The sequence below is a fragment of the Streptomyces sp. NPDC046900 genome (genome assembly GCF_040644975.1).
GTDB lineage: Bacteria > Actinomycetota > Actinomycetes > Streptomycetales > Streptomycetaceae > Streptomyces.
This window is the reverse complement of record NZ_JBEYXD010000042.1, coordinates 1-56,485: the sequence shown is the minus strand read 5'-3', so window position 1 is coordinate 56,485 and position 56,485 is coordinate 1. Positions and strand designations below refer to the sequence as shown.

Genomic DNA, 56,485 nt, shown 5'->3' with positions numbered 1-56,485 from the left:
TGGCAGACCTGACGCGTGAGCTGCGTCGGCCCGCTCGAAGGGCACGGCGCACTCAGCGGCGGCTGGGTTCCCGAGGAGCCCCGGGTCCCGTAAAGGCGTCGTATGCCCGTCGACGGATGCTACGAGGGTTGTGTGTCGTGTCGTCCCTTTGGGCGGCGATCGTGTTTGTCGACGCGGGGCTGATTCGATCCCACGTGCTCAAGGGCACATACACGGGGATCTCTACCTTGGCTGGTGTCATTGCCGGCCCCATCCTGATCGCGATCTGGTACGGATTCGCGGGTCGACCATCCATAGTCGTCCAAGGCGGTCGGTACTTCGTCTCCGCCAGGACCATGACCGGGGTACGCACGCTTCGTTTGGACGACTTGGTCAGCGTGCGCCGCTACACCTCGATTGCTCGCGTCGGTTACATCGACGAACTGCACATGCGGGACGGGAAGCAGGTCCGTCTTACCGTCGACAACAAACATCCGGTCAGTACGCAGGTTCGCCAGGCCATCCGGCGTGCGGAATCACGTCCTGGTTGCGCGATCGCGGTGACCCGTCACGCCCGCACCGGTCTTGGTCTGGAGCCGCGCTCCCGCCTCCCCGAAGGAGTGCACAGGTTTTGGGCATTCTGGATGATGATGGCGTCGTTCGGCATACCCGCCCTGGTCGGCTATGTGACGGCCTGCATCCTCGCGGGCACCAGCATCTTGGGAACACCGGGACACTGAGCCGGTAGCCACACCGGGCTGGACGACAAGCGCGGTCGGTGGTTGCAAGGGCTCAAGGCCGGCCCCTTTTACCGCCAAGGCCCTTGTGCGTACACCTTTGTTGCCGTCATCCGCTGCTGCCGACCGTCTGATCGGGCACGCAAGGGGCACCGCGACCTTGAGGTGTCAGCGAGCCTCGGTAGTCCGCCAAGCATCCGTGATGCAGCCCTCCTCCATGTGCCACCACTCCTTATCGACGCCGTGTTGAAGGAGACGCTTGATCTTGCCGAGATCCGCTTCCGGCGGGATGTCGAGGGACACCATGCGGAACTGCTCGATGCCCTCACCGCCGGCGCCCAACTTGTTGAAGGCGTTGAGCACGCTCTGTCGGGCCGCCGCCGAGCCGCTGTCGCGGAGCACGATCAAGCGGATGGTGCAGTTGTCCGAGGGCCGGACCACCTTGCCTGCCTAGCTGACTCCCTCGTCGTCCATGGACGTCTCAACGATGTCGCCGATGGCGACACCCCGGACAAAGAAGGGTGTGTTCGCCAACTCGACTTCCCCGTTGCCCCGGTCGATGGCCCAGAGACTCTCCACTCCGGCCGGGGGCCAGTCGTTCTCGATCTCAAGGCGAAAGTGCACCTTCACGTGCTCAGGGCCAGGCTCAGTCATGCCAGACAGCATGCACAGACGTGGTGACGCTCCGGTAGACGGGTCCCCAGCTTGGAAGACGAGTGATACGGGTGCGGGTTGACCCGCGAAGCGTCTGACCTGGGCCTAGGTCCCACCGGTGCCGCCGTTCCCCTGCTGTTCCCCGGTCGATCGGGCGCGCAGCGGGCACGCGCTACTGTCGGCATCATGGCCATCCTGGTGTCCGGCCATCGCCCCCGCCGCGCCCCCTGGCGTGAAATCGGCAAGAGCGGTTCCCCTTGAAGGCCGGCACTGCCCCGCGTATCCGCAGGCCACAGGTGGTGACCCCCGCCAGTACCGAGGTGGTGCCTTGGCTCCTCCTACGGCTGTACAGGGTCGGGACACTCGCCGTCCGACTGCGTCATCGTCCATCCGTCCCCGAGCACACGGACGCTCGGGTATGCGGGCGAGGACGGTTTCCCACCGACGGGAGGAGCCGTAGAGGCGCCGTCCTGAGGCGCGTCCGAGGACAGTGCGGCGGACAGCGCGGTCTCGTGACCCACCGTGCACGCCAACTGCAGCATGGCCAGGTGGCTGAGGGGCGGGACGTCTTTGGGGAGGCGGACGGAGAGGATGTTGTCGCTGCCGATCGTCACCGTTGGTGCATCCGTCAGGTGGGGCAGCTTCGTGACGGTCGTCGCTGCCTCGCTCGCGGACGGTCCGTCGAACAGCAGGCGCACCAGGGTCCCGAGGTCCCCAGGGGCGCTGATCTTGCGAAGATAGGGCTTCAGATCACCGTTGTGCAGGAAATAGACGGGGACGGCGGTCGGTCCCGCGTGCTTCGGACCGGCGGAGAACATGCCACTCGCCGGTGCGCCGGCCTCGATGACGTCGGACGGGGGGACTCCGCACCCCGCCAGCGTGAGCACAGCCGTGAGCCCGACCAGCAGCGCCGCCACGCGCGAGCCCTTCACCAGGCACCCGCGGTGGCGTCGGCGGCGGCTGCGGAGTCGCGGTGCAGGGGGAGTTCGACCGTGAACGCCGCACCGCCCCCGGGCAGGTTCGCCGCACTGATGCGTCCTCCGTGCAGATGCACGTTCTCCACCGTGATGGCCAGGCCCAGTCCGCTGCTCTCGCTTCTGGTCCGCGATGTGCTCGCCTTGTAGAAGCGTTCGAATATGTGCGGCATGGCTTCCTCGGCAATCCCCGGTCCGCTGTCGCTCACCTCGATGACGGCCCATGCCATGTCCGCTCGCTCCTCCCTCACACCCATGGTCAGTCGCACCGGCGGCGCCCCGTGCCGCAGCGCGTTGCCGATCAGATTGGCCATGACCACGTCGAGTCGGCGCGGATCCACGCGCGTCCTGAGCACGCCCGGCCGGGGCAGATACGTCTCCACCTGACCCTGCCACCCCCGAGAGGCAAGAGTGCGCTGTACGGACTCGGCCAAGTCGATCTCGTCCAGGTTGAGTTCGACCGCGCCCGCGTCGAAGCGGGAGATCTCCATCAGGTCGTTCACCAGCCCGCTCAGCCGGCTGGTTCCCTCGCTGATGAGCCGCAACGCGTCGCCGGTCTCCTGGTCCAAGTGCCGCACGTTCTCGTCCAGCACGTCGGTGACCGCTGACATCGCCGCCAGCGGCGTCCGCAGTTCATGGGAGACGTCCGCGACGAAGCGGCGCGCCTGGGCCTCCAGGCGGCGCAACTCCGCGACCGACCGCTCCAGCGCGGCCGCCGTGTCGTTGAACGATCGTGAGAGGTCGGCCAGTTCGTCGGAACCATTGACCGCCAGCCGGACGTCGAGATGTCCCTCGGCCATCCGGCGCGTCGCCCGGCGCAACGCCCGCACGGGACGCAGCACACCGCTCGCGGCCAGCAGCGCCAGGACGACGGCGAGGCACAGTGCCACCAGGGTGGCGCGCTCGATGCCGCTGATCATCGCGCTGACGTAGGCCGCTTCGGTGTTCTGCGGCACCACCAGGTACATCACCATCCCCGAGAGCCTGGGTTCCGCGCCCTCACCCGTGGTGTACGTGACCGGCATTCCGACGACGAGATTGGGCTGCCCGTCGACGTTCACCCGCTGGAACACCGCGGCCCGTTTGGTGTGCACGGACCGGCGCAGTTCGGGGCTCAGCCTGTCGAAGTCGGCACTCGGCGCCCAGGCGCGGACGCTGCCGTACGTGGCCATGACCCGCCACCCCTGTGACGGGTTGCCGTGGAGCACCTGGTTCACCGCCGACTGCAGCTCCGGCTGGTTCGGCGCGGGGGGAGTGTAGACGGCCACGGCGTCGACGCTGGTCCGGAACTGCCGGATGACGGAGTCCTGGCTCTGCTGCAGCACCCCCGTGCGCGCCTCCCGGAATGCGAGGGCTCCGGTGCTCAGGGCACTCGCCATGGCCACCAGGACGAAGGCCGCCACCAGGCGGGGGCGCAGGCCACGCAGCGGAAGCGGGACTCGTGCCAGGACCGCCCTGAGGAACGGCGCCGACCCGGCGCCCTGCCCGGCTCCGACGGCCTCGCGTTCGCGTACGGCCCTTCGTGCCCGCACGGATCTCCGGCCGTTCACGAGATACCGAAGCGGTAACCGAAGCCGCGTACGGTCTGCACGTACCGGGGATCCCTGCCCTCACCGAGCTTGCTGCGCAGCCGCTTCACACAGGCGTCCACCAGTCGTATGTCGCCGTGGTAGCTGTGCTCCCAGACCGCTTCCAGCAACTGCTGGCGGCTGAACACCTGTCCCGGCGAGGCCGACAGGGTCAGCAGCAGCCGGAGCTCGGAGGGGGCGAGCGCGACACGTTCGCCACGGTGTGACACCACGAGCCCGGCCCGGTCGATGACCAGCTCGCCGTGCGACTCCGCCCTGGGCCGGACGCCGTCCGAGACCGACGCGTCCTGCCTGCGCAGTACGGCCCGTATGCGCGCGTCGAGCACCCGGGCCTGTACGGGCTTGACCACGTAGTCGTCCGCGCCGGCCTCCAGGCCCACGACGACATCGATGTCATCGGCCTTGGCGGTCACCATGATGATCGGGACCTGGTCGCGATCCCTTATCCGCCGGCATACGTCGAGGCCGGACATGCCGGGCAGCATGAGGTCGAGCACGACGACGTCCGGGCGGAAGGGATGGAGCTGTTCCAGTCCCTCTTCACCCGTTCCGGCGGCGGAAACCTGGTGCCCCTGATGTCGGAGCGCCAGCTGGACGGCCTTACGGACATCTGGGTCGTCTTCGACAATCAGGACTCGTGGCACGTCGACAGTGTAAGCAGACCGCGTTCGGTGGCCGTCCCGGAAAGAGCCCCCCTCGGGAGCTGTTACGGAAGGGTCACAACGGATGGGATGTGCGGGCGGTTTCCGGGTCGGCGCGCCGTCGGGCGGACGGCCCCGTCGAACCGGCCGGCCGGCAGTCGGGGGCGGTCTGCCGGTGGTCCGGTTCGAAATGGCGAGCGTCGGCCGAAGGGGACCGGTCTGCCGGTGGTCCGGTCCGAAGTGGCGAGAGTCGCCGGAAACCACTCGTTACCCTTTCGTGATTTTCCGAGCTCACGGCGATCATCTGAAATGACCAGTTTGAGCTGCCATGTATTCGGCACGAGAGCTGGAATCCGCACCGCCCACCGGCAGCGCCGGGGCCTCCCGCCGCGATGGCCGTGAGAACCGGACCTCCCATCGCGGTGGCCGTCGGCACCGCTCTTCCCACCGCAGGGGCCGTCCGCGCCGTCGGGGCCGGGGCCTTCTGATCGGCGTGCTGCTGGCCGCCGGTCTGCTCGGTTCCGGGGTCTTCTTCCTGGACGGCGGACGAAGCGACGCGTCGAGCGGTGCGCCGCACCCGCGGAGCACGGTGCACCACACCAGTACGCCCACGCCGACCCCCACGCCCACCCCGACGCCCACGCCGACCCCCACCGAGATCGACGTCCCTGCGACGGGCTCCGGCACATTCGTCACCGCGGATGCCAGTGGCGAGAAGGTCGGTCGGGGTCCGCGTCCGCTCCGCTACGTGGTGAAGGTCGAGACCGGGCTCGACATCTCGCCGACCCAGGCGGCGAACGAGATCGCCGAGATACTCGCCGCCCCCCGGGGCTGGACCCACAACCCGGCCTACGCGTTCCAGTTGGTGGCCGCGGGGCAGCCCCACGACCTCACGGTGAAGATCGCGACGCCGGGGACGGCGGACGCTTTGTGCTGGACGGGCATCCACCAGAACACCCAGGGCGAGTACAACTGCGAGGTTTCCGGCGGGGTGGTGGTGAACCTCAAGCGCTGGGTCAAGGGCTCGCCCACGTTCGACGGTCCGATCCATGACTACCGGGCACTGATCATCAACCACGAGATGGGGCACTTCCTGGGCTACACGCACATGACCTGCGCGGGCCCCGGTCAACTGGCCCCCGTGATGATGCAGCAGATCAAGGGCCTCCATGGATGCGTCGCCAACGCCTGGCCCTACGACAGGAACGGTCACTTCGTCTCCGGGCCGCACGTGGCGTGAGACGGCGGCCGTTCCCGGCGGCGCGCCACTCAGGGGACCGGCCGTTACGGCTTGGTCATGAGTTGAGCCAGGGGCCATGAACTGCGGCCGCCACTCTGAACTCAGCGACAACCCCGTGGTCGTCAAGGCCACCAGGCGCTCACGGCACCGTGTTCGCGGTGCGACGGTGCTGTCGGCGTGGGCGGAGCCCCCCACGACCCCGTGGTCCTCAGTGGCTCGTAGGCAACAACCCCCCCTCTCTCGATCGGATGGAAGAGCATGTCTGGATACCGCAGTGTTCGGAAACTGACCGTAGCGGTGAGTCTCTTGCCGCTGCTGGCGGCTTGCGGCGCTGAGACGGCATCCCACTCGGTGGACGGGGGGAAGCCCTCGGCCGGGTCGTCGGGGCAACTCGATGTTCCCTCGGACGCCGGCGCCGACCTCAAGAAGCAGTACCTCATGGAGAACGCGATCGCGGCCTGCATGAAGAAGCAAGGGTTCACCTACACCCCCGTGGCCCCCGAGGACCCCGCGGCCTCCTGGGCCACCGACGGGGCGGACTACAAGCTGACCAAGAAGTACCGCCAGAAGTACGGCTTCGGCATCTACGCAGGCCTGGTCTACCCCAACGATCCCCAGGCACCGGGCAGCAAGGCGTCCCAGGAGAACTCGACCGGCACGCCCAACGCCGACTACGTCGCCACGCTCACCTCCGAGCAGAAGGCCGCCTACGACAGGGCACTGGGTGGCCCCCCGGACCCGAAGGCCGGCGGCGGCGACAAGGGCTGGACGGGTTGCCAGGGAGCGGCCAACACGCAGGTCTACGGCTCCGCGTCACCCCAGGAGCGAAGCGCCGCGACCGCGGAGCAGAACCGGGCGAACGCGCAGGCGCTCAACGGTGACCCGAAGCTGATCGCTCTGGCGCAGTCCTACGCCTCGTGCCTGAAGGCACACGGCATCGCCGTCACGACCACGCAGCCGACCGGCATCGGGGACATGGTGAAGCTCCAGGCGACCACGTCCGCTCCCGACGGGGCGCACATGGGCGCGGTGAAATCCGACGGGAGCCCGCTGGACACCATGAGCAAGGACGAGGCCCTGCCCCTGCTCACCAAGGACATCGGCCTGGCGATGCAGGACCTGGACTGCGGCAAGGAATTCCGGGCCGCCTACTTCCCGAAGTTCCTGAAGAACCCCACCAGCGGTGGCGGTGCCGGGTGAGGCAGCGTCGCAACCAGGTGAGCAGCCGTCCCAAGCAGTTGGGGATCATCGTGGTCGCGGTGGGGCTGGTGGGCGTGGGCGGTTGGTTCGCCGGATCGCAGATGCAGTCGCCGGCGGATGCGGCTGCCGCACATCGGCCGCCGAAGGCCGGACCGGTCACCGTCGCGGTCGTACGGCGGTCGCTGACCGCGAGCGTGGTGGCCCAGGGCTCGGTGGAGTTCGCCTCGCCGCAGAGCCTGGCCCTGGCCGGACCGGTCGGGTCCCCGGATTCCGGCTCCGGGGATTCCGGGGTCGGCGACGCCGTCGTCCAGCGGGTCACCAAGGCACCGGTCGCCGGATCGGAGGTGAAGGAGGGCGATGTGCTGATGCAGGTGAGCGGCAGACCGGTACTGGTGCTGCGGGGATCCGTTCCGATGTACCGCACACTGGGTCCGGGTGCGTCCGGGGACGACGTCAAGCAGCTCGAGCAGGCCCTGACCCGGCTCGGGTTCGACCCCGGTGGAACCACCGGGACGTACGGGCAGTCGGACGCCGCGGCGGTGAGCCGCTGGTACCGGAGCAAGGGCTTTCACGCGGAGGAGCCCGGTTTCGCGGACAGGCAGCAGCTGGGAACGCTCGAGGCGGCTGTGACCACCGCGCAGCAGGCCCTCCTCGAGGCGCGGAATCAGGGCAGCGGCTCCCAGGGCACCGACTCCAAGGGCTCCGGCGGCGGTACCGGCACCGGTGGTGAAGAAGGCCGACTGCAACTCAGGGCGGCGCAGCAGCAGTTGGATGCCGCCGACGCCGCGCTCTCCGCCTTCCAGGCCGGCTACGGAACCAAGATCCCCGCAGGTGAGGTGGTCTTCCTGCCGGATCTGCCGGCCCGGCTGGACAAGGTGTCCGTGAAGATCGGCGACACCCCGTCCGGACCGATCGGGACGGTGACCAGCTCCAAGGTCGTGGTGCAGGCCGTGGTGCCGGGCAGCGACGCCACGTTGCTCCACAAGGGCATGACGGCCCAGGTGGAGACCCCCGACGGCACAAGGGTGGAGGGGCAACTGGTGGCACTCGGCGACGATGTGCCGAAGGACGAATCCGAGGACGGCAAGGACGCGCCGGGGACCTCGGCCGGCGGGAGCGGCGACGCGACGGCCCCCGTACCGGTGCAGGTCTCCGTCCCGGCGGGGAAGCTGACCAAGAACGCCAACGGGTCCGCGAAGGTGACCATCGAGGTGGGTTCGTCGGACGGTGACGTGTTGACGGTGCCCATCGCAGCGCTCCACACGTCTGCCGACGGGCGGGCCAGGGTGCAGGTCGCGCGTGGCGGCAAAGTCGTGGACGTCTCCGTCAAGGCGGGTCTCTCCGCGGACGGGCAGGTGGAGGTCAGGCCGTCCGGTGACGACCTGAAGGTGGGCGATCACGTGGTGGTCGGGCAATGACCGGTCTGCCGGCCCCCGTCGTGCCCGGCGCGGACACCGTCATCCAACTGGTCTCCGTCGACCGGACCTTCGACTCCGAACCGCCGGTGCACGCCCTGCGCGATGTGAACCTGGCAGTTCGGCGCGGCGAGCATCTGTCGATCGTCGGCCCGTCCGGTTCCGGCAAGTCGACGCTGCTCAACACCCTGGGACTGCTGGACCGCCCCACCTCGGGTTCCTACTGGCTCGACGGGGTGGAGACCAACACCCTCGCCGACCTGGAGCGCACCTCACTGCGCGGAAGCCGGATCGGATTCGTCTTCCAGTCCTTCCATCTGCTGCCCTACCGGACGGTGGACGAGAACGTCATGCTGGCCGAGGCCTACCGCCGGCCGCGTCCCGGGCGCGGCCGCGCCGGCCGCAGCGCCAGGGCCAAGGAGGCGCTGGAACGGGTGGGCCTGGCGCACCGGATCGGCTTCCGGCCGGACAGGCTCTCCGGTGGTGAGAGGCAGCGTGTGGCGATCGCCCGGGCGCTGATGAGCGAGCCCGCGCTGCTGCTCTGCGACGAGCCCACCGGCAACCTCGACAGTGAGAACACCGAGTCGGTGCTGGACCTCTTCGACCACCTGAGCGAGCAGGGCATGACCCTGCTCGTGATCACCCATGAGGAGGCGGTCAGCATGCGGGCCGACCGGCGGGTAAGGATCAACGACGGACGGCTCACCGAGGAGAACCGATGAGGGCCCGGGCACGAGTCGTGGACCGGGCCGCCCGGGTGGACCCGGCACACCCGGAGGACCCGCCGATCGCCGTCCGGTCCACCGGCGGACGGCACACCGGTGGACGGCACACCGCTCGCCGGTGGACCGGCGGGCGCCGCGGCAGGGCCGGGGGCATCGAGCGTCCCTGGATGGACTTCCGGGATCTGTGGACCGAGGCGCTGGCGGGGGTGCTCGCCCGTCCTGTCCGCTCCGCCCTGACCACGCTGGGGACCGTGCTGGGCATCACGACCCTGGTCATCACCATCGGGGTCTCGGCCACGGCGGGCAATCAGATCGTCGGGCGCTTCGACGCCCTCACCGCCACCTCGGTCACGGTCACGGTGCCCCCGCCGCCCCCGTCGGCCGACCCCGTCCCGCTCGTGGACTGGTCGGGTGTCGACGCGGTCCGGCGGGTGGCCGGGGTCGAATCCGTGGCGGCGATCGCCGACTCCCAGGAAACCGCGAGCGTCCAGGTGCGTGCGAACGACGTGGTGTCCCCCGGGGAGGTCACCGGCCAGACCATGGCGGTCGTCGCCGCGTCCCCGACGCTGCCCGCGGCGGTGCGCGGCAGGATGATCGCCGGGCGCTTCTTCGACGACGGGGACATCACACGGCACGACCGGGTGGCGGTGCTCGGCGACCAGGCCGCGCGGCTCCTCGGCATCAATTCGGTACTGGACTCCCCGGCGGTGTTCCTGAAGGGCCAGGCCTACACCGTGATCGGGATCCTCGGCGGGGCCGAGCGGGAACAGCAGCTGTCCACCGCGGTGATCCTGCCGCCCACGACAGCCGAGGACCAGCTGGGCCTGGCAGCGGTGACCCGGGTGCTGATCAACACCGCGCTCGGCGCGGCGAAGCAGGTCGCCCATCAGGCACCGATCGCGCTGGCTCCCGGAGCCGAGGACGCCCTCGCCGTCACGGCACCGCCCGACCCTGCCAAGGCACGCAAGGGAGTACAGGGCGACGTCAACGGCCTGTTCCTCGTACTCGGACTGGTCTCGCTGGTGGTCGGCGCCATCGGTATCGCCAATGTGACGCTGGTGACCGTCATGGAGCGGATCGGGGAGATCGGTTTGCGCCGCGCCCTCGGCGCCTCGCGACGGCAGGTCGCCGGCCAGTTCCTGGTGGAGTCGACGACCATCGGACTCCTCGGCGGCGTCGTCGGTGCCGTCCTGGGCATGGTCGTCGTGGTGGCCGTCTCCGCCATCAGGGACTGGACTCCGGTCCTGGACGTCCGTCTCGCCTTCGGAGCCCCGGTCGCCGGAGCCCTCGTCGGACTCCTGGCCGGCCTCTATCCGTCACTGCGGGCCTCCCGCATGGAGTCGGTTGATGCTCTCCGGTCCTGACGTCCAGAGTCCGACAGCCGGCTACCGGTCGACGGTGGAGCCCGACGCCGTCGACGCCGTGCGGTTCGAAGGCTTCGTCATCGTGGGGCGGGTCCACGCCGAGGACGGTCCCGGCGGGTGCGGCCGCCTCCGGCTGCGGCGCGGTGTGCGGGAGGTGGGTCTGCAGGACCGTGCCGCGTTCGATGCCGCGTCGTCCGGCTCGCGGGGTTGCGCCTGACAGTCAGGGAAGAGCGGGTCGACGCGGAGGGCCTCGATCTCCATGTCGAGGTGGCAGCGTCCCATGCCGCTGCCGGCACCAGGGATCCTTCCGTCGGGGCGCATTTGCGCCTGACCAGCCACAACTGCTCGGCGGCGCCTGTGACCTGCTCCGTCCACTGCACACAGCGTGCCGCCGGGCGCGGCCCAGCCGGGGCGAAGACAGAAGACAGGCCGCGCGGCAGACGCGGCGCGTGCCCGCTCCGTGCACGGGCCTTGACGATGCGGGGAAAGCTCCACCGCGCCATGGGTGCTCCAGTCGGGACCCACCACGTCTCGGTCAGGACGCAGGCTCGGACGACGAGTCAGGTTGCGAGAGGCTCTCGCGGTTCCCGTCCGATGCGATTCGGGCGACTGTGTCCGGTAGTCCCACGTGATGGCCCTTCGTGCACTGCACCACGGCGTTGAGCGGGCTTCCGCAGTCGGCGTGGACGAGTTCGACGCCGCCTTCCCTGCCCACGCGCGCGCCCCAATCCATCAGTGCGACGAACACCGGGAACAGTGACCGGCCCAGATCGGTGAGGACGTACTCGTACCTGGTCCGTTGGCCGGGCTCCCGGTAGGGGTGGCGTTGCAGCAGGCCGGCGTCGACGAGGCGCTTGAGGCGCTGGGAGGTGACGGCTTCGGTCAGTCCGGTGTGCCGGGCGAGTTCGTCGAAGCGTCGGCCGCCGTAGTAGATCTCGCGCATCAGGATCATCGCGGAACGGGTGCCGACCAGTTCCAGTGCGCTCTCCATATGGCACCAGCCCTCGGCGCTCCAGGCGCCACGGTCGGCGAACCGGCCGGATCGCGTGATCACGGCCTCGACGCCGGGCTCCGGCTCTCCCGTGGATTCCTTCATGTCGATCACGCCCCTCTGGCTGCGCATTTGTATAGCCAGCATGTTACGTTCTGGCTATGGTCTCCACTAGCCAGGATAATGTCCTTGCAGCACAGCGCTCTGCGCCGCCCACCGCCTCGAACGGACGGAGGTGGTGGGCCCTCCTGGTCCTCTGCCTCGGCGTGATGATGACCTTCGTCAACGTGTCCTCGACGATCTCCGCGCTGACACCGCTCCAGGACGACCTCCATATATCGCCCAGCACCGTGGTCTGGGTGAGCAGCGCCTTCAGCCTCGCGGTGGTCAGCCTGGTGCTGTCCGCCGGCACCCTGAGCGACCTCGTCGGGCGGCGACGGGTGTTCTGGGCGGGCGTTTCGCTGTTCACACTGGGAAGCTTCATCGCCTTCCTGGCGGGGAACGCCGGCCTGCTCATCGCGGCCCAGGCGCTGATGGGCGTCGGCGCTGCGGCCGTACTGCCCTCGAGCCTGTCGATCGTGAGCCACACGTTCACCGATCCCCATGAGCGCACCGGCGCCATCAGCGTCTGGGCCAGTTGCGCCGGCCTCGGGCTGGCCGTCGGACCGCTGGTGGCGGGCGTGCTGCTGGATCAGGTGTCGTGGCACGCGGTGTTCCTCACCGACGTCGTCATCGGCCTGATCACCCTCGTCCTCACTCCGCTGCTGGTGAGCGAGAGCAAGCATCCGACGCGCCGGTTCGACTCGGCGGGCGTGGTGCTCGGCACCCTGGCGGTCGCGTCGGCGACGTACTCGATCATCGAGGGCGGCGCCACCGGCTACGGAAAGCCCGTGATCATCGCCGCGTACGTGGTCTTCGCCGTCTCGCTGGCGGCCTTCGTACGGGTCGAGCTTCGCCACCGCGATCCCATGCTGGAGCTGCGGCTGTTCAGGAGCGCCTCGTTCACGACCGTGATGAGCATCGGCGCCGTCACCATGCTGTCCTTCGTCGGCATCTCGCTGCTCACCGTTCTCTATCTGGAGCGGGTCGCGCACGAAAACGCCCTGATGACCGGGGTGAAGCTGCTCCCGATGTTCGCCGCCTACATCGTCATCAGCGCGTTCGCCGCCCGCGTGGTGCGCTGGCTCGGCATCGGTGCCACGCTCACCGCGGGCCTCGTCCTCATGGGCGGGGGAGCCTTCGCGCTTCTGGCGGCCGGGCCCTTCAGCGGGTACGGCGCGATGTGGCCGGGCCTGTTCGTCGCCGGGGTGGGCTCGGCCCTGCTGGTGGCGCCGTCGACGGCCGCGGCCGTCAACAGCGTGCCGCCGCTGCAGGCCGGCATGGCGGCCGCGTCGGTCAACATGTTCCGCCAGCTCGGCAGCGTCCTCGGTCCCAGCGTCCTCGGCACTCTGGTCACCACCCGTTTCCCGCACCTCCTGCACGGCCGGCTGGCCTCGGCCGGGGTTCCGGCCGGCCGGGTCGACGATGTCGTGGCGGGCATCACCCACGGCGGCACGAGTCACCTCCCGGCCTCGCTGGCGCATACGGTCTCCGTCGCCTTCCCGCAGGCCTTCACCGACGCGCTCCACCTGGGGTGGCTCGTCGCCGGAATCGTGCCGCTCGCCATGACCGTCCCGACGGTGCTCTTCCTTCGGCGCTGCACCGCCGCCTAGCTCGCCGCTGACCCGTTCCGGCGGCGTATCCGGCGCCGTCCACCAGGACGCTCCGAGCATCCCCGGGGTACGTACTCGTAGCCGATGCCGAACAGTGAGAGTGCGTACCCGGACCGCCGTCGATCGGGGCTTCCGGGAGCCGGACGGCGTCGACGAAAGCCTCGACAGGCCGCCGGGACGGGTCGAGTGTCCGACCTGCATCTCGTTCCGAACAGCAACACCTGATCAGGGGCGGCCGTGAACCGAGGCCGCCCCGTCGATCAGGGCTCCGACCCGCTGCCGAGCTGCCGGCGGTAGCCGACCTCGGCCGACGTCGAGCGCGCCCTCCCATGGCTCAGGACGGCCCGGCAGGGCGCTCGCGAGCGACTGGGCCCGGCGAGAGGAGCGGCGGCGGATCTGCTGGAGCACGGGCCCGGCGGCGCGCTCGCGTCTCCCGCCGAGGGGCCGGATCGGCGCGGGGCGGAGCCCGACCACGACCCTGTCCGGTGGCATCCCGCCCAGGCCGGCGAACCGAAGCGGGCCCGCCGGACCGCCTCCGTCCCGGGCCCGGCGTCTACTCCGCAATCGTCGCCGCGAACTGCGCCAGCACCGCGAAGTCGCTCTCCCTGAGCCCGATGCGCGGATCGACGTGGTACAGCAGGGCCTGGCCCGGGTGATGACCCGTGACGTACGCCTCGTCCGCCGGGCTCTGTTCGTCGTCCACCCAGGCGAACGAGCGGCCGGCGGCGTGGGCGACGATCGCCTCGGTCTTCCAGTGCACCCCGTCGGGCCGCAGCGCGAACAGGCCGGCGCCGAAGTCGACGTACGGGAGCTCGGGGAGGCCGATGACCGGTCCGATCCAGCGGTTCGCGGCATCCATCCACGTGCTCGCCCAGCACAGCTCATAGCCGAGACCGAGCAGCGCCTCGCCGTGGCCGGGGTGCAGCCAGACCCGCAGGGCGCGCCCCTGGAGGGCCACCCGGATCGTCGTGTAGCCCTCGGGGCGGCGCTCCGGCTGCGCGGCCCACGGGTTGAGGGGGCCGTCGACGTCGAGATACAGCAGCGGTCGGCTCACCTGGTCAACGTACGGCAGGGAGGGCGGAGGGGCGACGGTATTGTGCCCGGGCCGGCACCCCTCATGATCACTTGATGCCGGTCAGCTCGCGGTAGGCCGTCATCAGGTCGTCCAGCGCCGCCTCGTCCGCGGGACGCAGCGGCGGACGCACCGGGCCGGACGGCAGGCCGAGGCGGCCGAGCAGCCCCTTCGCCGTGACCGTACCGGGCAGACCCGAGGCCATCATCAACTCGACCAGAGGAATGGCCCGTTGCTGAAGGCGGGCCGCATCCGCCGTGGCACCGGAGTCGAACGCGTCGAGAATCGCGCGGAACTGACGTGGCGTCACATTCGCGACCGTACTCACGTATCCGGCGCCGCCGACCGCGTACAGCGCGAGCACCTGCTCGTCACAGCCCGCGTAGTACGCGAGTTCCGTGCGCGCCAGTACCTTCTGGGTGCCGAGGAGGTCGTACGCGCAGTCCTTGACCGCCACGATCCGCGGATGCTCCGCGAGCCGGATCATCGTCCGGGGCTCGATACGGGTGCCGGTGCGGCCGGGGATGTCGTACAGCACGAGCGGCAGTCCGGATGCGTCGGCGATCTCCCGGAAGTGCGCCTCGACCGCGTCCTGCGGGGGCCGGCTGTAGTACGGCGTGACCACCAGCAGCCCGTCCGCACCGGCCTTTTCGGCCGCCAGCGCCAGCTCCACGGTGTGCCGTGTGTCCGAGGTGCCGACGCCCGCCACGATCGACGCCCGTTCACCTACGGCTTCCCGCACCGCCCGTACCAGCGCGGCCTTCTCGGCATCCGTCGTGGTCGGCGACTCGCCGGTGGTGCCGGACAGCACCAGGCCGTCGCAGCCCTCGGCCACGAGCCGGTCGGCGAGCCGCTGCGCCCCGTCGAGGTCGAGGGCGCCGGCCGCGGTGAAGGGCGTGACCATCGCGCACAGAGCGCGGCCGAAGAGCGGGCGGGCGAGGGGAGGAGTCGTCATGGAAACAGTCTCGGCGCGACGATCGTGAAGCTCTACTGAATTCTTCTACACGGTATCGATTAGCGATGCTGCGATGTCTGGCTCGGCCTGCCCGGCCGCGCGTCCGCTGTCGCGTAGACGGCTCTGTCATCTCACCTCGCGGACTTCGGAGGTCCGGAACGCGAGGGCGGAGGCGCTCGGGGGCGCTGTGAGGGGGCGTGAAGGGTCGGGCACTGGTGCCGAACCGGGATTCATGGGTCACCATGGCCGGGACGGTAACCAGCAGCGGGAGGCGTCATGAAGCTGGGCAAGGCACTCGCCACCGGGGTCGCGGAGGAGCACCCGGAGCCGTACGAGGAAGAGGCCGGGCTCGAAGCGGTCGAGGCGCTGGAGGAGCTGGAGACGTCCACTGCCGAAGAGGTACCGGTAGCCCGATGAGACTGCGGCTCCCCGAGGAACGCCCGACGGAGCCGCCGACCGGATACAAGATCGCCCACCCGGTCCTGTCCCAGGACGGCACCCGGGCCGGGTTCACCGGTGTGTCGCTGGGCGGCGCCCTGACCTACGGGGTCCGCGACGAGGCACGGTGCGCCTACGGGCTGCGGCACCGGGCGCCGTACCGTCGCTGCGACTGCGGCTTCCACTGCGTGCACGAACGCGCGGAGGCCGAGGGGCTGCTGTGCACCGCCGAGCACCGGGAAGCGGTGCTGCTCGAGGTTTCCGTCCTCGGCGCCTACATCCGCTTCGAGCGCGGGTTCCGGTACGCGCGCCAGCGGGTGCGAAGCATGACGGTCGGACCGTGCGCGTGCGGGGCGACGGCCGTGGCGCTGGCCGACGCCGGCTGGGGCAGGCCGGGCTGGCGCGCGCTTCGGGCGACGTGCGCGGGGTGTCCGGGCGGCCGTACGTCGCTGGCGCTCGCGGTGTTCGAGCGGTTGGCGGGGGAGGGGCTGCGGGTACGGGCCGGCCGGGGCGCCGCAGCCGTGTCCGCCGGCCTCGGCGTCCGCGAACTCGTCGCGGAGGCGGCCTTGCTGCAGGCCCGACTCGACTGGTTCCAGACCCAGTTGGCCCGGCTGGAGGGGCCGAAGGGTTAGTGTCACCACCGCAGCGTCGGCCGCGGCCGGGCGGGGCGGTCGCGTCCCGGGCCGCGCGGCCCGGCGGCTTCGTGGTCGTCGACCTCGAGTTCCAGGGGCCGGGTGCGAATCGGCGACGGGCCTGGGCCGACGCAGACACCGAGGCCCAGTGAACCGGACCCGCGCCCAGGCCGCATCACCGCCGCCTCCTCCCACCTCGACACGGACGGCACCCGGGCCCTCCGCCATGCCCTCCGGGAGCGCGCACACGCCCGCCCGGAGGCACACGCCACGGCCGAGATCGAAGACCCTCGCCGCGAGCCGGACCCTCAGCACGGGCCAGACCCTCCCAAGAGCCGCTACGACCACTCGCTCGGACCGCCGCCGCCCGGCTGAGCGCTCGAACGTCCCCGCTCATCCCGCACCCCCGCTCACCGAAAACTCTGACCGTCTGGACAAAAAAAATTTTCGGTGAGAGGCTGCAGTCATGTTGGACGTCACCGTGATCGAGGATGCCGAGGCCGCGGCCGTCTCGCTGGATCCGACGAGAGCCCGCCTGCTGGCGGAGCTGGCGGCCGGGCCGGCGTCGGCCGCCATGCTGGCCGGCAAGGTCGGGTTGCCCCGGCAGAAGGTGAACTACCACCTCAAGGCCCTGGAACGGCACGGGCTGGTCGAGCTCGCGGGCGAGCGCCGCAAGGGCAACGTCACCGAGCGCCTGATGCGGGCCACCGCCGCGTCGTACGTCATCAGCCCGCTCGCGCTGGCCTCCGTCCAGCCCGATCCGGACCGCTTCCGCGACCAGCTCTCCGCCCGGTGGCTGCTCGCCTTGGGGGCCCGCCTGGTGCGGGACGTGGGCTCGCTGATCACCGGAGCGGTGAAGGCCCGCAAACGGCTCGCGACGTACGCGCTCGACGGCGAGGTGCGGTTCGCCTCGGCCGCCGACCGTGCCGCGTTCATCCAGGAGCTGACGGCGGGCGTCAGCGCCCTGATCCGCAAGTACGACGCACCGGACGCCGAGGCGGGCCGTGACCACCGGATCGTCCTGGCCGTTCACCCCACGGTGGCACCGCAGCCCCCCGCACCGCAGCCCGAACCCCCGCGGGCCGTCGAACCCGGCCCCGAGGAACCCGAGTCCCCGACCGTCGAACTCACCGACTGACCCACCTACTTGACGCGCAGGAGCCCACCATGTCCAAGGAATTCGAGATCGCCCGCGAGTTCGAGGTCGACGCCACGCCCGAGCAGGTGTGGCAGTCCTTCACCACCGGCACCGGCGGCTGGCTGTGGCCGATGGACGCCCCCGAGCCGCGGGAGGGCGGCAAGGGACCCTTCGGATCCACGGTCACCGTCTGGGACCCGCCGCGCCGGTACACCAACCGGGTCACAGAGGTCGAGGGCATCGCGCAACAGACCCTGAACCAGCTCGACTACACCATCGAGCCGCGCGAGGGCGGCCGGCGCTCCTGGGTGCGGTATGTGCACAGCGGCATCTTCGTAGAGGACTGGGACAACCAGTACGACGGCGCCAACAGGCACACCGACTTCTACCTGCACACCCTGCGCGAGTACCTGACCTACTTCGCGCCCCGCCCCGTCTCCTTCGCGACGCTGAACGGCCCCGAGGCGTCCACGGCGGCCGACGCCCTGACCGCCGTGGTCCCGGCGCTCGGGCTCGCGGAGAACACCGCCGAGGGAACCACCGTCGAGGTACAGGGGCCTGAGCGCCGGCTCTTCCACGCGGTGGTCGACTACCGCAACCCGTACTTCCTCGGACTGCGCACCGACGACGCGCTCATCCGCTTCTTCGGCCGCAACCACTGGGGCGCGCCGGTCGGCATCAGCGTCCACGACTTCGCGCCCGGCGCCGACGCCAAGGTGAACGAGGCCGCCTGGCAGGAGTGGCTGAACGCGGTGTACGCCTGAGGTCCCTGACAAGCGGCACGAGCCCGGCCCCCTGCGACGGGGGCCGGGCTCGTCCGTACGTGAGCCGGGATCCGCGTACCGGAACTACGGCCGGAACCGCAGCACCTGCGGGTCGTGGTCGCTGATCTGGTCGTGGAACTCCGAGTTGATGTGCACGCTGTCGTAGTCCAGGTCGCAGCCGCGCCGGATCGCCGGGCTGACCAGGATCTGGTCGAGAACCTGGCTGTTGCCCTGGTAGTCGTACGTGTACCGCTCGCTCCTCGGCAGCGACTTGATCGCCGACCACAGCGCGCCGCCACCCTCGAGGATCTTGGTGGTGTCGGAGAACTGGAAGTCGTTCATGTCGCCGAGCGCGATGACGTCCGCGTTCTTCTGCGTGTCGAGGACGTCCTTGACGAAGGTGTTCACCTCGGTCGCCTGCAGGTGGCGCTGGACCTCCGAGCTGCGCGCCGGAGGCTGGTACTGCGCGGTCAGCCCCTGGTCGCCGCCCTTTGAGTTGAGGTGGTTGGCGATCACGAAGACCGTCTTCCCGTGGAAGACGAACTCGCCCACCAGCGGCTTGCGGCTGGTCTTCCAGGCGTCGCTCGCCGGGTCGATCCGGCCGGGAGAGACCGTCAGCTGCGCCGTGCCGTGCACCTTGGTGACGCCCACGGCGGTCGTGGAGTCGCCGCCGGCTCGGTCGGTGAAGGAGACCCGCTTCGGGTTGAAGAGGAAGACCTGGCGGATGTTTCCGCCGGGCTCGCCGCCGTCCTGGTCGTTGACCGGGTCGATCGAGCGCCAGTCGTAGTGCGGGCCGCCCGCCGCGACGATCGCGTCGATCAGCTTGCCGACCGTCTGGCTCGCGTCGACCGTGCCGTCGTCCGTGGCGCCGTTGTTGTCCTGGATCTCCTCCAGGGACACGATGTCCGGCGACTGCAGGTTGTGCACGATCGCGGAGGCGTGGGCCTCGAAGCTGCTGTCCGACGGGTCCAGGTTCTCCACGTTGTACGTGGCGACGGCCAGCTCGCCCCGGTCCTGCCTGCGTGTGGTCTCCCGCTGCAGACCGCCGCTCTTCAGCGTGCCCATCCGGCCCGCCACGAGGGTGTAGCCGCCGAACTGGTTGTAGTCCAGCGGACCGCTGGTCGCACCGGTGAGCGTGTCGCCGACGTCGGCGGCGGGGAAGTCGGCGGTCGAGCCCAGCGACTGGATCTGCAGCCGGCCCGTGTTCTGGGAGTCGTAGGAGCCGTAGACCGTGCCGCCGCGGCGGTTGGCGTGCTCATGCGGCTTCACCGTGACCCACAGCTCGGTGTACGGGTCGGTGGCGGTGACCACACGGGCGTCGGCGACCTGGACGTTCATGCCTTCCAGGGACTCGTAGTGGTCCAGGGCGTACGTCGCCGGCTGCAGAGCGAGCCCGTTGATCGAACCGCTCGCGGCCGTGTCGCCCGCCGGGGTGTACTCGTCCGGCACGGACCTCGCGTCGACGACGACCGGGGCCGGGACTGCGTTGCCGCTGGAGAGCACCGCCACCGTCGGCTTGGTGATCTCGGTCAGCGACTGGTTGGCGGTGGCGGCGCCGCCCGGCACGTACTCGGAGACGGTGCCCGTCACCGTGACCGAGTCGCCGACGGCGACCTTCGGGGTGGAGCTGGTGAAGACGAACACGCCCTCACTGGTCGCCGGGTTGTCGTCCGGGTTCGGGTCCTGGATCCAGAATCCCTTGGAGGAGCCGTACGTGCGCACGCCCGTGACGATTCCGGCCACGTCCGCGACCTGCCGGCCCGCGAGCGGCGATATCCGGGTGGTGCCCTGGATGTCGTGAATGCGCACGGTGTCCGCATGCGCCGGTGTGGTGAGGACCACACCGGAGACGGTCGAGCAGACGGCGGCGACGGTGAGCGCGGCGAGGCGCCTGGATGACTTGCTCGGCAACGGGATCCCTCCGGGGAGATGTGGGGGTGCCGGGACGAAGGTGGAGCGGTTTACCGCGGGGCCGTGGCTGGCGGGACGGTGTGACGCGCGTAGAAGGCGGTGGCCCCGGATGAACCGCGAAGGATGCCGGCGAACCTCGGTGAACAACTGTCCGCCGACTTCTACGCGCGTCAATCTCCTTTGTTCTCGGGCCAGTTGTCAAGGTTTCGGCCAGGTGCGGCTCCCGCAGGGACGTGAACCGGGCGGCATGGGGCGAAACCCGTCTAGGCTGAGCGTGTGTTTCGGGGTGCCCTCTCGGTCACCACGTACGGTTCAAGGAGATCCAGCCGATGTCAGACAGCTCCCTCTTGCCGCCGGTCCGGCTGGCCTCCGAAGCGGAGCTCGCGCGGGACGCGCTCGCCACTCCGCTGCTCTCCCGGGCCGCCCGCCTGGCCCGCTGGGCGGGTCCCGACACCCGTGTCGGCGCCGGGGGCGAACTCGTGGAGGAGCAGCTGCCCGCCGCTGCCGAGGAACTGGGGCTCGGCGGCGAGGACGCCGCCGCCGAGGCCAGCGAGGCCTGGCGGGTCGCGGTCGACACCGGACTCGTCGAGATCGTCGACGAGGAGGAGGGAACGGTCGCCACGGGCGCCGACCTCGCACTGCTCACCGCCGGAAGCCCCGGCGACGTGCTCGGCGTCTGGCTCGGCGCCCTGGAGGCCGTGCTCGCCGACGCGAGCGTGCCCGACCTCGACGACTTCGTGGATGCCGTGGACGAGGACGGCCGGATCGACTTCTCGTCCCTCGACTGGGACCCGGAAGCGGAGGCCGAGTTCCTCGACGGGGTGCTGGCCAACCTCTATCTGCTCACGGTCAGCGAGGGCGGACCCGGCGACAGCCCGGTGCCGCTGCCCGCGCTCGCCGCGTCGATGATCGTGCCCGACGACATGGGCGAACCCACCAACGACGTGCTGGAACAGGTGTCGGACGCCATGATGCGGCTCGACGACCAGTTCCGGATCCTCCAGCCCATCGGACTCGTCGAGTTCCAGCCGGTCGACGAGGCACTGATGGCCGACCCCGACGAGGAGCCCGCGGCGCCCGTCGACGAGACCGACGTCAGCCGGTACGGGATGGTGCGGCTGACCCCGCTCGGCCTCTACGGGATGCGCGCCCGGCTGCTGGAGGCCGGGCTGACCGCGCCTGCGGTGGGGGAGCTGGCGGACAAGGGCGCCGACGCCCTGCTCGACAGCACGTCCGCGTTTCCGCCGGCGGCCGCTCAGGCCGAGACGGAGCAGTGGCTGGCGCGCCGTGATTCGCTCGCGGCCGCAAGGGAGTTGCTGGCCGCGGCACGCGGTTCGGACGCCGGTGCGCCACTGCGCCGGCTGCGCTGTCAGCAGGCGCTGTCCCTGGTCGGTCCGGAGGCGGAACCGGCGCTGCGCGAGGTGCTGGACGACGCGGAACTGGGCGGATTGGCGCGGGTCTGGCTCACCGAGCACGGCGCGGCGGACGTGCCCGCACCGACGGAGTCGCTGGTCTTCTGGCTGACCGTCGACACCGTCGCCGCGCAGTTGGCGGCCGAGGGCAACTCGGCGGAACTGCAGTCGCTGGTGGAGGGCCTGGCGGCGCAGCACAGCGGTTTCTTCGCCACGGCCTGGCGGGTCGACCACCCCGCCACCCCGGAGGTGCTGGAGGCGATGGGACGCCTGCACCCGGACAAGAAGGTGGCGAAGGAAGCCCGGAAGGCCGCGTTCAAGGCGCGGTCGCAGCAAGGGGGTTGAGCGGCACTCGTCCGCCGCGGTGAGGGGGAGGCCCCGCCGCGGCGGGCGATGGCGCCGCGCAGGACCCTCCGCACCGGGGGGTGACGAATCCTGCGGCCCGGACAGGCCGCCGTAACGGCAGGGACCGCTGTGTCCCTGCCGTTTCTTGGTCTGCGCAAGGCCCCTCCGGGAGAAGGACTTGGCGGATTCATGGAAGAGCGCTCTCCGGCGTCGGCTCCCGTTCAACCGGTGTTCAGGCGCGGACGGGAGCGTGTGCGCGCAACGAGGTCCGTCAGCAGCCACTCCCCGACCGACTCACTCCCCTCAAAGGAGACAGCATGTCGCTCACCCGCAGGGACTTCGCCGGACGATCCGCGCTCACCGGTGCCGGCGTCGCCCTGGCCGGCACCGTCGGCGCTCTCGCCACCGCCCCGGGCGCCCTCGCGTCCACCGACACCGAGACCGCGGACGGCCATGACGCGGACCGGCACGTCGGCGTCGGCTACGGACCGTTGATTCCCGACCCCAAGGGCACGCTCGCGCTGCCCGCCGGGTTCTCGTACCGCGTCATCACCTACAGCGGGAAGACCAAGCTGGAGTCGGGCGAGTTCACCCCCTCCAACCACGACGGCACCTCCACCTTCGACGGCCCGCGCGGCGCCACCCTGCTCGTCAACAACCACGAGCTCAAGGGTCCCCGGGCCGACTGGCAGTACCCGGTGCCGCTCACCGAGGGCCTCGTCTACGACCCGGCCGCGTCCGGCGGCTGCACCGTCGTCGAGGTGCGCCACGACAAGGTCGCCGAATGGGTCGGCATCGCCGGCACGTCGACCAACTGCGCGGGCGGCAACACCCCCTGGGGGACCTGGCTCACCTGCGAGGAGATCGAGGACAGGGCCGGCCAGAGCGGCATGACCAAGGACCACGGCTATGTCTTCGAGGTCGACCCCGAGGACCGCCGGGCCAACCGCGACCCCAAGCCCGTCAAGGCGCTGGGCCGCTACGCCCACGAGGCCGTCGTCGTCGACCCCAAGCGCGGTCACCTCTACCTGACCGAGGACGCCTCCGGCCCCAACGGCCTGCTGTACCGCTGGACCCCGCCGGAGGGCTTCTGCCACGGCCGGGGCAAGCTGCGCACCCTGGCGGACGACGCGGGCCGTCTCCAGGCCTTCAAGTGCTTCGACTCCGGCGGCCGGTACGTGGACGACCTCTCCCGCGCCACGAAGATCGGCACGGTGTACGGCGTCGATTGGGTGGACGTCCCGGACCGCGACGCGAAGTCGGTCTCGGTGCGCAAGCAGTTCGCCGCCGGCCAGGTCACCCGCGCCCGCAAGCTGGAGGGCATGTGGTGGGGCGACGGTGGCACCTACATCGTCTCCTCCTACGCCCGCGAGGAAAGCCCGGTCCAGCACGACGGCCAGGTCTGGTTCTACGACCCGAAGCGCCGGACGCTGACGCTGAAGGTCCTGCTCGGCGTGAACCCCGACCCGTCGAAGGACGGCAACTTCGACGGCCCCGACAACATCACCGTCTCGCCGTACGGCGGCCTGGTCCTCGCCGAGGACGGCGAGGGCGTCCAGCACCTCTTCGGCGCCACCGACAGCGGCCGGACGTACCCGATCGCGCGCAACGAACTGAACATCGGCACCGAAGCGGAGCCGGAGTACAGCGAGTTCACCGGCGTCACCTTCTCGCCCGACGGGAAGACCCTGTTCGCCAACATCCAGGATCCCGGCATCATGCTCGCCATCACCGGGCCCTGGAAGCGTCAGCGGCGCTAGAACCGAGGATCACGCGTACGGGCGAGTCGGTCCGCATACGCCATCGCCGTGTCTGCGGGGCCCCGGCCGAGGGGCCCCGCAGGTGTCGTACGGCTGCCTACAGCGACTGGGCCGCCGGCTTCACCATGTTCCGCACGGTGCGGGCCTTGACGAACTCGCCCATGGCCGTCATCTCCCACTCGCCCGAGAACTGCCGGATGAGCTTGGCCATCATGACGCCCGTCTGCGGCTCGGCGTTCGTGAGGTCGAAGCGGACCAGCTCCTGGTCGGTCGCGGCGTCCACCAGGCGGCAGTAGGCCTTGGCGACCTCCGAGAACTTCTGCCCGGAGAAGGAGTTCACGGTGAAGACCAGGCCGGTGACCTCCTGGGGAATGCGGCCGAGGTCGACCACGATGACCTCGTCGTCGCCTCCGCCCTCACCGGTGAGGTTGTCGCCGGAGTGCTTGATCGCTCCGTTGAGAATGGTCAGCTTGCCGAAGTAGCAGCTGTCGATGTGGTTGCGCTGCGGGCCGTACGCGATGACCGACGCGTCCAGGTCGATGTCCTTGCCCCGGAAGGCGGGCTCCCAGCCCAGGCCCATCTTGACCTGGGAGAGCAGCGGGCGGCCGCCCTTGACGAGGGAGACCGTCTGGTTCTTCTGGAGGCTGACGCGGCCCTTGTCGAGGTTGATCTTCCCTGCGCCGGGGGCCGGCGCGGGCGGGGCCGGGGGAGCGGCGGGCGCCGGGGGAGCGGCCAGGGTCGGCGCCGGCGGGGCGGCGGGCGGCTGCATCGCGGGCATGGGCGGGGCGGCGGGCTGAGCGGGTGCGGCCGGCTCCTCCACCGTGACGCCGAAGTCGGTGGCGATGCCCGCCAGACCGTCGGCGTACCCCTGGCCGACGGCGCGGGCCTTCCAGGCGCCGCCCCGGAGATAGACCTCCACGACGACCAGGGCCGTCTCCGCGCCGAGCTGCGGCGGCGTGAACGTGCCCAGCACGGAGTTGTCGTCGGCGTTGCGGATGGTGGCCGTCGGCTCGATGCCCTGGAAGGTCTGACCCGCGGCGTCGGGGCTCGCCGTGACGACGATCTTCTCGATGCCCGGGGGCACCGAGGCGGTGTCGACCGTGATCGAGTCGGGGCTGGTGCCGCCGCCGGAGCGGTACATGACGCCCGGGCCCGAAGGCTGGTTGTAGAAGATGAAGTCGTCGTCGGAGCGCACCTTGCCGTCGGCGGTGAGCAGCAGGGCCGACACGTCGAGCCGCACCGGGGCGGCGACGTCGACCGTCACACGGGTGGCTCCGAGCGGGATGTTCGAGCCGGGGGTCATAGCTGTCATGGCGGGTGAACGAACGAGACCGCTTTACCGTTCCCTTACCCATGGGGCCACATGGGTGACGACCAGGCCCCCGGCCCGGACCGCTAAGGCACCACGACGATCTTGCGCCCCACGCCCGCCGCGAACTGCTCCAGCGCCTGCGGGTAGCGCTCCAGCGGAATCCGGTCGCTGATGAACACCTCCGGATCGAGCACACCGCCCGCGAACAGCTCCGCCGCCCGCTCGAAGCTGTGCAGCACCGCCATGGAACCGGTGATCGTGATCTCCTGGTTGTAGATCCGGTACGGGTCGATCTCGACCCGTGTGGCGTAGTCCGCCACCCCGAACTGCAGGAAGGTGCCGGCCTTCGCCACCCGCCCCAGGCCGTCCTGGATCGCCGCCGCGTTGCCCGTGGCGTCCACGACCAGGTCCCAGCCCTGCGGACGGTCCAGTTCGTCCGGGCTCGCCGCGGACCCCGTCACGCCGAGCCCTCGTGCGGTCTCCAGACGGGTCGGGTTCACGTCCACCACGTCCACGCTCGCCGCGCCCGTCCGCTTGGCCAGCTCCAGCATCATCAGGCCCATCGTTCCGGAGCCGTAGATCAGGACGTGGGCGCCGAGGCGGGACTGCAGGACGTCGTAGCCGCGCACCGCGCACGACAGAGGCTCGATCAGCGCCGCGTCCTCGGTGCGCACGTGCTCGGGGAGCTTCACGCAGTTGGCGACGGGCGCCACCGCGTACTGCGCCGCCCCGCCGGCCGTCGTCACGCCGATGGCCGCCCACCGCTCACAGAGGTTGTTGTGGCCCGTACGGCAGTACCGGCACTCGAAGCAGTACAGGGACGGGTCCACGGCCACCCGGTCGCCGACCGACACCTCGGTGACCTGGGCGCCCACCCCGACCACCTCGCCGGCGAACTCGTGGCCGGGCACGATCGGCAGTTTGGGGGCGAACTCGCCCTGGAGGATGTGCAGATCCGTACCGCACAGGCCGCAGGCCGCGACCTCGACGACGACCTCGCGGGGCCTTGGCGTCGGGTCCGGGACCTCGGAGACGACGGCGCGGCCCACGGACTCGATGACGGCGGCCTTCATTTCACGGCTCCCAACGACAGGCCCTGGACCAGCTTGTCCTGGGCGGCGAACCCCGCGGCGAGCACCGGCAGGGAGATGACGAGCGACGCGGCGCACACCTTCGCCAGGAACAGGCCCTGGCTGGTGATGAAGCCGGTCAGGAAGACGGGGGCGGTCTCGGCGACCACGCCCGTGAGCACCCGGGCGAAAAGCAGCTCGTTCCAGCTGAAGATGAAGCAGATCAGGGCCGTGGCGGCGATGCCGGGCAGGGCGATGGGGGCCACCACGCGCCGGAGGACGGTCGGCAGCCGGGCGCCGTCGATCTGCGCCGCCTCGATGATCGCGACCGGCACCTCGGAGAGGAAGGACTGCATCATCCACACGGCGATCGGCAGATTCATCGCGGTGTAGATGATCACCAGTGCCCAGACGTTGTCGAGCAGGCCGGTGTTCTTGGCGAACAGGTACACGGGCAGCAGACCGGCCACGGCCGGCAGCATCTTGGTGGACAGGAAGAAGAACAGGACGTCGGTCCACTTCTTCACCGGACGGATCGACAGGGCGTAGGCCGCCGGGAGCGCCAGCAGCAGTACGCACACGGTGGAGGCCACCGAGGCGGTGGTCGAGTTGATCAGCGAGGGCCAGGGGCTCGCGCCCCCGTCCAGGCCGAAGAACTCCCGGTAGCTCTGGAAGGTGAGCGACGCGGCCACCGAGGGCGGATTGGTGGCCGCGTCCGCTTCGGAGTGGAAGGAGGTCAGGGCCATCCAGAGGATGGGCAGGGCGAACAGGACACCCGCCAGCCAGGCGACCAGGCCCAGCGCGGCCCCCTTGGTGGAACGCCTGCGCCGGGTGCGCGTCTGCGCCGGGGCGCCGGTCACTGCGGTGGTCATGCGCGGGACACCTCCTCCCGGAAGAGCGACGACACGACGCGCAGCGCGAAGGTCGCGATGATGATCGAGCCGATGACCACGAGCACACCGGCCGCCGAGGCCAGGCCGTTCTCGTGCGCCTGGTAGAAGGTCTGGTAGACGGTGTACGGGAGGTTCGCCGTCCCGAGGCCGCCGGCGGTGATCGTGTACACCGCGTCGAAGTTCTGCACGATGTAGATCGAGCCGAGCAGCACGCCCAGCTCCAGATAGCGGCGCAGGTGCGGCAGGGTGATGTGGACGAACACCTGCCAGTCGCTCGCGCCGTCCATCCGCGCCGCCTCCACCAGTTCGGGGTCACGGCTCTGCAGCCCGGCGAGCAGGATCAGCATCATGAACGGCGTCCACTGCCAGATCAACGACGCCTCGACCGCCGACAGCGGCATGTCCGAGATCCAGTCCGGCTGTGGCGCGCTGTCGCCGCCGATCCAGTGCAGCAGGCCGTTGAACAGGCCGTACTCGGGGTTGTAGAGGACGTGCTTCCACAACAGGGCGGCCGCGATGGGGACCACCAGGAACGGTGCGATCAGCATGGTGCGCACCGCTCCCCGGCCCGGGAACCTGCGGTCGAGCAGCAGGGCGAGCAGCAGGCCGATCACCAGGCTGATCAGCACCACGGTGACGGTGAGCAGCACGGTCGTCCACACCGATTTGCGCAGCTCCGGAGTGGTGAGGACATCGGAGTAGTTGCCGAGCCCGGCGAAGTGACGGTCCTTCGGATACAGGGCGTTCCAGTCGAAGAACGAGATCACCAGGGTCGCCACGAACGGGAGCTGGGTCACGAGGATCATGAAGATCAGTGCGGGCAGCAGCGGGGCGCGTGTGGCCCAGGCCCGCAGTCGGTTCGGCGGCCGGGCCGTCCGCGGCTGAGCCGCGGCGACCCGGGCGGTGGTGGTGGCGGTCATCATCACCGGTACTTCTTCGCGACCGTCTCGGCGAGCGACTGGGACTTCTTCAGGGCGCTGTCGACGGACTCCCGTCCGGCGACGGCCGCGCTGATCTCCTGGGAGACCTTGGTCCCCAGATCGGTGAACTCGGGGATGCCGACGAACTGGATGCCGGGCGCGGGCCGCGGCTGGACTCCCGGGTTGTCCGGCTGCGCCGAGGCGATCGCGTCCCGGGTCACGTCCGCGAAGGCCCCGGCCTCCTTCCGGTACTCCGGGATGTCATAGGTGGAGGTGCGCTTGCCCGCCGGGACGTTGGCCCAGCCGTCGGTCTTGCCGACCAGCTGCTCGTAGTCCTTGCTGGACGCCCAGGAGATGAACTTCCAAGCGTCGTCGGGGTTCTTGGAGGCCTTCTGGATGCCCCAGGCCCATGTGTACAGCCACCCGGAGCTCTTCGTCTTCTCCACCGGCGCCGGGACATAGCCGATCTTGCCCTTCACCGGAGAGCCGGTCGCCTCCAGGGATCCGGCACCGGAGGTCGCGTCGTACCACATCGCGGACTTGCCCTGCGTCATGTTGTTGAGGCATTCCGCGAAACCGGACTGGGCGGCGCCCGACTCGCCGTGCTTGCGCACCAGGTCGACGTAGAACTGCGTCGCCTGCTTGAACTCCTTCGAGTCCAGGCCCGGCGTCCAGTCCTTGTCGAACCAGGTGCCACCGAAGGTGTTGACCACGGTGGTCAGCGGAGCCAGCATCTCGCCCCACCCCGGCAGACCGCGCAGGCAGATGCCCTTCATACCGGGCTCGGCCCCGTCCGCCTTGGCCGCGAGATCCGCCACCTGCTGCCAGGTGGGGTGCGCGGGCATGGTGAGCCCCTTCTTCTGGAAGACGTCCTTGCGGTACATCAGGAACGACGACTCCCCGTAGAAGGGCTCGCCGTAGAGCTTGCCGTCCGCCGCGGTGAGGGACGTCCGCATCGGCGCCAGGATGTCCTCCTGGTCGAAGCCCTTGTCCTTGCCTACGTACGAGTCCAGTGCGTGCAGCCAGTTGTTCTTGGCGTAGATCGGTATCTCGTAGTTGCTCAGGGTGGCGACGTCGTACTGACCCGCCTGGTTGGCGAAGTCCTGGCTGATCTTGTCCCTGACGTCGTTCTCCGGCAGGACGGTGAAGTTGACCTTGATGCCGGTGTCCTTGGTGAAGTTGGCGGCGGTGAGTTTCTGCAGCTCCACCATCTGCGGGTTGTTCACCATCAGGACGTTGATGGAGTGGGCGGAGGATCCGCCCCCGGCGCCGCCGGCGCCCGAGCAGCCGGCGAGGAGTGGGGTGATCAGCGTTCCTGCGGCGGCCACGGCAAACACGGTGCGTGGCGTTCGTCGGCTCTGGGTTCGCATGAGGTTGGCTCCTGATCCCTGCTAGATCCTGAAAGCGGAACTCGACTGCTGAACGGCGTGGGGATGTGCGTGGTCCGCCGTACGGCTCGCCGGGCGACCGGCGGACGGACGGATACCGAAGAGTTGTGCGGTTGTCGGAGGGGCGGCTGCGGATCCGTCAGACCCGGATGACCTGAGGTCCCTGCAGCGAGTAGCGGTGGGCTTCGGAGGCCGGCAGCAGCGTGCTCGTGACGATCGCCTCCAGGTCGCCGACCTCGGCGAACCGGCAGAAGCTCACTGCCCCGAACTTGGTGTACACGCCCGCGAAGACGGTGCGGCGGGAGGCGCGGAGCGCCTGTGCCTTGACCTCGCTCACCGCCGGGTCGGGCGTGGTCAGCCCGTGCTCCCGGGAGATGCCGTTGGCACCGATGTAGGCCAGATCGATGACGAATCCCGCCAGCATCTTCGTCGTCCAGTGGTCGACGGTGGCGAGGGTGCCGGGTCTGACCCGGCCGCCCAGCAGCAGGACGGTCGTGTTCTCGGCTTCCGCCAGCGCGCCCGCGGTGGCCAGGGACGCGGTGACCACGGTCAGCGGCCGGTCCCGGGGCAGCGCCTCCGCTATGAGCTGCGGGGTGAACCCCTCGTCCACGAAGACGGTCTCGGCGTCCCCGAGCAGCTCGGCCGCGGCGGCCGCGATCCGGCGTTTCTCCGGCACGTGGCTGGTGGCGCGGAACGCGAGGGTCGTCTCGAAGCCCGCGCTCTCGACGGGATAGGCGCCGCCGTGCGTCCTGCGCACCAGCCCGTGGTCCTCCAGGGCGCGCAGATCGCGTCGTACGGTCTCCTTGGCCACGCCCAGTTCGGCGGCGAGCGTGGTGACGTCGACCGAACCCGTGCGGCGGGCGGCCTTGACGATCTCGCGCTGTCGTTCCTCCGCGGTCTTCACCGTCATCGCCGTCACCTGCCTTCCGTGCCGTGTTTCTGGCTCGTTCCCGTCGGGGTGCACGAACCGGTGGTGCCCGTTCGGGCCCGGTGGGGCCCATGGGGGAAGTTCTACAGCCGGTGCGCGGCGGTGACCAGGCCTGTTGCGGGCCCGAGTGTGCCCGATCCTGCCCGTATGGCCAAGCGGAAGCCCGTCTCGGACCTGCGGTGGAGCGGGGCGTCCGGTGGGAACGGGCAGCCTCCGTGCCCGAAAAGCGGAGCGGGCGGGCCCGTTCGGTGCCCGCCCGCCCTCGGTGCGTGTCGTCAGTGGGGCCAGATCGGCGGGTCCGTGACGAAGTGACCGCCCAGGTATGCATGGGCCGGATTGCCCGGCTCCAGCTCGCCCTGCTCGGCGACGAGCTTGTCGGCGTAGGGCTCGGAGTCGTCCTGCGGTTCGTAGCCGAGGGCCCTGGCGGTCGTCAGATCCCACCACAGACGGGTGTTGGCGGAGGAGCCGTAGACGACGGTGTGCCCGACGCCTTCGGCGGTCAGGGCGGCGTGGAAGAGGCGGGCGCCGTCCTGCGGGCTCATCCAGATGGAGAGCATGCGGACGCTGGTCGGCTCCGGGAAGCAGGAGCCGATGCGCACGGAGACCGTCTCCAGGCCGTGCTTGTCCCAGTAGAGCTGGGCGAGGTCCTCGCCGAAGGACTTGGACAGTCCGTAGAAGGTGTCGGGCCGGCGCGGGGTGTCGATCGGGATCAGCGGGTCGTCGCCCTCGGGGCGCGGGGTGAAGCCGACCGCGTGGTTGGAGGAGGCGAACACGATCCGGCGCACGCCCTCCTCGCGCGCCGCCTCGTACAGGTTGTACGTGCCTTCGATGTTCGCCTTCAGGATCTTGTCGAACGCGGACTCCAGGGAGATGCCCGCGAGGTGGATGATCGCGTCGACCCCGCGCACGGCCTCGCGCAGGGCCTCCCGGTCCGCGAGATCGGCGTTGATCGCGTCCGGTGCCCCCCCGACCGGCCTCATGTCCAGGAGCCGCAGCTCGTAGCCGTACCCGGGCAGCAGCCCCCGCATCAGGGTGCCGAGTCCGCCGGCGGCGCCGGTGAGCAGAACGGTGCGGGGAGCAGGCATCCTCGTCTCTCCTTGTGGAGTCGGCGGCTGCATTCGTGTACAGCATTCACATCCGTGGACACGCTACGGAGCGTCCACGTGACCCGTCAAGTGTGACGCCGCGGGGCGAAATCCGCGCCTGAGTTGCCCGTTTGTGCGCTTGACCGGCCTTGAGGTGGCGGCTTAGCGTGGTCGCGTTCAGAAATATGGACATGGATCAGAAACGTGCACTGTGCGGCACCTGGTCCGCGTGTGCGCGCCTGTTTCAAGGGAGAGCCCGTGACGTCAGCCCCTCTTGCCGCTCGACTCAGCATCCCCAGCGGGCCGCTGTTCTTCCCCGTGACCGCCTACGGGCCCGACGGCTCGATCGCTCTCGACGTCTACCGCGAGCATGTGCGCAAGGGTGTGGAGGCGGGCGCCGCCGCCGTCTTCGCGTGCTGCGGCACGGGCGAGTTCCACGCGCTCACGCCCGAGGAGTTCGAGGCGTGCGTGCGCGCGGCCGTCGAGGCGGTGGACGGGCGGGTTCCGGTCCTGGCGGGTGCGGGATACGGGACCGCGCTCGCCGTGCGCTACGCGAGGCTCGCCGAAGAGGCGGGGGCTGACGGACTGCTCGCCATGCCGCCCTACCTGGTGGTGGCCGGGCAGGAGGGGCTGCTGCGGCACTACCGGGAGCTGGCCGCGGCGACCTCGCTGCCGACCATCGTCTACCAGCGTGACAACGCCGTCTTCACGCCCGGGACGGTGGTCGAACTGGCGCGCACGGACGGCATCCTCGGTTTCAAGGACGGGCTCGGCGACCTCGATCTGATGCAGCGCGTCGTCAGCGCGGTACGGACCGAGGTCCCCGGTGACTTCCTGTACTTCAACGGACTGCCGACCGCCGAGCAGACCCAGCTCGCCTACCGGGGCATCGGCATCACGCTGTACTCGTCCGCCGTCTTCTGCTTCGTTCCGGAGATCGCCCTGGCCTTCCACAAGGCGCTGGGCGCCGGCGACGACGCCACCGTCCACCGGCTGCTGGACGGCTTCTACCGCCCGTTCGTCGAACTGCGCGCCCAGGGCCGCGGCTACGCCGTCTCGCTCGTCAAGGCGGGCGTCAGGCTGCGCGGCCTCGACGTGGGCGAGGTACGGCCGCCGCTGCACGAACCCTCCGAGGACCACGTCAAACAGCTCGCCGCGCTGATCGACCGTGGGTACGAGCTGCTGCGGGAGGGCGCGTGAGGGCCTCGGCCTTCCTCTACCCCTGGGACGTGAACGGAGATCCCGGGGCGGGGGACCGCATGGCCGCCCTGGGCGTCCGCCACGCCACGCTCGCATCCGCCTACCACTCCACGCGCGCGCTCACGCCCCGGCACCCGCGGCACCGCATCGTGACGGCCCGCCATGCCGCCGTGCTCTACCCGACGGACGCACGCTGGACCGGCCGCGCCCTGCGGCCCTACCCGGCCGGGGACTGGGCCCCGGGCGACGCGTTCGGCGAGGGTGCCGAGGCGCTCGCCGCCGCCGGGCTCGAGGTGCACACCTGGGTCGTGCTCGCGCACAACTCCCGCCTCGGCGAGGAGCATCCGGGGACCTCGGTGGTCAACGCCTATGGCGACCACTACCCGTGGGCGCCGTGCATCGCACAGCCCGGCACACGCGCCTACCTGGTCGACCTCGCGGCCGAGGCGGCCGTACGGCCGGGGGCTCACGGCACCGAACTGGAGTCGCTCGGCTGGTACGGCCTGGCCCATCTGCACGCGCACGACAAGACCGGAGGGGTGGGGCTCGGGGACGCCGGGCAGTACCTGATGTCGCTGTGCTTCTGCGCAAGCTGCCGGGCGGGGTACGGGGCGCAGGGCCTGGACGCAGGGGAACTGGCCGCCGCGGTACGGGCCGCGCTGGAGCCGGTGTGGCGTGGCGCGCCCTCGGGCGGAGGCTGGGCGGGCGTCGAGAGACTCCTCGGCGAGACCGAGGCGGCAGCCACCCGCGCGTGGCGCGACGAGACCGCCCGCACGCTCCAGGAGGCGGCGGTGGCCGCGGTCCGCGCGGCCGCACCCGACGGCTTCCGGGTGCTGCTGCACGCCGACCCGGTGTCGTACCACTGCGGGGCGAACGCGGGCGTCGATCCCGCGCACATCCTGTCCGTCGCCGACGGCGTGGTGGTGCCCTGCACGGGCGGCGCACGTCTGCTGAGGCCGTTCGCCGGGCAGGGCCGGGAGCGATCCGTCCTCGCGGCCAACTTCACCGTGGTCTCCGCGATGGGCGGCAGCCCGGGGACGCTGGAGCGGGACGCGCGGGAGGCGGCGGAGTCGGGCGCGACGGAACTGCGGCTCTATCACGCCGGGCTGGCCTCCGACGAGGACCTGGCGGCCGTACGGGGGGCACTCGCCGCGCTCTGAGCGAGGACGTGGCGGTCACCGGGCGCGGCGGAGGGCGGGACGGAAATCCGTCGGAACGTGTCAGTAATGCCTCTGGGGCGTGTGCGGACGTGGTCCTGGCGTGGTGAGCCGTTCCCGCGCCGGCCGGTCGCGTCGCCCGTACGACCTCAGGAAGGCATCCCCATGCAGTACCTCGCGCCCGTAGGCATCGGCGTCCTCTACGTGTTCCTCATGTCCCTCCTGCGCGAACCGCGCCGGCGGCGCGTCAACGCGGTGATGGTGGCCGGAGCGGGGGCCGCCTACCTCAGCGGCGGCGGCCTGGGCGGCTGGGAGTTCGCGTTCACCGCGCTCGCCACCTACGTCGCCTACCGCGGTCTGGAGTCATGGACGTTCATCGGCATCGGCTGGCTGCTGCACACCGCGTGGGACGTCGTGCACCATCTCAAGGGCAACCCCATCGTGCCCTTCGCCCACAACTCGTCCCTGGGATGCGCGATCTGCGACCCGGTGATCGCTCTGTGGTGCCTGCGGCGAGGGCCGTCGCTGCGCGAGCTCGTGCGTAGGGAGCGGCCGGTCGCGGTCCGGGACCGGACGGCAGCCTGACACGCGTCCCGGTCCAGGTGTACGGCCGATGAGTTTCGCGGCCGCCGCCGGTCCACCTCATCGAAGGAGAAGAATGAGGAGGACGAGATGATCGACAAGATGTTCGACCTGGGTCCGCAGACCCGGATCGTGGCCCGGCTCGCGGCCGGGGTGCGCGAGGAGCAGCTCGCGGACACCACGCCCTGCCCCGGATGGACGGTGCGCACCCTGCTGGGCCATCTCCTCGGGCTGGCCACCGCCTTCCGGGACGCCGGGCGCAAGGACCTCGGAGCCACCACGGACACGAACCCGGGCGCCTCGCTGCCGGACATCGGGCCCGGCTGGCGCGAGGAACTGCCCGCCGTGCTCGACGAACTGGCCGAGGTGTGGCGCGATCCGGAGGCCTGGACCGGGGCGACCCGGGCGGGCGGAGTGACCCTGCCGGGCGCGGTCGCGGGCGCTGTCGCGGCCGACGAGCTGGTGATCCACGGCTGGGACCTGGCACGGGCCACCGGCCAGGAGTACGAGCCGGACATGACGGCACTGCTCGCGTCGTACGGCTTCCTGACCGCCGCGGCCGACGACCCGAGCCGCGGCGACGGCCTGTTCGGCCCGGTCGTGCCCGTCCCTGCCGACACTCCGCTGCTCGACCGGGCGATCGGCCTCAGCGGGCGCGATCCCGAGTGGAAGCCGTAGGGCGCCGCGACTTCCGGCATTCCGGCCCCTGAACCGGGAGCCTCGACTTTCCTCTGTCCGAAGCGTTGACCAACCCCGTGCGCGCTCCTACCTTCGTCGCGTCGTACTTCGTACGTCATATATGAGACGCGATACGCGAGATCTGATACGCGCGTTCAGTTGATGCGATCAGGCGACGCGAGATCCGGGAGGCGCGCATGATCTCTGTGCCCGTACCGATCCCCTCCCGCACGCAGTTCGTGCTGGAGGGGATCAAGCACCGCATCCTCGCAGGCCAGCTGACGCCCGGTCAGTCCCTGGTCGAGGCCGAACTCGCCGCGCAGTTCGGGGTGTCCAAGACCCCCGTGCGCGAGGCGCTCAAGACCCTCGCCGGGACCGGGCTCGTCGTGATGAACCAGTACAAGGGCGTCACGGTGCGCATGGTGGACGCGGACATGGCACGCGAGGTCTACGACGTCCGGCTGCTCCTGGAGCCCGAGGCACTGCGCCGTTCGGTACGGCGCGGGGCCTCTCTGGACGCCGCCCGCGAGGCGCTGAACCGGGCCGACGAGGCCGCCGACGGCGTCGAACGCTCCCTGGCCAACCGGGAGTTCCACCGCGCCCTGTACACGCCCTGCGGCAACCCGCTGCTCGGCCGGATGCTCGACGAGGTCCGCGACCAGGCCGCCCTCGTCTCCGCTGTCGCCTGGGCCGCCGACCCCTCCTGGGAGCTCGAGGCCACCGAGCACCGGGAGATCCTGCGGCTCGCCCAGGACGGCGACGCCGAGGGCGCGGCGAGCGCCCTGCACACCCACATCGCCTCGTTCGTCCGGCGAGCGTTCCCCCGGTACGGGGAGGAGGGACAGGAATGAGCGGCGCGGCGTTCGAGATCCAACGAGTCGCCCTGGCCGATGTGGTGGCGATCCCGGTGACGCCGTTCGCCGAGGACGGCACCGTCGACCGGGACGCCCACCGGGCACTGCTGCGCAGGCTGCTCGACGGCGGCGTCAGGACCCTGACGCCCAATGGCAACACCGGCGAGTTCTACGCCCTCACCCCCGAGGAGCGGCGCCTCGTCACGGAGCTGACGATCGAGGTGGCGGGGGAGCGGGCCGCGGTGCTCGCCGGTGTCGGTCACGATGTGCCGACCGCCGTCGCCTCCGCCCGGCACGCCCGTGAGCAGGGTGCCGGGATGGTCATGGTCCACCAGCCCGTGCATCCGTACGTCTCGGCCGCCGGCTGGGTCGACTACCACCGGGCCGTCGCCGAGGCCGTGCCCGAACTCGGGGTGGTCCCCTACATCCGCAACCCCCAGCTGCCGGGCGCCCGGCTCGCCGAACTCGCCGACCACTGCCCGAACGTCATCGGGGTGAAGTACGCCGTCCCGGACGCAGCCCGGTTCGCCGCCTTCGCAAGGGACGCGGGACTCGAGCGCTTCGTATGGGTGGCGGGGCTCGCCGAACCGTACGCCCCCTCGTACTTCTCCGCGGGGGCCACCGGATTCACCTCAGGGCTTGTGAACGTCGCTCCGGCCGTCTCCCTGAACATGATCGAGGCGCTTCGGTCCGGGGACTACCCGGCCGCCATGAGGGTCTGGGAACAGATCCGCCGCTTCGAGGAACTGCGCGCGGCGAACGGCTCCGCGGACAACGTCTCTGTCGTCAAGGAAGCCCTCGCCGCGCTGGGCCTGTGTCGCCGCGATGTGCGCCCGCCGAGCAGGGCGCTGGGCGAGGAGGAGCGCGCGGAGGTCGCCGCCGTCGTCGGCAGGTGGTCGATATGAAGAGGCCCGACGAGCTCAGGAGCCACCAGTGGTACGGCACCGACGGGCTGCGCTCTTTCAGCCACCGGGCGCGCACCCGGCAGCTCGGCTATCTCCCCGAGGAGCACCTGGGCAAGCCCGTCATCGCGATCCTCAACACCTGGTCGGACATCAACCCCTGCCACGTCCACCTCAGAGACCGCGCCCAGGCCGTGAAGCGGGGCGTGTGGCAGGCCGGCGGCTTCCCGCTGGAGTTCCCGGTCTCCACGCTCAGCGAGACCTTCCAGAAGCCGACCCCCATGCTCTACCGCAATCTCCTCTCCATGGAGGCCGAGGAGCTGCTGCGCTCCTATCCGGTCGACGGGGCCGTACTGATGGGCGGCTGCGACAAGTCCACGCCCGCGCTGCTCATGGGGGCCGCCTCCGTCGACCTGCCGACCGTCTTCGTGCCCGCGGGTCCCATGCTGCCGGGCCACTGGCGCGGTGAGGTCCTCGGCTCGGGCACCGACATGTGGAAGTACTGGGACGACAAGCGTGCCGGGCTCATCGGCGACTGCGAGATGTCGGAGCTGGAGAGCGGGCTCGCCCGTTCGCCGGGGCACTGCATGACGATGGGTACGGCTTCCACGCTCACCGCGGCCGCCGAGGCCCTCGGCGTCACGGTGCCCGGCGCGTCGAGCATCCCGGCCGTCGACTCAGGGCACGAGCGCATGGCCGCCGCGTCCGGCCGCAGGATCGTCGAACTCGTCCACGAGGACCGGAAACTGAGCGACATCCTCACGCATGAGGCCTTCGAGGACGCGGTCACGACCGTGCTGGGGCTCGGCGGTTCCACCAACGCCGTCATTCATCTGATCGCCATGGCCGGACGGGCCGGGGTGCGGCTCACGCTGGACGACTTCGACCGCATCGCCCGCACGACCCCGGTGCTCGCCAACGTCCGCCCCGGCGGCGAGCGGTACCTCATGGAGGACTTCCACTTCGCGGGCGGCCTGCCCGGGTTCCTGTCCCGGATCGCGGACCTGCTGCACCTGGACCGGCCGACGGTCTCGTACGACACCCTGCGCGAGCAGATCGCGGGTGCCCGGGTCCACGACGACGACGTCATCCGGCCCCGCGACAACCCGGTCGCGACGGAGGGCGGGGTCGCCGTCCTGCGCGGCAACCTGTGCCCGGCCGGTGCCGTCATCAAGCACATCGCCGCCGAGCCGCACCTGCTCAGGCACACCGGGCCCGCAGTGGTGTTCGACGACTACAGGACGATGCAGCGGACCATCAACGACCCGTCGCTCGGCATCACGGCGGACAGTGTGCTGGTGCTGCGCAACGCCGGACCCAAGGGCGGACCGGGCATGCCCGAGTACGGGATGCTGCCCATCCCCGACCACCTGCTGAAGCAGGGTGTACGGGACATGGTGCGGATCTCCGACGCCCGGATGAGCGGCACGAGTTACGGCGCGTGTGTGCTGCACGTGGCACCGGAGTCGTACATCGGCGGGCCGCTGGCGCTCGTACGGACCGGGGACAGCATCACACTCGACGTCGAGGCCCGCAGCCTCCGGCTCCACGTGGACGACGCCGAACTGGAGCGTCGCCGGACACAGTGGATCCCGCCCCCGGCGCGCTACGAGCGCGGCTACGGCGTGCTCTACAACGGACAGATCACCCAGGCGGACACCGGCTGCGACTTCGAGTTCCTGTCCCGACCAGGGAAGGTCGCGGACCCGTACGCGGGGTGAGCTCCGTCTCCGGCATGCCTCCGGGGCGGCCGCGTAGCCGGATGAGGTCGGCGCCCCCGGTGGACGTGATAGTCCCGGCCGCCGGGACGATCGAGATCCAGTAGCAGGAGGAGAACGCCCCCGCCGGCGGGGGCGTTCCGGTGCCCGCGGGCCGAACTCGATTTCCGTAACGCGGAGAAAACCTGAAACCGGCTCACCGGGGGAACAATCCAGCCAGCATCCCGCACCGGTTCACCAGGCAACGAGGAGCGTCCGCATGTCCGACACACAGAAGGTGGCCGACCGGTCAAGTGCCCCACCTCCCGCGGAGAACGGCATCGACAGGTTCTTCAAGATCTCCGAACGAGGCTCCACTTTGGGCCGGGAGATACGCGGCGGCTTCGCCACGTTCTTCACCATGGCCTACATCCTTGTCCTGAATCCCATCATCCTGGGCAGCGCCAAGGACAAGTTCGGCCACCAGCTCGACACCGGGCAACTGGTCACCGCCACCGCCCTGGTGGCGTGCGTGATGACCGTCATCATGGGCGTCGGCGGCAATCTGCCGCTCGCCATCGCCGCCGGTCTCGGCCTCAACGCCGTCGTCGCCTTCCAGCTCGCCCCGCTGATGAGCTGGCCCGACGCGATGGGGCTCGTCGTCCTCGAGGGCGTCCTCATCTGTGTCCTGGTCCTCACCGGACTGCGGGAGGCGATCATGAACGCCATCCCCCAGCCGCTGAAACAGGCCATCGGCGTCGGCATCGGTCTCTTCATCGCGTTCATCGGCTTCGTCGACGCCGGGTTCGTCAGCCGCATCCCGGACGCCGCGAACACCACCGTGCCGGTGCAACTGGGCGCCGTCGGCCGGCTGACCGGCTGGCCCGTGCTGGTGTTCTGCCTCGGTGTGCTGCTGACCATCGCCCTGCTCGCACGCAAGGTGAAGGGCGCGATCCTGATCAGCATCGTGACCATGACGATCGTCGCGATCGTCGTCAACGCCGCGGCGGACATCAAGAGCTGGGGGCTGACCACCCCGAAGGTGCCCGACAAGATCGTGGCGAACCCGGACTTCGGACTCATCGGTCACTTCAGCCTGTTCGGCGGCTTCGCCAAGGCCGGCGTGCTCACCGCCGTCCTGCTGATCTTCACCCTGGTCCTGTCGGACTTCTTCGACGCCATGGGCACCATCGTCGGCATCAGCGCCGAGGCGGGGCTGCTCGACGACAAGGGCCAGGTACCGGGCATCGGCCGCGTCCTGTTCATCGACGGCGCCGCGGCGGTCGCCGGCGGTGTGGGTTCCGCCTCCTCCAACACCGCCTACATCGAGTCCGCGGCCGGGGTCGGCGAGGGCGCGCGCACCGGCTTCGCCAACCTGGTCACGGGCGGCCTGTTCGGACTCGCCCTCTTCCTCACCCCGTTGCTGACCATCGTGCCGCTCCAGGCCGCGGCACCCGCCCTGATCGCCGTCGGTTTCCTGATGATGACCCACGTCAAGCACATCGACTGGGACCGGTACGAGATCGCCATTCCGGCGTTCCTCACCATCGCCGCGATGCCGTTCACGTACTCGATCACCGATGGCATCGGCGCGGGCTTCCTCGCGTACGTCGTCATCAAGGCGGTCATCGGCAAGGCCAAGGACGTCCACTGGCTGCTGTGGGGCGTGTCGGCGCTGTTCCTGGTGTACTTCGCGATCGACCCGGTGGAGCAGATCCTGGGCGTGAAGTGAGCGGCGGGGCCGTCCCGCGCGGGCTCGTCCCCGCGCGCGACGGCCCCGAACCGCCTAGCCCTTGAGCGCCGCCCGCATCATCGCCCGGGCGACCGGGGCTGCCAGCCCGTTCCCGCTGACCTCCGAGCGGGCCGCGTCCGACTGCTCGACCATCACCGCGACGGCGACCTCCTTGCCGCCGGAATCGGACTTCGCGTACGACGTGAACCATGCGTACGGCGTCTTGCTGTTGTTCTCGCCGTGCTGGGCCGTACCCGTCTTGCCGCCCACGGTCGCTCCGGCGATCTGCGCGTTGGTGCCGGTGCCCTGCTCGACCACCGTCTGCATCGCGGACTGCAACTGCCGGGCCGTGGACGAGCTGACGATCCGCTTGGTCCTGGCACTGTCGTCGTAGTTGCTCAGCACGTCGCCGCTGCCGTCGGTGATCTGCGAGACCATATGCGGCGAGACCAGCCGGCCGTCATTGGCTATGGCCGCCGACACCATGGCCATCTGCAGCGGGGTCGCCGTGACGTCGAACTGGCCGATGCCGGACAGCGCCGTCTGCGCCTTGTCCATGCCCGACGGGTACACGCTCGCGTACGCCCGCACCGGCACGTCCTGCCGGCTGTCGTTGAAGCCGAACTTCTCTGCCATCGCCCGGACCTTGTCCTGGCCGAGGTCGACGGCCATCTTCCCGAAGACGTTGTTGCAGGAGTAGCGCAGCGCGACGCGGATCGAGGCGTTCTCGCACGGAGCGTTCGGGTTCTCGTTCGACAGCGTCCGGGTCGTGCCCGGCAGCGGGTACGGGTCGGGGCTGTCGGTCCTCTGGTCCACGGACGAGTACAGCCCGTCCTCCAGCGCGGCGGCCGCCACCACCAGCTTGAACGTCGAACCGGGCGGCAGCGGCTGGCGCAGCGCGCGGTTGGTCAGGGGCTTGTCGGGATCGCTGTTCAGCTGCTTCCAGGCCGTCCCCGCGGTGTTCGCGTCGGTGAGCGACGCCGGGTCGTACGAAGGGGTCGACACGACCGCCAGGATCCTGCCGGTCGCCGGGTCGATGGCGACGGCCGCACCCTTCTTGCCGCCGAGTGCCTGGTACGCGGCCTTCTGCACGCCCGGGTCGATCGTGGTGACCACGTCGCCCGGATCGGCCCGCTTGCCGGTGACCGTGTCCATCACGCCCTTGAGGCGGGTGTCCGTGCCGTTGAGCAGGTCCTGGTAGATACCCTCGAGCTGGGTCGGCGCGTAGCTCTGCGAGGCGTAGCCCGTCACCGCGGCGTACAGCCTGCCGTCCGTGTAGGTGCGCTTGTACGCGAGGTCGCCGCCCTTCGCCCGCGCCGAGCCGGTGACCGAGTCACCGGCCACGATGATGTTCCCGAGCGGCCGCGAGTACGTCTCGATCGCGTTCCGCCGGTTGTCCTTGTCGTCCGCGAGCGCCTTGCCGTCGTAGAACTGCACCCAGGTCGCCCTGACCAGCAGAGCCAACACCAGGAGCAGTGCGAAGACCGATGCGCGTCTGATCGTCTTGTTCATCCCGTCCCGAAGACGAGGGGATCGGGCGGATCGTTCCCTTGCGCCTCGCTTTCTCATCGGGGCCTCATGAAAGGGCCGGCCCGCCGATGTGCGCGGCGGGCCGGGCGATCAGGCCTTCAGGACGAGGACGACTTCCTCGATCTCCTCGCTGCGGGCGTGCGCGAAGCCCCTGGCCCGGGCCGTCTGCGCGAAGCCGCACTTCTCCAGGACCCGGCGCGAGCCCGTGTTGTCGGCGGCGGCCCGGGCATACAGCGGACGTTCGGGGACCTCCTCCAGCAGGAGCCGCAGCGCCGCCGTCGCAATGCCGCGGCCCCAGTGTGGGCGGTCGATCCAGTACGTGACCTCGCGCTCGCCAGGCTCGCCGTACACCGCCGCGCTGCCCACCACGTCGCCGTCGACCAGCACGGTGCGGACGTCGACGTCGGACGAGGTGCGCAGCCGGGCCCAGTGGTCGTCGAAGCCGGCCCGGTCCGCGGGGTTCTCGGGGGTGAACGCGGCCATGTGGAGCGCGACGGGGTCGTTCAGCTGGCGGAAGAAGACCGCCAGGTCGCTGTCGTGGACCTCGCGCAGGGCGACCTTCATGTCACAGCCTCCGTGTCGCCAGGGTCAGACGGTCCCGCGCGTCGAACAGTGCGTCCTTGATCATCTGTTCGTGGGCCGGGGTCAGCCGGGCCACCGGGACCGAGCAGCTGATCGCGTCGCGGGCCGGGGTGCGGTAGGGGATCGCCACGCCGAAGCAGCGCAGGCCCAGTGTGTTCTCCTCGCGGTCGACGGCGAAGCCCTGCTCGCGGACCTGATGGAGTTCCTCGATGAGTCTCTCGCGGTCGGTGATGGTGTGCTCGGTCAGCGCCGGCAGCGTCTCGGGGAGCAGCTTGCGGACCTGCTCGTCGGTGTACGTGCTCAGCAGCGCCTTGCCCAGCGAGGTGGAGTGCGCGGGCAGCCGGCGGCCGACGCGCGTGAACGGGCGCAGGTAGTGCTGGGACTGGCGGGTCGCCAGGTAGACGACGTTCGTACCGTCCAGGCGTGCCAGGTGGATGGTCTCCGTCGTGTCGTCCGAGAGCCGGTCCAAGGTGGGGCGGGCCGCGGCCACCACCTCGTCGCCGTCGATGTACGAGGTGCCGACCAGCAGCGCCCGCACTCCGATGCCGTACCGGGTGCCCGTCGCGTCTGTCTCCACCCAGCCCAGTTCCACGAGCGTGCGCAGCAGCATGTACAGGCTCGACTTGGGGTAGCCCACCGCCTCCTGGACGGCGGCCAGGGAGTGCATACCGGGGCGGCCGGCGAAGTACTCGAGCAACTCAACGGTCCGCACCGCGGACTTGACCTGCGCCCCGCCGCCTGTCTCGCCAGCCGACATCGCCCTTGACCCCTTCGTTCGACGGGAAATAGTCTCCGAACAGATCATTCATCATCAGAGACGGCGTTCAGTATATCGAACGACTCTGGTGAGTGACGGACGAACGCGGCATGACATCTGGAGGGACCCGCGGTGGCAGCAGCACCAGTCTGGAGTGTCGACCCCCGTACCGGGAAGCCGCGTGAACAGGTTGCGGTGGAGGCCACGGCCCAGGAGGTGGACGCCGCCGTCCGCGCGGCCCACGACGCGCGTGGAGCCCTCGCCGACCGCGCGGTCCGCTCGGCCTTTCTGCGCACCGCCGCCGACCGGCTGGAGGCCGCGAAGGACCAGCTCGTCGAGGCGGCCGACGCGGAGACCGCGCTCGGCCCGGTCCGGCTGACGGGCGAACTCGCCCGGACCTGCTACCAGCTGCGTGCCTTCGCGGGGATCGTCGACGAGGGTGCCTTCCTCGACGTCGCGATCAACCACCCGGACGACACCGCGACCCCGCCGATCCCGGACCTGCGCCGCTACAAGGTCCCGCTGGGCGTCGTCGCCGTCTACTCGGCCTCCAACTTCCCCTTCGCCTTCTCGGTGGCCGGCGGGGACACCGCGAGCGCGCTCGCCGCGGGCTGCCCCGTCGTCGTCAAGGCCCACCCCGACCATCCGGCGCTCTCCGAGCTGGTCGCCGCGACGCTCCGCCGGGCCGCCGAGCAGCACGGCATCCCCAAGGGCGTCATCGGGCTCGTCCACGGCTTCCAGGCGGGCATCGAACTCATCGCGCATCCGCTGATCGCCGCCGCCGGGTTCACGGGCTCCATCCGCGGCGGCCGTGCCCTCTTCGACGCGGCGGCGGCCCGTCCCACGCCCATCCCCTTCCACGGCGAGCTCGGCTCGCTCAACCCGGTGCTCGTCACGGAGGCCGCCGCCGCCGAGCGCGCCGAGGCCATCGGGGCCGGGCTCGCGGGCTCCATGACCCTGGGCGTCGGCCAGTTCTGTGTGAAGCCGGGCCTGGTCCTGGCCCCCACGGGTGCGGGCGGGGACCGCCTGGTGAAGTCCCTGACGGACGCCGTCAGCGACACCGAGGCGGGCGTTCTGCTCGACCACCGGATGCGCGACAACTTCGTCGCCGGGGTTGCCGAGCGTGCCGCGCTGCCCGGGGTGGAGTCCCCGGTCACCGCCGGCGCGGGCAGCGAGCACACGGTCAGCGCCGGATTCCTCACCGTCCCGGCCGAGAAGCTCACCCGCGACGGGGAGTACGACCTCCTGCTGGAGGAGTGCTTCGGCCCGCTCACCGTGGTGGCGCGCTACGAGGACGAGGACGAGGCCAAGCGTGTCCTCGGCCGGCTCCCCGGCAACCTCACGGCGACGGTGCACCTGTCCACGGAGGAGACGGCGGGCGAGGGCCGGGGCGCGGAGATCCTCACGGAGCTGACCCCGCTCGCGGGCCGCGTCCTCGTCAACGGCTGGCCGACGGGTGTGGCGGTGGCGCCCGCCCAGCACCACGGCGGCCCCTACCCGGCGACGACGTCCACGTCCACGTCCGTGGGCGGCACGGCCATCGAGCGCTGGCTGCGGCCCGTGGTGTACCAGGGCGCCCCCGAGGCGCTCCTCCCGCCGGAGCTGCGCGACGACAACCCGCTCGGGTTGCCGCGGCGCTTCGACGGGCGCCTGGAGAGGTGACTGCTGCGCGGGCCGCGCCGTGGGAGCGTGATGCGGCGCGGTCCGCGGGTGCTTTTGTGGTCGACCGCGTAGTTCCCCGCGCCTGTCGCGGGCGCGCCTGAGAGACTTCCCCAATGGACGTTGAACTTCCCGAACTCCCGTTCTCCCTGCGCACGTACGGGCCGGGCGGCCACTGGTCGTACGAGGACGGGGTGCTCACCGGCTGGGCGGGCGCCCGGCAGGATCGTTTCGTTCCGCCCACCGGCGAGGCTCTGGAGCCGGCCTCCGACGCGCCCCGGCTCCTCGGCGCGCCCGAGGGCGACTTCCAGCTGATCGCCCGGGTCACCGTCGGCTTCAACGCGTCCTTCGACGCCGGTGTGCTCTACGTCCATGTCGGCGAGCGGGCCTGGGCCAAGCTCTGCCTGGAGTACTCGCCGGATGTGCCCACCGTCTGCACGGTGGTCACCCGCGGCCACTCCGACGACGCCAACTCCTTCACCGTGGAGGGCAGTTCGGTCTGGCTCCGGGTCAGCCGCACGGGCCGGGCCTTCGCCTTCCACGCCTCTCGCGACGGCAAGCGCTGGACGTTCGTCCGTCTGTTCACCCTGGGCGCCGAGAAGGAGACGGACGCGGCGCTGGTGGGCTTCATGACCCAGTCGCCGATGGGGGAGGGCTGCGTGGTGACCTACGACGGGATCGAGTACCACCCGCACTGGCCGCAGGACCTCAGAGACGGCAGCTGACCCGGCGGCGCGCGTCCATGAGCGCCACCCGGAACCACTGCGGCCGCGGCGACGTCCTTCCCTGCATGATCGACGACCGAATGACCGGGAACCGACTGATTCGTACCGCTCTGCCCGCCGAGGTGCGGGCCGTCGCCGAACTGCACGCCCGGGCCCGGGCGACCTACTACCCGGACGGGCCGCCGCAGGACGGCACCGACTGGCTCGCCGCCTGGCGGACCGCCCTGGAGCGGCCCGACGCCCATGTGCTGTGCGCCGTCGAGCGCGGCCGTATCGTCGCCGTCGCCTCCTTCCGTACGCCGGACGGTGCATCGCCCGACACGGTGAAACTCTTCCAGTTCCACGTCGACCCCGGGCACTGGCGCCGGGGCATCGGCGCCGCACTGCACGCGGCCTGCGTCGAGGAGTGGCAGGCCGACGGCAGGCGGACCGCCGTCCTCGACGTCCATGTCGACAACCGCCGCGCCCAGGCCTTCTACACCCGCCTCGGCTGGGTCCCCGACCCGCAGAACCCGCCCGCGGAGGGAGACCACCATCTCTTCCTCCGGTACACGGTCCCCGGGGAATGAAGGCAACCGCTTGAACGTTCACGCACATCGGCGGAGGGAGGCTCCGCACCCGTACCGACTGGAGAGAAGCCGAAGACATGCGCGTGGAGATCTGGAGCGACATCGCCTGTCCCTGGTGCTACGTGGGCAAGGCCCGTTTCGAGAAGGCGCTCGGGGCCTTCCCGCACCGGGACAAGGTCGAGGTGGTGCACCGCTCCTTCGAACTGGACCCGCACCGGGCCAAGGGCGACGTCCAGCCGGTCCTCACGATGCTCGCCAAGAAGTACGGGATGAGCGAGACGCAGGCGCAGGCCGGCGAGAACAACCTGGCAGCGCAGGCCGCGGCCGAGGGCCTGGACTACCGCACCTCGGGCCGCGACCACGGCAACACCTTCGACATGCACCGCCTGCTCCACCTCGCCAAGGAGCGGGGCCGGCAGGACGAGCTGATCCAGGTCCTCTACCGGGCGAACTTCGCCGAGGAGCGGTCCGTCTTCACCGAGGGCGTCGAGCGGCTGGTGGAACTGGCCGTGGAGTCGGGGCTCGACGCCGAGGAGGTCCGCGGGGTGCTCGCCGACCCCACCGCGTACGCCGACGCGGTGCGCGCCGACGAGCGGGAGGCGGCCGAGCTCGGAGCCAACGGTGTGCCGTTCTTCGTTCTCGACCGCAAGTACGGTGTCTCCGGCGCCCAGCCCGCGGAGGTCTTCACCCAGGCCCTGACCCAGGCGTGGGGCGAGCGTCCGCAGCTGAGGCTGATCGAGGACGGCGGCGCGGACGCGTGCGGTCCGGACGGATGCGCGGTGCCGGGTCACTGAGCGAGGGTCCGCTCCGGGGTGGACATATAAGCGTTCCTTAGTGGAACCACGTAAGAATTCGCAATGGACTACGACTTCAGTGGGCCCCAGAGTGGTCCCATGGAGACCTTCGAGAGCCTCGTCCGTGCTGAGTTCGCCCCGAAGAACACCTACCTCAACACGGCGAGCAGCGGGCTGCTGCCCGCGCGCACCGTGGAGGCCATGCGGACGGCCGTCGAGTCGGCGGCCGCCGGCCGGCCGACCGATATGTTCGCCGATGTGGAGGCCGCCCGCGCCTCGTTCGCCCGGCTGACCGGGATCCCCGTCAGCCGGGTGGCCGCCGGGGCCTCGGTCGCCGTCTACACCGGGCTGATCGCCGCCTCGCTGCCCGAGGGCGCCGAAGTCCTCACCGCCGAGGCCGACTTCAGTTCCGTGGTGAACCCCTTCCACATGCGCGAGGACCTGAAGGTGCGCGCCGTGCCGCTGGAAGGCATCGCCGAGTCGGTGCGGCCCGGCACCGCGCTCGTCGCGGTCAGTGCCGCGCAGTCCGCTGACGGACGGGTCGCCGACCTGCCCGCGATCCGGGCCGCGGCACGCGAGCACGGAGCACGCACGTACGTCGACGCGTCCCAGGCCGCCGGCTGGCTGGACCTCGACGCGGACGCCCACGACTACGTCTCCGCCGTCGCCTTCAAGTGGCTGTTCTGTCCGCGAGGCGTGGCGTTCCTGGCCGTGCCGGAGGACCTCGGCGGACTCACCCCGCTGTTCGCCGGCTGGGTCGCGGGGGAACGGCCCTGGGACAGCTGCTACGGCCCCGTCACGGAACTCGCCCATTCGGCACGGCGGTTCGACGAGAGCCCCGCACTCTTCTCGTACGCAGGCGCGCGCCGCTCCCTCGAACTGCTGGAGCATCTCGGGGTGGACGCCGTGCGCACGCACGACCTCGCCCTCGCGGACCGCTTCCGCGCGGGGCTCGACGCCCTCGGCCACGAGGCCGTCCCCGCGCCGGGCTCGCCGATCGTGTCCGTGCCCGGACTCGGCCACCGGCAGGAGGAGCTGAGCAGTGCGGGGATCGAGGTCTCCGACCGGGCGGGCAACCTGCGGGCCGCCTTCCATCTGTACAACACGCCCGCCGACGTCGACCGCCTGCTGGACGTCCTGTCGCGCTGACCACGGCGGACACGAGCCTGCCGCCCGTCCGTGACGGGCGGCAGGCTCGAAGGGCCGGCGGGAATCCGCTCAGTGCACCGGCGTGAAGTCCCGCGCCCCGATGAACTCGGGCCGCCGGACCGGCGCCGCGAACGGCTCGACGGCCTCGTTCTCCACGCTGTTGAACACGATGAAGACGTTGCTGCGCGGGAACGGGGTGATGTTGTCCCCCGAGCCGTGCATGCAGTTGCAGTCGAACCAGGTCGCCGAACCGGCCTTGCCGGTGAACAGCCGGATGCCGTACTGGCTCGCCATCGCGGTCAGCGCGTCGTCGGACGGCGTGCCGGCGTCCTGCATCTGCAGCGACTTCTTGTAGTTGTCCTTCGGGGTGGCCCCCGCGCAGCCGAGGAACGTCCGGTGCGATCCCGGCATGATCATCAGGCCGCCGTTGGTGTCGTAGTTCTCGGTCAGCGCGATCGAGACGGACACCGTCCGCATGTTCGGCAGACCGTCCTCGGCGTGCCAGGTCTCGAAGTCGGAGTGCCAGTAGAAGCCGCTGGCCCCGAAACCGGGCTTGACGTTGATCCGCGACTGGTGGACGTACACGTCCGAGCCGAGGATCTGCCGCGCCCTCCCGACGACACGCTCGTCGCGGACGAGGCGCGCGAACACCTCGCTGATCCGGTGGACCTCGAAGACGGAGCGGATCTCCTTGGACTGCGGCTCGATGATCGACCGCTCGTCGGCGCGGATCTCCGGGTCGGTGACGATTCGCTGCAACTCCCGCTGGTACTCGGCGACTTCGTCCTGGCCGATCAGCTCGCCGACGGCGAGGAAGCCGTCGCGCTCGTACCCCTGGAGGTCGGCGACGGAGATCGGCCCGGGTGTGCCGGGCGCGCCCCAGACGACCGGGTCCTGACGGGGAACGGACACCTCGGTGGCGCCGCGGCTGGGGTACAGATCGGTGACGGTGGTGGTCATGTGCGGTCAGACCTCCTCGGTCAGCAGCGGGTAGACGCCGTTCTCGTCGTGGTCCTCCCGGCCCGTCACGGGTGGGTTGAACACGCAGATGCAGCGGAAGTCGTCCTTGACCCGGAGCGTGTGCCGCTCGTGCCCGTCGAGCAGGTACATGGTCCCGGGCGTGATCGTGTAGGTCTTCCCGGTCTCGTTGTCGGTGAGGTGCGCCTCGCCTTCCACGCACACGACGGCCTCGATGTGGTTCGCGTACCACATCGACGTCTCCGTGCCCGCGTACAGGATCGTCTCGTGGACGGAGAAGCCGACCTTCTCCTTCGCGAGGACGATGCGCTTGCTCTCCCAGGTGCCGGACGCCGACTTGATGTGCCGGTCGGTGCCTTCGATCTCCTTGAACGAACGGACGATCACGGTGGTGCGTGCCTCCTTCTCGGCGGTGTTCAGACGGTTTCGCGGACGGCGCGGGCCAGGGTGCTCAGGCCCTCGTCGAGTTCGTCCGCGGTGATGGTGAGGGCGGGGAGCAGTTTGACGACCTCGCTCTCGGGGCCCGAGGTCTCGACCAGCAGCCCCAGGTCGAAGGCGCGTCGTGCGACGCGTCCGGCGCGGGCCTTGTCGTGGAACTCCAGGCCCCACACCAGCCCGCGTCCGCGGTACTCCTTGACGTCGGTCAGGTTCTCCTCGGTGATCGAGATCAGCTCCTGCTCGACCTGCTCGCCGCGCGCCCGGGTCTGCTTCTCCATGGCGGACCCGTCCCTCCAGTAGCTCTCCAGGGCGGCCGTCGCGGTCACGAACGCGGGGTTGTTGCCGCGGAAGGTGCCGTTGTGCTCGCCCGGCTCCCAGATGTCCAGTTCGGGCTTGAACAGGCAGAGCGACATGGGCAGTCCGTAGCCGCTGATGGACTTGGACACGGTGACGATGTCCGGCACGATCCCGGCCTCCTCGAAGGAGAAGAAGGCGCCGGTACGCCCGCAGCCCATCTGGATGTCGTCCACGATCAGCAGCATGTCGCGGCGCGCGCACAGATCGGCGAGGCGGCGCAGCCACTCGGCCCGGGCGATGTTGATGCCGCCCTCGCCCTGCACGGTCTCGACGATGACGGCGGCGGGCTGGTTGAGCCCGGAGCCCTGGTCCTCCAGGAGCCGCTCGAACCACAGGAAGTCCGGGACCCTGCCGTCCAGATAGTGGTCGAAGGGCATGGGCGTCCCGTGCACGAGCGGGATCCCGGCGCCGGCGCGCTTGAAGGCGTTGCCGGTGACGGCGAGGGAGCCCAGGGACATGCCGTGGAAGGCGTTGGTGAAGGACACGATGGCCTCGCGGCCCTTCACCTTGCGGGCCAGTTTGAGGGCCGACTCGACGGCGTTGGTGCCGGTGGGCCCCGGGAACATGACCTTGTACGGCAGGTCGCGCGGCCGCAGGACGAGGTCCTGGAAGGTCTGGAGGAAGGAACGTTTCGCGGTGGTCGACATGTCGAGCCCGTGGGTGACGCCGTCCCGCTCCAGATAGTCGATCAGCGCACGTTTCAGTACGGGGTTGTTATGGCCGTAGTTGAGGGATCCGGCGCCGGCGAAGAAGTCGAGGTACTCGTGCCCGTCCTCGTCGTACATGCGGCTGCCCTGCGCGCGGTCGAAGACGGTGGGCCAGCCGCGGCAGTAGCTGCGCACCTCGGACTCCAGGGTCTCGAAGACGCTGAGGTCGGGCTGGGTGATGGTCACGGCGAAAACGCTCCTCGGGGGTGGGGGAGAGGGAGTGCGTGCGTGGGACTCAGTCGGACAGCGGGCCGATGCGGTACAGGACTTCGGGATCGTGCGGGCCGTCGGGGAACTGGGGAGTCTCGAAGAGGACCTCACGTTCCAGGGCCGCCCCGTGCCGCCGGGCGAACGAGGTGAACAGGCGCTCGGAGGCGGTGTTGCCGGGGGTGATCGTCGTCTCGAGACCGGTCACCCCGTGCTCCTCGACCACCCGTGCCGTGAGCGCGTCGAGCAGCCGTGCCGCGAGCCCGCGCCCGCGCTGGGCGGAGTCGACGGCCACCTGCCACACCAGGAGGGTGCGCGGACGGTCGGGCCGCAGGTACGCGGTGACGAACCCCACGGGCCGGCCGTCGGACCCGTCGCGCACCACCGCCGAGGTGCCGGCGAAGTCGCGGCACCACAGCAGATAGCTGTAGGAGGAGTTCAGATCGAGGGTTCCGGAGTCCCTGGCCAGGCGCCAGAGAGCGGCCCCGTCCGCCACCTCCGGACGGTCGATCCGCAGTCCTTCCGGCATTTCCAGAAATTCCGCTTGCAGGTCTGCTTGTGCGGCGGTCATGTCGATCGAATTTACCCAGGGAAATGTGAAAATGCATCGCTGGCGGGGGTTACGGAACCGCGGTCCATGTGTTATCACGCGGGCGTGCGTGATCGCGCGGGCGCGGGGTAATTGGCGTATGAATGCCCGGAAAATATGGGGCAAATTGGGTGCGGTGTGGGGTCGATCACATCCTCGTCACCCACACGAGATCTACCCGAATTACTCCGGTTGGCGTTCGCAGAATCTTTGCGTTTAAGCCAGGAAAGAGCGGGCAGAAGAATACGGGAAGCTGCCCTGGAAGGAATTTCCATAATTGCGCGAAAAGGGTCTGGAGGGAAATTCCGAATTCAGGTTTCGGTCACTCTGCCGGAACCCCCTCGGCGTAGCTGCGCGCGGCCTCGTGTGCAGAGGGCTCCGGATGGCCCGGAGCGACAGCCCCGTCCCGGTCGCCTGGACGGGCGGAGCGTGACCGGAGTGCGTCTGGCCCTGCCGCTCGTGGTTTCTGAGGTGAGGGAACCTCTTGGCCATCGGATTGGTTTGAGACACCCAAACATGTCCTTATAATCGAAGCTCACCCTTCCCCCACAGAGAGGTCCTCCGTGAACACGCTCCTCGGGCGCCGGGCCCGTGTCCTGGCCGCCACCACCGCGACGGCCGGCGTGGTACTCGTGGCCGGCTGCACCTCGAGCGGCAGCGGCGGCAGCGCAGGAAAGGCGGCCGGCGGCGTCGAGCTCGTCTAGGCGGGCCAGATCACCACCTGCACCCATCTGCCCTACCCGCCCTTCCAGTCGGAGGTCGACGGCAAGGTGCAGGGCTTCGACGTCTCGCTGGTCGACCTGGTGGCCAAGGACCTCGGGGTGAAGCAGCAGATCCTCGACACGCCCTTCGAGAACTTCAAGACCGGCGCCTTCCTCAACTCCGGCCAGTGCGACCTCGCCGCGGCCGGCATGACCATCACCGACGAGCGCAAGAAGCACGTCGACTTCTCCGACCCGTACTTCGACGCCACCCAGGCCGTCCTGGTCGACAAGAAGAGCGGCATCACCTCGCTGGCCGACGTGAAGGCCAAGGGCAAGAAGCTGGGCACCCAGGCGCAGACCACCGGCGAGGACTACGCGAAGAAGCAGGGCTTCGACCCCATCTCCTTCGAGTCCTCCGACGCCGTCGTCAACGGCCTGCGCACCGGTCAGGTCCAGGCGGTCGTCATCGACTACCCGGTCGTCCAGGGCTGGCTCAAGGACAAGGCCAACGCCGACGCCTTCAGTGTGGTCGGCAACCTCAACACCGGTGAGCAGTACGGCTTCACGGTGAAGAAGGGCAACACGAAGCTTCTCGCCGCGGTCAACAAGGCGCTCAAGGACGCCAAGGCCGACGGCACGTACAAGAAGCTGTACGAGAAGTGGATCGGCCCGTACGACGCGACCGCCGCCTCGCCCTCCGCCTCATGAGCAAGGCGACCGGTACGGGCGACGCCGGGGTCCAGCCGCGGAAGAAGGGGCTGACCCGGCGTCAGCGACGCAGACTGTCGCGCGGCGCCCAGTACGTTCTCTTCGTCGCCGTCGTGATCGTGTTCGCGGTCACGGCGGACTGGGGGCGGCTGCAGAACCAGTTCGCGCAGGCGGACATCGCCGGGCAGATGTTCCCCGACGTCATCACGCTGGCGCTGAGGAACACCGTGCTCTACACCTTGTCCGGCTTTGCCGTCGGCCTGGTGCTGGGCATCGTCCTCGCCCTGATGCGGCTGTCGTCCGTCGGCCCGTACCGCTGGGTCGCCGGCGTCTACATCGAGATCTTCCGCGGGCTGCCCGCCCTGCTGATCTTCATCTTCATCGGCGTGGCGGTGCCGCTGGCCTTCCCGGGCACGGAGATCGTGGGCGGCACCTACGGCAAGGCCGCCCTCGCGCTCGGCCTGGTGGGTGCCGCGTACATGGCCGAGACCTTCCGGGCCGGCATCCAGGCGGTGCCCAAGGGGCAGATGGAGGCGGCTCGTTCGCTGGGCTTCTCGCCCGCCCGGGCCATGGTGTCCATCGTCGTTCCCCAGGCCTTCCGGATCATCCTCCCGCCGCTGACCAACGAGTTCGTCCAGCTCTTCAAGGACTCCTCGCTGGTGCTGGTCCTCGGCGTCACCCTGGAGGAGCGCGAGCTGTCGAAGTTCGGCCGCGACCTCGCCAGTACGACCGCCAACTCCACGCCGATCCTCGTCGCCGGGCTGTGCTACCTGCTCGTGACGATCCCGCTCGGTTTCGTCGTGCGCCGCATGGAGGCGAAGGCCCAGGAGGCCGTCAAGTGAGCAGTTCCGCAGAGATCCAGATCCGGGACCTGCACAAGTCCTTCGGCGACAACCAGGTGCTGCGCGGCATCGACCTGGAGATCGGCCAGGGCGAGGTGGTCTGCGTCATCGGCCCGTCCGGCTCCGGCAAGTCGACCCTGCTGCGCTGCGTGAACCTCCTGGAGGAGCCCACCAGGGGGCAGGTCTTCGTCGGCGGTACCGAGGTGACCGATCCGGACGTGGACATCGACCGGGTGCGCCGCCGTATCGGCATGGTCTTCCAGCAGTTCAACCTCTTCCCGCACCTCACCGTGACCGAGAACCTCACCCTGCCGCAGCGCCGGGTCCTCGGCCGGGACAAGGCCGAGGCCGCACGGATCGCGGCCGGGAACCTGGAACGCGTGGGCCTGTCCGAGAAGGCCCAGGCGTACCCGTCCTCGCTCTCCGGCGGGCAGCAGCAGCGGGTCGCCATCGCCCGGGCGCTGGCCATGGGCCCCGAAGTGATGCTCTTCGACGAGCCGACCTCGGCGCTCGACCCCGAGCTGGTGGGCGATGTCCTCGCCGTCATGCGCATGCTCGCGAGCGAGGGCATGACGATGATGGTCGTCACCCACGAGATGAGCTTCGCCCGCGAGGTCGCCGACCGGGTCGTCTTCATGGACGGCGGGGTGGTCGTCGAGGACGGCACACCGGACCAGGTCATCGGCGACCCCCGCCATGAACGCACCCGTCACTTCCTCTCCCGGCTCCTCGACCCCGCGAGGGCCGAGGTGGAGGAGGAGACCTCCGACCGGGTGTCCGGGACCGCGTAGCGGGCGAACTAAGGTGCAGTACATGAGCGATCACGCGGTGCTGCACGTGAAGGGGCGGGTGCTCGTCGGACCGGAGGAGGTCCGCGACGAGCTGTGGGTGGTCGGCGGCCGGATCTCGTACGACCGCCCCGCCGGCGCCCGCGACGTCCGTACGGTCGAGGGCTGGGCGCTGCCCGGCCTGGTCGACGCGCACTGCCATGTCGGCCTCGACGCCCACGGCCCTGTCTCCGACGACGTCTCCGAGAAGCAGGCGCTGACCGACCGCGACGCGGGAACCCTGCTGATCCGTGACGCGGGCTCGCCGTCCGACACGCGGTGGATCGACGACCGCGACGATCTGCCGAAGATCATCCGGGCCGGCCGGCACATCGCGCGCACCCGCCGCTACATCCGCAACTACGCCTGGGAGATCGAGCCGGAGGGCCTGGTCGCGTACGTCGCCCAGGAGGCCCGGCGCGGTGACGGCTGGGTCAAGCTGGTCGGCGACTGGATCGACCGGGAGAGCGGGGACCTGTCCGCCTGCTGGCCCCGTGAGGCGGTCGAGGCGGCCATCGCGGAGGCGCACCGCCTGGGCACGCGGGTCACCGCGCACTGCTTCGACGAGGACTCGCTGCGGGATCTGGTCGAGGCGGGTATCGACTGCATCGAACACGCCACGGGTCTGACGGAGGAGACGATTCCGCTGTTCGCGGAGCGGGGTGTCGCCATCGTCCCGACGCTGGTGAACATCGCGACCTTCCCGAGGCTCGCCGACGGTGGCCAGGCGAAGTTCCCGCGCTGGTCCGATCACATGCGACGGCTGTACGAGCGGCGGTACGACACCGTACGCGCCGCGTACGACGCAGGCATACCGGTGTACGTCGGCACCGACGCGGGCGGCGGGCTCGCCCACGGACTGGTCGCGGGCGAGGTGGCGGAACTGGTCACCGCCGGGATCCCGGCCGTCGACGCGCTCGCGGCGACCGCGTGGAGCGCCCGCCGGTGGCTCGGCCGGCCCGGGCTCGAGGAAGGGGCGCCCGCCGACCTCGTGGTGTACGAGGCGGATCCGCGCGCGGACGTACGGGTGCTGGCGGCGCCGCAGCGGGTGGTGCTGAACGGCCTTGTGTTCGGGTAGGCGCCGCGCCCGTGCGCCGGGCGCTTCCCCGTTATGGGGGATACGGGGGTGACATCCGGGAACGGGTGTGCCCTGATTTTCGAAAGTCCTTGCGAGAAAGCCGCGATGGAGTGAAGTGACTCGGTGTTGCTGACGGCTCACTCCCGGTACGAAATTCTGTCCGGGTCCCGAGCTTGTCTTATCTGGGGGTCCCACCACCATGAACGGCACCACCTTCCGCATGCCCGCACGCCGCCTGACCAACGTCGCGCTGGCCACAGTCCTGGCCGCAGGGCCCGCCGCACTGGCCTGCGCGGGCTCCGCGCAGGCCGATGAGGACCACGGCCGCGCCGCCGCCGTCGTGGTGCGCACCGAGCTCGATGTGTCCCTGCTCAACAAGAGCCTGAACGTCCCGCTGACGGTCTCGCTCGACGAGGTGCGGGCGCCGGGGAGCGCCAAGGAGACCGCGCTGTCGGCCCGGCTCGACGGAGTCGCCGGCGGCCGTCCCTTCGACGTGGTGCGGGCGGACGCCGCCACCGCCGAGGCGACGGTCTCGGCGTCGGGCGCGGAGGCCTCCACGAACCTCGCGCACGCGCGCATCCATCTGCCGGGGCTGCCCATGCTGTCCCTGATCGAGGTGGACGGCGTCACGTCGAAGGCGGTGTGCGAAGTCGGGAGGAAGCCGGTCGCCACGGCGAACGTGCTCGGCGCGGTGACCGTGCTCGGGCGGAAGGTCACGGCGACGGCCGGCGGGCCGACACAGGTGAAGGTGCCGGGCGTCGGCGAGGTCCGGCTCGAGGTGTCGCCGACACCGACGACGTCCCGGACGGCGGCGGCCGCCGCACTGGTGCTGACGGTCTCGGTGAACCCCCTGCACCTGAACGTGGCCGAGGTGAAGGGCACGGTGACACTCGGAGGCGCCACCTGCGAGACCCCGGCGTCCGCCCCGAGCGCGTCTCCCTCACCGGTGACGTCGTCCACGCCCACGGCGGCGCCCGCCGAGGATGTGAAGCCCCAGGGTACGCACGCGAAGGCCGACCTCGCGGAGACGGGCGGAAGTGCGGCGACGCCGTATGCCGTGGGCGGCGCAGTCGCTCTGCTGGTCGTGGGCGCGGGAGCGATCGGACTGGGGCGCCGGCGGCGCGGCTAGCCCCATGGCTCGCGGCCGGTCTGCTCGTGCACGGCCTGTACTACGCGCCCACTTGCCCCTGAACCGAGCTCGACCGACTCGGAATACCCCGGTACCGCCCACGCCGTCAT

At 70.3% G+C, this 56,485-nt stretch carries 52 protein-coding genes and 2 pseudogenes; 32 read left to right on the top strand and 22 right to left on the bottom strand.

Annotation, left to right across the window (positions count from 1 at the left end):
- Positions 1–137 precede the first annotated feature (137 nt).
- Entirely contained in the window at positions 138–719 is a 582-nt protein-coding gene (locus ABZ904_RS31390) for a hypothetical protein (RefSeq protein WP_359392463.1), read from the top strand.
- A gap of 165 nt (positions 720–884) precedes the next feature.
- On the opposite strand, the pseudogene ABZ904_RS31385 reads toward ABZ904_RS31390, so the two are convergent.
- The 4 genes and pseudogenes from ABZ904_RS31385 to ABZ904_RS31370 form a co-directional block, all read right to left on the bottom strand.
- Positions 885–1,370: pseudogene (locus ABZ904_RS31385) on the bottom strand (DUF4265 domain-containing protein).
- Between the two features lie 338 nt (positions 1,371–1,708).
- Positions 1,709–2,287, bottom strand: a complete 579-nt coding sequence (locus ABZ904_RS31380; RefSeq protein ID WP_360996860.1) for a hypothetical protein — start codon at positions 2,285–2,287, stop codon at positions 1,709–1,711.
- 11 nt (positions 2,288–2,298) lie between these two features.
- Positions 2,299–3,894, bottom strand: coding sequence for a HAMP domain-containing sensor histidine kinase (locus tag ABZ904_RS31375; RefSeq protein WP_359392469.1), 1,596 nt, complete (start codon positions 3,892–3,894; stop codon positions 2,299–2,301).
- Entirely contained in the window at positions 3,891–4,577 is a 687-nt protein-coding gene (locus tag ABZ904_RS31370) for a response regulator transcription factor (RefSeq protein ID WP_360996858.1), read from the bottom strand. Before ABZ904_RS31370 ends, ABZ904_RS31375 begins: the two co-directional genes overlap by 4 nt.
- Positions 4,578–5,073: 496 nt before the next feature.
- Between ABZ904_RS31370 and ABZ904_RS31365 the strand changes: the two genes are divergently transcribed.
- From ABZ904_RS31365 to ABZ904_RS31340, 6 genes are all read left to right on the top strand, one after another.
- Positions 5,074–5,814, top strand: coding sequence for a DUF3152 domain-containing protein (locus tag ABZ904_RS31365; protein WP_360996929.1), 741 nt, complete (start codon positions 5,074–5,076; stop codon positions 5,812–5,814).
- Positions 5,815–6,111: 297 nt separating this feature from the next.
- Entirely contained in the window at positions 6,112–7,014 is a 903-nt protein-coding gene (locus tag ABZ904_RS31360; protein ID WP_359392473.1) for a hypothetical protein, read from the top strand.
- A gap of 17 nt (positions 7,015–7,031) precedes the next feature.
- Entirely contained in the window at positions 7,032–8,432 is a 1,401-nt protein-coding gene (locus tag ABZ904_RS31355; protein ID WP_361827030.1) for a peptidoglycan-binding protein, read from the top strand.
- Positions 8,429–9,151, top strand: a complete 723-nt coding sequence (locus ABZ904_RS31350; RefSeq protein ID WP_359392477.1) for an ABC transporter ATP-binding protein — start codon at positions 8,429–8,431, stop codon at positions 9,149–9,151. Before ABZ904_RS31355 ends, ABZ904_RS31350 begins: the two co-directional genes overlap by 4 nt.
- Positions 9,148–10,518: an ABC transporter permease gene (locus tag ABZ904_RS31345; protein ID WP_360996854.1), complete on the top strand. Its 1,371-nt coding sequence runs from the start codon at positions 9,148–9,150 to the stop codon at positions 10,516–10,518. Before ABZ904_RS31350 ends, ABZ904_RS31345 begins: the two co-directional genes overlap by 4 nt.
- Complete coding sequence (locus ABZ904_RS31340; RefSeq protein WP_359392481.1) at positions 10,502–10,735, top strand: hypothetical protein; 234 nt, start codon at positions 10,502–10,504, stop codon at positions 10,733–10,735. The genes ABZ904_RS31345 and ABZ904_RS31340 overlap by 17 nt, the downstream gene beginning before the upstream one ends.
- 318 nt (positions 10,736–11,053) lie before the next feature.
- Here the strand turns inward: ABZ904_RS31340 and ABZ904_RS31335 are convergent, their stop codons facing one another.
- Positions 11,054–11,641 (bottom strand): helix-turn-helix domain-containing protein, encoded by a 588-nt coding sequence (locus ABZ904_RS31335; RefSeq protein WP_360996851.1) that lies wholly within the window; start codon positions 11,639–11,641, stop codon positions 11,054–11,056.
- A gap of 29 nt (positions 11,642–11,670) precedes the next feature.
- Between ABZ904_RS31335 and ABZ904_RS31330 the strand changes: the two genes are divergently transcribed.
- Entirely contained in the window at positions 11,671–13,221 is a 1,551-nt protein-coding gene (locus tag ABZ904_RS31330; RefSeq protein WP_360996849.1) for an MFS transporter, read from the top strand.
- A 553-nt stretch (positions 13,222–13,774) separates the two neighbouring features.
- On the opposite strand, the gene ABZ904_RS31325 is transcribed toward ABZ904_RS31330, so the two are convergent.
- Together ABZ904_RS31325 and dapA are read right to left on the bottom strand one after the other, a co-directional pair.
- Complete coding sequence (locus ABZ904_RS31325) at positions 13,775–14,275, bottom strand: hypothetical protein (protein ID WP_360996847.1); 501 nt, start codon at positions 14,273–14,275, stop codon at positions 13,775–13,777.
- A gap of 67 nt (positions 14,276–14,342) precedes the next feature.
- Positions 14,343–15,248: a 4-hydroxy-tetrahydrodipicolinate synthase gene (gene dapA, locus ABZ904_RS31320; RefSeq protein ID WP_361827024.1), complete on the bottom strand. Its 906-nt coding sequence runs from the start codon at positions 15,246–15,248 to the stop codon at positions 14,343–14,345.
- Between the two features lie 276 nt (positions 15,249–15,524).
- Between dapA and ABZ904_RS31315 the strand changes: the two genes are divergently transcribed.
- The 4 genes from ABZ904_RS31315 to ABZ904_RS31300 all read left to right on the top strand — a co-directional run bounded on the left by ABZ904_RS31315 (position 15,525) and on the right by ABZ904_RS31300 (position 18,220).
- Positions 15,525–15,665, top strand: a complete 141-nt coding sequence (locus ABZ904_RS31315) for a hypothetical protein (RefSeq protein WP_361827022.1) — start codon at positions 15,525–15,527, stop codon at positions 15,663–15,665.
- A complete protein-coding gene (locus ABZ904_RS31310) occupies positions 15,662–16,318 on the top strand; it encodes a hypothetical protein (RefSeq protein ID WP_359392493.1) in 657 nt (218 codons plus the stop codon). The genes ABZ904_RS31315 and ABZ904_RS31310 overlap by 4 nt, the downstream gene beginning before the upstream one ends.
- A 466-nt stretch (positions 16,319–16,784) precedes the next feature.
- Positions 16,785–17,456 carry a helix-turn-helix domain-containing protein gene (locus ABZ904_RS31305; protein WP_359392495.1) on the top strand — a complete coding sequence of 224 codons (672 nt, stop codon included), beginning with the start codon at positions 16,785–16,787 and terminating at the stop codon, positions 17,454–17,456.
- Between the two features lie 29 nt (positions 17,457–17,485).
- Positions 17,486–18,220: an SRPBCC domain-containing protein gene (locus ABZ904_RS31300; protein WP_361827018.1), complete on the top strand. Its 735-nt coding sequence runs from the start codon at positions 17,486–17,488 to the stop codon at positions 18,218–18,220.
- A gap of 84 nt (positions 18,221–18,304) precedes the next feature.
- Here the strand turns inward: ABZ904_RS31300 and ABZ904_RS31295 are convergent, their stop codons facing one another.
- Positions 18,305–20,131 carry an endonuclease/exonuclease/phosphatase family protein gene (locus tag ABZ904_RS31295; protein WP_361827015.1) on the bottom strand — a complete coding sequence of 609 codons (1,827 nt, stop codon included), beginning with the start codon at positions 20,129–20,131 and terminating at the stop codon, positions 18,305–18,307.
- A 329-nt stretch (positions 20,132–20,460) separates the two neighbouring features.
- Here ABZ904_RS31295 and ABZ904_RS31290 point away from each other — a divergent pair, with 329 nt between their 5' ends.
- Together ABZ904_RS31290 and ABZ904_RS31285 are read left to right on the top strand one after the other, a co-directional pair.
- The gene (locus ABZ904_RS31290; RefSeq protein WP_359392501.1) at positions 20,461–21,888 is read left to right on the top strand and encodes a hypothetical protein; all 1,428 of its coding nucleotides are present in this window, start codon (positions 20,461–20,463) and stop codon (positions 21,886–21,888) included.
- Between the two features lie 317 nt (positions 21,889–22,205).
- Positions 22,206–23,648, top strand: coding sequence for an alkaline phosphatase PhoX (locus tag ABZ904_RS31285; RefSeq protein WP_360996835.1), 1,443 nt, complete (start codon positions 22,206–22,208; stop codon positions 23,646–23,648).
- A gap of 97 nt (positions 23,649–23,745) precedes the next feature.
- Here ABZ904_RS31285 and ABZ904_RS31280 read toward each other — a convergent pair whose 3' ends face one another.
- The 7 genes from ABZ904_RS31280 to ABZ904_RS31250 all read right to left on the bottom strand — a co-directional run bounded on the left by ABZ904_RS31280 (position 23,746) and on the right by ABZ904_RS31250 (position 31,244).
- The gene (locus ABZ904_RS31280) at positions 23,746–24,951 is read right to left on the bottom strand and encodes a TerD family protein (RefSeq protein WP_359392577.1); all 1,206 of its coding nucleotides are present in this window, start codon (positions 24,949–24,951) and stop codon (positions 23,746–23,748) included.
- A gap of 92 nt (positions 24,952–25,043) precedes the next feature.
- The gene (locus ABZ904_RS31275; protein WP_359392505.1) at positions 25,044–26,033 is read right to left on the bottom strand and encodes a zinc-dependent alcohol dehydrogenase family protein; all 990 of its coding nucleotides are present in this window, start codon (positions 26,031–26,033) and stop codon (positions 25,044–25,046) included.
- Complete coding sequence (locus ABZ904_RS31270; protein ID WP_359392507.1) at positions 26,030–26,902, bottom strand: carbohydrate ABC transporter permease; 873 nt, start codon at positions 26,900–26,902, stop codon at positions 26,030–26,032. Before ABZ904_RS31270 ends, ABZ904_RS31275 begins: the two co-directional genes overlap by 4 nt.
- Positions 26,899–27,843, bottom strand: coding sequence for a sugar ABC transporter permease (locus tag ABZ904_RS31265; protein WP_360996926.1), 945 nt, complete (start codon positions 27,841–27,843; stop codon positions 26,899–26,901). The genes ABZ904_RS31270 and ABZ904_RS31265 overlap by 4 nt, the downstream gene beginning before the upstream one ends.
- Positions 27,844–27,845: 2 nt before the next feature.
- Positions 27,846–29,213 carry a sugar ABC transporter substrate-binding protein gene (locus tag ABZ904_RS31260; protein WP_360996832.1) on the bottom strand — a complete coding sequence of 456 codons (1,368 nt, stop codon included), beginning with the start codon at positions 29,211–29,213 and terminating at the stop codon, positions 27,846–27,848.
- Positions 29,214–29,370: 157 nt separating this feature from the next.
- Positions 29,371–30,141 (bottom strand): DeoR/GlpR family DNA-binding transcription regulator, encoded by a 771-nt coding sequence (locus tag ABZ904_RS31255; protein WP_360996830.1) that lies wholly within the window; start codon positions 30,139–30,141, stop codon positions 29,371–29,373.
- A gap of 293 nt (positions 30,142–30,434) precedes the next feature.
- Positions 30,435–31,244, bottom strand: a complete 810-nt coding sequence (locus tag ABZ904_RS31250; protein ID WP_360996828.1) for an NAD(P)-dependent oxidoreductase — start codon at positions 31,242–31,244, stop codon at positions 30,435–30,437.
- 258 nt (positions 31,245–31,502) lie between these two features.
- Between ABZ904_RS31250 and ABZ904_RS31245 the strand changes: the two genes are divergently transcribed.
- The 8 genes from ABZ904_RS31245 (at position 31,503) to ABZ904_RS31210 (ending at position 40,046) form a co-directional block, all read left to right on the top strand.
- Positions 31,503–32,444 carry a 5-dehydro-4-deoxyglucarate dehydratase gene (locus tag ABZ904_RS31245; protein ID WP_359392515.1) on the top strand — a complete coding sequence of 314 codons (942 nt, stop codon included), beginning with the start codon at positions 31,503–31,505 and terminating at the stop codon, positions 32,442–32,444.
- Positions 32,441–33,604, top strand: a complete 1,164-nt coding sequence (locus tag ABZ904_RS31240) for a hypothetical protein (protein WP_360996825.1) — start codon at positions 32,441–32,443, stop codon at positions 33,602–33,604. The genes ABZ904_RS31245 and ABZ904_RS31240 overlap by 4 nt, the downstream gene beginning before the upstream one ends.
- A 162-nt stretch (positions 33,605–33,766) precedes the next feature.
- Positions 33,767–34,186, top strand: coding sequence for a DUF6010 family protein (locus ABZ904_RS31235; RefSeq protein WP_360996823.1), 420 nt, complete (start codon positions 33,767–33,769; stop codon positions 34,184–34,186).
- 87 nt (positions 34,187–34,273) lie between these two features.
- Positions 34,274–34,861 carry a TIGR03086 family metal-binding protein gene (locus tag ABZ904_RS31230; protein WP_360996821.1) on the top strand — a complete coding sequence of 196 codons (588 nt, stop codon included), beginning with the start codon at positions 34,274–34,276 and terminating at the stop codon, positions 34,859–34,861.
- A gap of 197 nt (positions 34,862–35,058) precedes the next feature.
- Entirely contained in the window at positions 35,059–35,712 is a 654-nt protein-coding gene (locus tag ABZ904_RS31225; protein ID WP_360996819.1) for a GntR family transcriptional regulator, read from the top strand.
- Positions 35,709–36,620, top strand: a complete 912-nt coding sequence (locus tag ABZ904_RS31220; protein WP_360996817.1) for a dihydrodipicolinate synthase family protein — start codon at positions 35,709–35,711, stop codon at positions 36,618–36,620. Before ABZ904_RS31225 ends, ABZ904_RS31220 begins: the two co-directional genes overlap by 4 nt.
- Complete coding sequence (gene araD, locus ABZ904_RS31215) at positions 36,617–38,338, top strand: L-arabinonate dehydratase (protein WP_359392527.1); 1,722 nt, start codon at positions 36,617–36,619, stop codon at positions 38,336–38,338. Before ABZ904_RS31220 ends, araD begins: the two co-directional genes overlap by 4 nt.
- A 256-nt stretch (positions 38,339–38,594) precedes the next feature.
- Complete coding sequence (locus ABZ904_RS31210; protein ID WP_359392529.1) at positions 38,595–40,046, top strand: NCS2 family permease; 1,452 nt, start codon at positions 38,595–38,597, stop codon at positions 40,044–40,046.
- Between the two features lie 54 nt (positions 40,047–40,100).
- Here ABZ904_RS31210 and ABZ904_RS31205 read toward each other — a convergent pair whose 3' ends face one another.
- The 3 genes from ABZ904_RS31205 to ABZ904_RS31195 form a co-directional block, all read right to left on the bottom strand.
- On the bottom strand, positions 40,101–41,558 hold the full coding sequence (locus tag ABZ904_RS31205; protein ID WP_359392531.1) for a penicillin-binding transpeptidase domain-containing protein: 1,458 nt from the start codon (positions 41,556–41,558) through the stop codon (positions 40,101–40,103).
- 108 nt (positions 41,559–41,666) lie between these two features.
- Positions 41,667–42,140 (bottom strand): GNAT family N-acetyltransferase, encoded by a 474-nt coding sequence (locus ABZ904_RS31200; RefSeq protein WP_359392533.1) that lies wholly within the window; start codon positions 42,138–42,140, stop codon positions 41,667–41,669.
- 1 nt (position 42,141) lies between these two features.
- On the bottom strand, positions 42,142–42,915 hold the full coding sequence (locus tag ABZ904_RS31195; protein ID WP_359392535.1) for an IclR family transcriptional regulator: 774 nt from the start codon (positions 42,913–42,915) through the stop codon (positions 42,142–42,144).
- 132 nt (positions 42,916–43,047) lie between these two features.
- Between ABZ904_RS31195 and ABZ904_RS31190 the strand changes: the two genes are divergently transcribed.
- The 5 genes from ABZ904_RS31190 to ABZ904_RS31170 all read left to right on the top strand — a co-directional run bounded on the left by ABZ904_RS31190 (position 43,048) and on the right by ABZ904_RS31170 (position 47,811).
- Positions 43,048–44,577, top strand: a complete 1,530-nt coding sequence (locus ABZ904_RS31190) for an aldehyde dehydrogenase (NADP(+)) (protein ID WP_359392538.1) — start codon at positions 43,048–43,050, stop codon at positions 44,575–44,577.
- A gap of 113 nt (positions 44,578–44,690) precedes the next feature.
- Positions 44,691–45,299, top strand: coding sequence for a DUF1349 domain-containing protein (locus tag ABZ904_RS31185; protein WP_359392539.1), 609 nt, complete (start codon positions 44,691–44,693; stop codon positions 45,297–45,299).
- A 65-nt stretch (positions 45,300–45,364) separates the two neighbouring features.
- On the top strand, positions 45,365–45,868 hold the full coding sequence (locus ABZ904_RS31180) for a GNAT family N-acetyltransferase (protein WP_359392540.1): 504 nt from the start codon (positions 45,365–45,367) through the stop codon (positions 45,866–45,868).
- A gap of 77 nt (positions 45,869–45,945) precedes the next feature.
- Positions 45,946–46,662 carry a DsbA family oxidoreductase gene (locus tag ABZ904_RS31175; RefSeq protein ID WP_361827001.1) on the top strand — a complete coding sequence of 239 codons (717 nt, stop codon included), beginning with the start codon at positions 45,946–45,948 and terminating at the stop codon, positions 46,660–46,662.
- Between the two features lie 63 nt (positions 46,663–46,725).
- Positions 46,726–47,811, top strand: coding sequence for an aminotransferase class V-fold PLP-dependent enzyme (locus ABZ904_RS31170; protein ID WP_361826998.1), 1,086 nt, complete (start codon positions 46,726–46,728; stop codon positions 47,809–47,811).
- A gap of 69 nt (positions 47,812–47,880) precedes the next feature.
- Here the strand turns inward: ABZ904_RS31170 and thpD are convergent, their stop codons facing one another.
- Genes thpD through ectA form a run of 4 tightly spaced genes read right to left on the bottom strand, consistent with a single transcriptional unit; the run spans position 47,881 to position 51,069 of the window.
- Positions 47,881–48,771: an ectoine hydroxylase gene (gene thpD / locus ABZ904_RS31165; RefSeq protein ID WP_359392546.1), complete on the bottom strand. Its 891-nt coding sequence runs from the start codon at positions 48,769–48,771 to the stop codon at positions 47,881–47,883.
- Between the two features lie 6 nt (positions 48,772–48,777).
- On the bottom strand, positions 48,778–49,176 hold the full coding sequence (locus ABZ904_RS31160; protein WP_359392548.1) for an ectoine synthase: 399 nt from the start codon (positions 49,174–49,176) through the stop codon (positions 48,778–48,780).
- Between the two features lie 29 nt (positions 49,177–49,205).
- Complete coding sequence (gene ectB, locus ABZ904_RS31155) at positions 49,206–50,477, bottom strand: diaminobutyrate--2-oxoglutarate transaminase (protein WP_359392550.1); 1,272 nt, start codon at positions 50,475–50,477, stop codon at positions 49,206–49,208.
- 49 nt (positions 50,478–50,526) lie between these two features.
- Positions 50,527–51,069, bottom strand: coding sequence for a diaminobutyrate acetyltransferase (ectA, locus tag ABZ904_RS31150; RefSeq protein WP_359392552.1), 543 nt, complete (start codon positions 51,067–51,069; stop codon positions 50,527–50,529).
- A gap of 581 nt (positions 51,070–51,650) precedes the next feature.
- Between ectA and ABZ904_RS31145 the strand changes: the two are divergent.
- From ABZ904_RS31145 to ABZ904_RS31125, 5 genes and pseudogenes are all read left to right on the top strand, one after another.
- Positions 51,651–52,499: pseudogene (locus ABZ904_RS31145) on the top strand (transporter substrate-binding domain-containing protein).
- Positions 52,496–53,341, top strand: a complete 846-nt coding sequence (locus ABZ904_RS31140) for an amino acid ABC transporter permease (protein WP_360996801.1) — start codon at positions 52,496–52,498, stop codon at positions 53,339–53,341. Before ABZ904_RS31145 ends, ABZ904_RS31140 begins: the two are co-directional and overlap by 4 nt.
- Positions 53,338–54,132 (top strand): amino acid ABC transporter ATP-binding protein, encoded by a 795-nt coding sequence (locus tag ABZ904_RS31135; protein ID WP_359392558.1) that lies wholly within the window; start codon positions 53,338–53,340, stop codon positions 54,130–54,132. The genes ABZ904_RS31140 and ABZ904_RS31135 overlap by 4 nt, the downstream gene beginning before the upstream one ends.
- A gap of 22 nt (positions 54,133–54,154) precedes the next feature.
- On the top strand, positions 54,155–55,246 hold the full coding sequence (locus ABZ904_RS31130) for an amidohydrolase family protein (protein ID WP_359392560.1): 1,092 nt from the start codon (positions 54,155–54,157) through the stop codon (positions 55,244–55,246).
- A 199-nt stretch (positions 55,247–55,445) separates the two neighbouring features.
- The gene (locus ABZ904_RS31125; protein ID WP_360996796.1) at positions 55,446–56,375 is read left to right on the top strand and encodes an SCO1860 family LAETG-anchored protein; all 930 of its coding nucleotides are present in this window, start codon (positions 55,446–55,448) and stop codon (positions 56,373–56,375) included.
- Positions 56,376–56,485 lie beyond the last annotated feature (110 nt).

Coding starts and splice junctions, on each gene's coding strand:
- ABZ904_RS31350 (WP_359392477.1), top strand. CDS start 8,429: ATGACCGGTCTGCCGGCCCCCGTCGTGCCCGGCGCGGACACCGTCATC.
- ABZ904_RS31345 (WP_360996854.1), top strand. CDS start 9,148: ATGAGGGCCCGGGCACGAGTCGTGGACCGGGCCGCCCGGGTGGACCCG.
- ABZ904_RS31340 (WP_359392481.1), top strand. CDS start 10,502: ATGCTCTCCGGTCCTGACGTCCAGAGTCCGACAGCCGGCTACCGGTCG.
- ABZ904_RS31335 (WP_360996851.1), bottom strand. CDS start 11,641: ATGCGCAGCCAGAGGGGCGTGATCGACATGAAGGAATCCACGGGAGAG.
- ABZ904_RS31330 (WP_360996849.1), top strand. CDS start 11,671: ATGGTCTCCACTAGCCAGGATAATGTCCTTGCAGCACAGCGCTCTGCG.
- dapA (WP_361827024.1), bottom strand. CDS start 15,248: ATGACGACTCCTCCCCTCGCCCGCCCGCTCTTCGGCCGCGCTCTGTGC.
- ABZ904_RS31315 (WP_361827022.1), top strand. CDS start 15,525: ATGAAGCTGGGCAAGGCACTCGCCACCGGGGTCGCGGAGGAGCACCCG.
- ABZ904_RS31310 (WP_359392493.1), top strand. CDS start 15,662: ATGAGACTGCGGCTCCCCGAGGAACGCCCGACGGAGCCGCCGACCGGA.
- ABZ904_RS31305 (WP_359392495.1), top strand. CDS start 16,785: ATGTTGGACGTCACCGTGATCGAGGATGCCGAGGCCGCGGCCGTCTCG.
- ABZ904_RS31300 (WP_361827018.1), top strand. CDS start 17,486: ATGTCCAAGGAATTCGAGATCGCCCGCGAGTTCGAGGTCGACGCCACG.
- ABZ904_RS31290 (WP_359392501.1), top strand. CDS start 20,461: ATGTCAGACAGCTCCCTCTTGCCGCCGGTCCGGCTGGCCTCCGAAGCG.
- ABZ904_RS31285 (WP_360996835.1), top strand. CDS start 22,206: ATGTCGCTCACCCGCAGGGACTTCGCCGGACGATCCGCGCTCACCGGT.
- ABZ904_RS31280 (WP_359392577.1), bottom strand. CDS start 24,951: ATGACCCCCGGCTCGAACATCCCGCTCGGAGCCACCCGTGTGACGGTC.
- ABZ904_RS31275 (WP_359392505.1), bottom strand. CDS start 26,033: ATGAAGGCCGCCGTCATCGAGTCCGTGGGCCGCGCCGTCGTCTCCGAG.
- ABZ904_RS31270 (WP_359392507.1), bottom strand. CDS start 26,902: ATGACCACCGCAGTGACCGGCGCCCCGGCGCAGACGCGCACCCGGCGC.
- ABZ904_RS31265 (WP_360996926.1), bottom strand. CDS start 27,843: ATGACCGCCACCACCACCGCCCGGGTCGCCGCGGCTCAGCCGCGGACG.
- ABZ904_RS31260 (WP_360996832.1), bottom strand. CDS start 29,213: ATGCGAACCCAGAGCCGACGAACGCCACGCACCGTGTTTGCCGTGGCC.
- ABZ904_RS31255 (WP_360996830.1), bottom strand. CDS start 30,141: ATGACGGTGAAGACCGCGGAGGAACGACAGCGCGAGATCGTCAAGGCC.
- ABZ904_RS31250 (WP_360996828.1), bottom strand. CDS start 31,244: ATGCCTGCTCCCCGCACCGTTCTGCTCACCGGCGCCGCCGGCGGACTC.
- ABZ904_RS31235 (WP_360996823.1), top strand. CDS start 33,767: ATGCAGTACCTCGCGCCCGTAGGCATCGGCGTCCTCTACGTGTTCCTC.
- ABZ904_RS31230 (WP_360996821.1), top strand. CDS start 34,274: ATGATCGACAAGATGTTCGACCTGGGTCCGCAGACCCGGATCGTGGCC.
- ABZ904_RS31225 (WP_360996819.1), top strand. CDS start 35,059: ATGATCTCTGTGCCCGTACCGATCCCCTCCCGCACGCAGTTCGTGCTG.
- ABZ904_RS31220 (WP_360996817.1), top strand. CDS start 35,709: ATGAGCGGCGCGGCGTTCGAGATCCAACGAGTCGCCCTGGCCGATGTG.
- araD (WP_359392527.1), top strand. CDS start 36,617: ATGAAGAGGCCCGACGAGCTCAGGAGCCACCAGTGGTACGGCACCGAC.
- ABZ904_RS31210 (WP_359392529.1), top strand. CDS start 38,595: ATGTCCGACACACAGAAGGTGGCCGACCGGTCAAGTGCCCCACCTCCC.
- ABZ904_RS31205 (WP_359392531.1), bottom strand. CDS start 41,558: ATGAACAAGACGATCAGACGCGCATCGGTCTTCGCACTGCTCCTGGTG.
- ABZ904_RS31200 (WP_359392533.1), bottom strand. CDS start 42,140: ATGAAGGTCGCCCTGCGCGAGGTCCACGACAGCGACCTGGCGGTCTTC.
- ABZ904_RS31195 (WP_359392535.1), bottom strand. CDS start 42,915: ATGTCGGCTGGCGAGACAGGCGGCGGGGCGCAGGTCAAGTCCGCGGTG.
- ABZ904_RS31185 (WP_359392539.1), top strand. CDS start 44,691: ATGGACGTTGAACTTCCCGAACTCCCGTTCTCCCTGCGCACGTACGGG.
- ABZ904_RS31180 (WP_359392540.1), top strand. CDS start 45,365: ATGATCGACGACCGAATGACCGGGAACCGACTGATTCGTACCGCTCTG.
- ABZ904_RS31175 (WP_361827001.1), top strand. CDS start 45,946: ATGCGCGTGGAGATCTGGAGCGACATCGCCTGTCCCTGGTGCTACGTG.
- ABZ904_RS31170 (WP_361826998.1), top strand. CDS start 46,726: ATGGACTACGACTTCAGTGGGCCCCAGAGTGGTCCCATGGAGACCTTC.
- thpD (WP_359392546.1), bottom strand. CDS start 48,771: ATGACCACCACCGTCACCGATCTGTACCCCAGCCGCGGCGCCACCGAG.
- ectA (WP_359392552.1), bottom strand. CDS start 51,069: ATGACCGCCGCACAAGCAGACCTGCAAGCGGAATTTCTGGAAATGCCG.
- ABZ904_RS31140 (WP_360996801.1), top strand. CDS start 52,496: ATGAGCAAGGCGACCGGTACGGGCGACGCCGGGGTCCAGCCGCGGAAG.
- ABZ904_RS31130 (WP_359392560.1), top strand. CDS start 54,155: ATGAGCGATCACGCGGTGCTGCACGTGAAGGGGCGGGTGCTCGTCGGA.
- ABZ904_RS31125 (WP_360996796.1), top strand. CDS start 55,446: ATGAACGGCACCACCTTCCGCATGCCCGCACGCCGCCTGACCAACGTC.